The sequence below is a fragment of the Streptomyces sp. NPDC059582 genome, from assembly GCF_042735715.1.
Lineage (GTDB): Bacteria > Actinomycetota > Actinomycetes > Streptomycetales > Streptomycetaceae > Streptomyces.
In genome coordinates, this window is the sequence record NZ_JBHWCC010000055.1 from 1 (window position 1) to 57,467 (window position 57,467).

Consider the following 57,467-nt stretch of genomic DNA (forward strand, 5'->3'; position numbering starts at 1 on the left):
TGAACTGCTGGACCGGCACCTGCACCACCTGTCACCGCCCCCTGCCCAACAAGAGGCCACCAAGATCAAGACAGACCTAACGGAGTCCTACTAGTGCCGTGGCAGGCAACGTTTGCCCGTGAAGGAGCGGCGTCCGGTGCGTGCTCCCGGCGGGCCGGCCGGAAGTCCTCGTACTGGGCGTACGTGGGCTTTCGGCCGGTGCGGCGGGAGTGCGTGCCGGGCGTCGCGACGGGGCCAACGTTGCCTGTTGCGGCACTAGATGCGCGAGTTGCGCAGCGACTGCCACACGGCGCCGGCCAGTGCCCGCGTCGCCCGCGGGACCGACAGATGCTCGTGCTCGCGGTACAGGGCCCAGTTGTATTGCACGAGCGAGAGCTTGTTGGAGGACAGCGATCCCGCCTGGTGGGCCCTGTACACCGCAAGCGGCTCAGCCAGGCCCCGGGCGTCAGCGCCGTCCCTCATGATCGACAGCCATAGGGCGTAGTCCTGGCGCTTGCGCATCTCCGGCATCAGCCTCGTGCCCAGGATATTGCGGTCGTACATGGCGGTGAGAGCACCGATGTGGTCCTGGACCAGCATCGCGCGATAGTCCACGTGCTCCCGCGCACGGACCACCCGCCCGTTCGCAACCCAGTCGGTGCTCTCGCCGTCGTAGTCGGCGGCCATCTTGAAGTACGAGGTGAACGTCAAAGGCGTATCGCCTTCCGCGGCGAAGGCGAGCTGCTTCTCGGTCTTCTCCGGCAACCACATGTCGTCGCTGTCGAGGAAGGCGATGTAGTCCCCACGGGCCCGCTCGATGGCGAGGTTGCGAGCCCGGCCCGCACCGCCCCGCTCGGGTGCCGACTTCGGCAGAACGCGCTCGTCCTGCTCGGCGAACTCGCGGAGCAGGTCCATGGAGCCATCGGAGGACTGGTCGTCGGTGACCAGCAGCTCCACGTCGCTGTGGGTCTGGGTGAGCACCGACCGGACGGCCGCGCCGAGGGTGGCCGCCGAGTTGTACACGGGCATCACGACAGACACCAGGGGCACAGCGCTTCTCCTTGCCAGACCAGGAACTACGCTCCATTCAAGCACTGCAATCGAGTAGCGGCTGCCATGCAGATAGCTGTCGCTGGTCAGAGGGTGATATGAAAGTTGATGTCCGATTCGTGACCGGGTTGAGTGAGGCTGGCGGGTCGGGTGTCCGTGTGAGGGGTCAGGGGCCGGGCTGGGTGAACATGCCCCGCGATCCGGAGTGAGTCTGGTCAGTGTGAGCCCGTCGAGGTGTTGTGGCACCATCCCCGTTGTGGATGACCGTACGGATGACGTGGACTGGTCCGGCTTGTTCCATGCCTCGGGCCCCGCTGGCGACACGCCGCGGCGTCTGGCAGCTCTCCTCGGCGACGATGCGGAGGCTTTCGTCGACGGGTACTCACACCTGTGGTCGGAGACGCTTCGCCGCGAGGGCAAGGCCTGGCCTGCGACGGCCCCCACCGCGATGCTCGTCACCGAGCTCCTGGACAATCCGCTGCTGGGGCCCGACGATCCCTCGCTGCCCGATGCCATGCTCGCCTATCTGTACGCGATCGGCGCCGCCGCCGACCTCGGCGACCGGGCTGCGGAGATCCGTGCTCGGGTCGAGGACCGCACACCGGAGCTGCGGGCCTGGACTGTCGAGTACGTGTCGTCCGACGCAGATGGCAGGGCCCGGATGTGGCAGGACGGCACGGGGCTCGGTGAACTCGTCCTCGATCAGGCGGCGCTCGCCTGCTTCGACGTGGTTCCCGTGCTCCTGCGGCGAACACTGCCGTACCTCGCGTCGGAACGTGCCAGGCGCAGAACCTGCGCCGCCGCAGCAGTTGGGTCACTGGCGCGGCATCCCGCGGCCTCCGCGCAACGTTCGGAGCTGCTGAAACAGTTGACGTCGATGGCCCGGGCCGCCGATTCCTCGTACGACCTGGCGACGATTGTGATCGCCATCGGCGACCTCGGCGGCGACACGCGCCCCTGGCTAACTGCCCCGCATGCAGGCGTTCGGGCCTGCGCGGCCCTGGCGCCCGACCTTGTCGGCGACGACACAGCAGAGCACGTGCTCGTGGAACTGGAGCGGTCGCCGCAAGCGTTGAGCAAGTCCTTTGGCGACCTGGCTCCACCCCTGCAGCTCCAGTTCAAGTCGTACCAGGATCTGCTCACAGGGCTACGCGCGAGCTGATGCCCGGTGTCCGCGACGGGGGTTACGGCCGCGGCAGGGCGAACAGCCCCTGCTCGGTCTCGGCCAGGATTCCCCGCCCGGCGAGCCGCTTGAGCTTCAGGCGGACGTTGTTGATGTTGCTGGGCGCGATCTCCACGTCCACCGCCTCGCATACTGCCCGCGCCCGCAACGGGGCATCGGTCGCGGCGAATACGGCCATGATCTGCTGATAGGCAGGATGGTCCGGCAGTTTCGCGGCCGGGGGCTCGGATGGTGGTGGATCGGGCAGCTCCAGCAGCGTCTTGCGGGTGATCCGGATCTCTCGGCGGCGGTGTCGAACCCGTCCAGCAGTGCTGTCAGTTCCGCGATTTTCTCCCGGGCCGCCTCGGCCTGCGCGGCGATCTCCCGCTCCCGCTCCTCCAACCGGACCAGTACCGCCCCCAACGTCAGCTCTCCGCCGGTCATGCTCCACGCCAGGCAGGGGTGGAGGTGCCGGTCAGCATCCTCGACATCCGGTCGCTTATCGCCCAGTACACCCGTGACTCGGCCGACGCGGTCCGGTGCTCGTAGTCGCGCACCAGCCGGCGGTGCAGCATCAAGATCCCGTTCGTCTGCTCCACGATCCACCGCTTGGGCTGGGGGACGAAACCAGCGTCGGCCGGGTTGCGCTCGACGACTTCAACCTCGATGCCCACCTGCCGCCCGTGGTCCACGACGGTCGTCTTGAACCCCTGGTCCACCAGGGCCTTCGTCAGGGTGCCGGCGTTCGCTGCGACCTTGTCGAGCAGGGCGGTGCCGAAGGCGTTGTCGTGGACGGAGGCGGCGAGCACCACCACCGCGATCATCAGTCCGAGGACGTCGACGGCAAGGGCCCGCTTGCGACCTGGCACCTTCTTGTTCGCGTACCGTCCGGTCGTGCCGGCCGGTACCTCCGCGGCGGCGTGCAGGCTTTGGGTGTCGAGCACCACCAGGCTGGGGTCGGCTAATCGGCCCCTCTTCTCCCGAACCTGCCAGCGCAGCAGGTCGTGGATGGTCTGGTCGGTGCCATCGTCGCGACACTTGTAGAAGTAGTACTTCACCGCGCCGGCGGGCGGCAGATCGTGGGGGAGGTAGTCCCACTGGCAGCCGGTGCGGGACTGGTACAGCAGGGCGTTGACGATCTCCCGCATGCCGTAGTTGCCTTGGTGGCCGCTGACGGAGCGGTGTCGGGCCTTCCAGGCGGTGATCACTGGCTCGATCAGGGCCCAGCGCTCGTCGGATAAGTCGCTCTTGTGGGACTGGCGGTCGCTCACGGGTGGCACTCCAGCACGCCGAGCCTCCCGAGCAGCGGAGAGGGCGGCGATGCCACACGTTCCGGTGACGTCAGATGCGACATTACATCGCATACCGCCCTCTCAAGGACGCGCGACGGATGGCGGCGGTGCTGCCCGACGCCGAGTTCGACTACGGCAGTGCCCGCCTCATGGCGGCCCTGCAGGCCTGTCGTACGGCGTGACGGTGGTACGGGTCTGCTCGTCGGGCGGTTGATCCCGAACTCCGGTACTCGACTGCGTGGCGCTACGGGGCTGGTCCTTCTGGCGGGTGGGTGGTCGCTGCTCGGGCCGGCGAGTGCGGGGTGAAGACCGCCAGGTCGGGCCCGAAGCCCACGGTCAGCCGCCCGTCGGGTGCCATGGCCAGGGCGGTCACTTCCGAGGGGAAGGTCAGGTCCGGGCTCACCTGGCGGTGGGCGACCAGGTCCCACACGCGTACCGTCCGGTCGTCGCCACTGGCGGCGACGACCGGACGGCCCTCGACCACGCCCGTGGCGAGCGCCCACACCGGGCCGGTGTCGGCGGCCGACGGCATCCGCCCGTCTGCTTCGGCGCCGGCGGTGACGTCGTACACGCGGACCTGCCCGTCCCAGCTCCCGGTGACGGCGAGGAGGTGACCTTCCACGACGGCGGTCGCCAGCGACACGCGCTGCCGGCTGCCCCCGGCCAGGGGCGCGGAGCGGCCCTGATGCCGTTGCCCGGTCAGACACCACAGGTGCAGGCTGCTGTCGTCGTGCAGCGTGACGGCCTTGGCCTGGCCGTCCACGACGGCCGTCGTCACCGCGACCACGGCGCCGACGCCTCCCGCAGCCGAGCCGCCTTCGAGATCGGCCACCGTCTCTCCCGTGGCCGGGTCCCACATCAGCAGCCGCGGGGCGCTCTGCCTGCCGACGAGGGCCAGGAGAGAGCCGTCGACCACCGCCGTCGCCACCGACCACGCCCCGCCGGCGAGACGCGCCAGTGGGCGGCGGGCGGCCAGGTCCCAGGTTTGCACCGGCGTGGACGGGCCGGCGACGACGGCTACGGGGCGGCCGGCCACCGTCTGCGTCGCCACGGCCCACACCGGGCCGCGGGCGGGCAAGGGGGCGCCGATCCGCTCTCCTGTCGCCACGTCCCACACCAGCGCGTCATCGTTGTCGCCTCCGGTCACAGCGATCGCGCGCCCGTCGAGCACCGTGGTGGCCACGGAGCGCACCCAGTCGCCCGGGCCGGCCACCGCTCCGGCGGCCCCGACGGGGGTGATCAGGCCGCCGGTTGCCCAGTCGAGCCGCCACCCGCTGCACGGCATCTCCGCTCGTATCGCCGACGGCTCGCCGCCGATACCGTCCTCATGGATCCGGTCCGCCGTCATGACCGCGACGTTAGCGGCTTGCCCGCACGAAACAGAACCGGGAATCCCTGCCGGGCGCGGTGGCGTCAGCCCTGGGGCGACGCGCCACCAGCGCGACGGCGCAGCCATGTCGCCTCCGCGGGCTTCAGATTGAGTTCGGCGAGTTTGGCCGTGGCCGCTTCACGGACCGTGCCGAGGGGTCGGTTCGTGAGCCCTTGCGTATGCCGCGCAGCAACAGGCCCCGCCCCAGTCGTGCGGTGAGTCCGCGAACATCCGCGCTGCCCACGGTCACCAGAGTCATCGCCAAATCCGCGGCGTGGTCACCGGCACCCGCGTTGCGGGGTAGCAGGGCTGGGGTGCAGGCCAGCGGACTGTAAGCCGGTGGTCGTCTGGGCCGGGGCGCGCGGAGGCCGTTCGGCCACCCGGGGATGCGCAAGCGCCAGGACTACGCCCTGTGGCTGTCGATCATGAGCGCACAAGAAGTACGTCCCACCGGCCAACTCCCCGGCGACCGCCTCCAACGTGCACCCGTGACCATGTTCGCGCCGGCCGGTACCCCGCTTCTGACTGTGTCCCAGGGCGAGATCCTCTTCGAGCTGGAAAGGCAACCGCACCTCTCCGAGGGCTGTGTGCTGAGCCCTGGCGCACGTCCAGGCGGCGCAGCCGGACACCGGGCTGCCCGATCCCGTGTCGTACGGTCAGATACTGCGGCCGCCCACCGTCCGCAACGGATCTCACCGAACCCGGCGGTGCCGCCGGTGCCCGAAAGATCTGAACCAGTACCGGGAATCAGGCCGTGACGAGCTCCTGCTCGCGGTCCGGTGTCTTGACCTTGGGCTTCTTGTTCGGCAGCGAGAGCCGGATGACCTTGTGCCACGCGGAGAACACCTGCTTGGGCAGCGGTCCGGTGACGTACTCCAGCTCGTACTTTTCGAAGAGCGCGCGCACCTTCACCGCGACTTCGGCGTACCGGTTGCTCGGCAGGTCCGGGAACAGGTGGTGCTCGATCTGGTGCGACAGGTTGCCGGTCATGAAGTGCATGGCCCGGCTGCCGCTGATGTTCGCCGAGCCCATCATCTGGCGCAGGTACCACTGGCCGCGCGTCTCGCCCTTGATCGACCGGCGTTCGAAGACCTGCACGCCCTCGGGGAAGTGCCCGCACATGATCACCGAGTGGGACCAGATGTTGCGGACCAGGTTCGCGGTGAACGTGGCGGCGAGCGTGGTGAGGAACGACGGGCCCGACAGCAGCGGGTGGATCACGTAGTCCTTGAGCACCTGCTTGCGGATCTTGCGGCCCACCGCCTTGGCCCTGGCGCGGAACTCCGGGTTCTTGCGGCGGCGCTTGTGCAGGTTCTTGCCGAGCTCCAGGTCGTACGCTGCGATGCCGTACTCGAAGAAGCAGGCGTTGATGAAGTTCCACAGCGGCTGGCCGAGGTGGAACGGGTGCCACTTCTGGTCCTCGTCGACGCGCATGATGCCGTAGCCGAGGTCGTTGTCCTTGCCGATCACGTTGGTGTACGTGTGGTGCAGTTCGTTGTGCGAGTGCTTCCACTGGTCGGACGGCGAGACGTGATCCCACTCCCACGTGGTGGAGTGGATCTTCGGGTCCCGCATCCAGTCCCACTGGCCGTGCAGGATGTTGTGGCCGATCTCCATGTTGTCCATGATCTTCGCCACGGACAGACCGGCGGTGCCGAGCAGCCACGCGGGCGGGAAGAACGAGAACAGCAGCACGCCCCTGCTGACCAGCTCGAGCTTGCGCTGCGCCGAGATGACCTTGCGGATGTAGGCGGCGTCCTTCTCGCCGCGGCTAGCGATGACCTCGTCGCGGATCGCGTCCAGCTCGCGGCCGAGCTCCTCGATCTGCTCCGCGGTCAGGTGGGCGGTGGGGTCGATGGCGGTCAAGGTGCTCCTACCGTTCGATGGCGCAGGGGCCCGCCGCGGCGGACACGCAGGTCTGGATGAGGACGCCCGGCTCGGCCTCGGTGATCTCGCCGGTGCGCAGGTCGCGGACGGCGCCCGCCTTGAGCGGCGTGATGCAGCCGAAGCAGATGCCCATGCGGCACCCGGAGGGCATGAGCACGCCGGCCTCCTCGCCGATGTCCAGCAGCGGTGTGGCGCCGTCCGCGTCGACGGTCTTGCCGGTGGCGCTGAACGTGACCTCGCCGCCGTCGCCGGCGACGACGATGCTGGGGCGGAAGCGTTCGGTGTGCAGGCGCTCTTGGACGCTGTGCTCGGTCCAGTGCTGTTCGGCGGCGTCGAGCAGGCCCGCGGGCCCGCAGGCCCAGGTCTCGCGTTCGGCCCAGTCGGGCACGAGTTCGTGGAGACGGGCGATGTCGAGCATGCCGTCCGTGTCGGTGTGCACCTCGGTGAGCCGCAGCTTCTTGTCCGCGACCAGGCCGTGCAGTTCGTTGCGGAAGATCACGTCGTGCGGCTGTGGCGCGCAGTGGACCATGACGACGTCGTCGAACTCGGTGTCGCGCAGCATGCCTATCACGGGCGTGATGCCGCTGCCTGCCGTCAGGTAGAGCACCTTGGCGGGCTTGGCCTGCGGCAGCACGAAGTCACCGGTCGGCAGGTCGAGCTGGATCAGCGTGCCCGGTTTCGCCCTGCGGACCAGGTGGTTGCTGACCTTGCCGTCCGGGATCGCCTTCACGGTGATCGTGACGCGGCCGTCCTGACGGTTCGTCGGCGAGGTGATGGAGTAGGCACGCCACAGGCGCACCCCGTCGACGTCGACCCCGATCCGTACGTACTGACCGGCCGTGTGGCCGCGCCAGCCCCGTCCCGGCCTGATCACGATAGTCGCGGCGTCACCCGTCTCGGGGTGCACGGCCTCGATGCGCCCCCGCAGGTCGGCGCCCGCACGCAGCGGGCTGACCAGGTCGAGGTAGTCCGACGGCAGCAGCGGCGTCGTGACCATCTCCAGCAGTTTCCACGCCCTGCTGCGGAGGGCTGTGCTCGTCATGGCCTCAGCTTGCTGCGTCTCAGGGCGTAAAGTCCTGACCGCAGGACGTGAATCTGATCGGCTGAATTGTTCGCAGGGAACAAAAACGTGAACCATGCAATCCGGAGGGCCAGCGAACTGGCCCTGGACGAGACGACGGTCACCGCACTTCGGGCCGCGCTGAAGAGCACCGCCGACGAGGTCGTCCAGGCGATCATCGACGAGGTCCCTCCCTACGCCAACGCCCTTTCGGGCCGCATGGGCGGCACCATCCGCCGAGCCGTCCGCACCGCCCTGGGGCACTACCTGGACCTCGCGAGCGGGAACGCCACAGGCGGCGACGGCGGTGACGCGGCCTACGAGCTGGGCCGCGGCGAGGTGCGCGACGGCCGTTCGATGGACGCCCTGCTCAGCGCCTACCGCGTCGGCGCCCGCGTGGCCTGGCGATGCCTGGCAGCGGGTGCCGTACCCGCAGGTCTGCCCGCCGCCGAGGTCGCCAAGTTCGCCGAGCTGACCTTCGCCTACATCGACGAGCTCTCCGCCGCGAGCGCCGCGGGCCACGCCGACGAACTGGCCGCCCGGGGCAGGGCCCACGAGCGCCACCTGGAACACCTGGCCCGCGACCTCCTCGCCGGCGCGAGCCCGGACGTGCTGCTGGTCTCTGCTCAACGGGCCGGGTGGCAGCCTCCGGTTTCACTGACCGCGGTCCTGCTGCCCGCCGCCCAGGCCCGGCCCGCCTACCGCACGCTCGACGTGAGCACCCTCGTCCTCGACGATCTGCCGGACGCCACCGGTGTGCTGTTCGTCCCCGACGCCGACCGGTCACATCTCCTGCGGCAGCTGACCGACCGCACCGCCGTGGTCGGGCCGGCCCGGCCATGGGCTCGTGCGTCAGCCTCGTACGCACGAGCCGCACGCGCGCGCTCCCTCTCCTCTGATATCCGCGACACCGAGGACCACCTGCCCGAGCTGGTGCTGAGCGCCGACGTGGACGCGTTCGCAGACCTGCGTGCCCGAGCTCTCGCACCGTTGCGGACCTTGCCTCTCGCCACCGCCCGGCGGCTGGAGGAGACGTTGCGGGCGTGGCTGTTGCACCAGGGCAGGCGGGACGAGGCGGCGGCGGCGTTGTTCGTCCATCCCCAGACGGTCCGGTACCGGATGTCGCAGCTGCGGGAGCTGTTTCCGGATCTCGCATCGCCACAGCGGGTCCTTGAACTGACGCTGGCGGTCGGTCTTCGGGTCAGCTGACGCGTACTTCGACCGTCCACGCTGGCGTCCGCGAGCGGTCCAGGAAGCGTGCCTCGTTCTCGGTGCCTTCAGCTGGCTCCTGCGGGCTGGAGAACAGCGGTCTCAGCCAGCTGAGGACCGGGGGCTGATGTGAAGACCAGACAAGGCCTCGGGAAGCCCGTCGAGGGCGCTGTCTCTGAGAAGCGCGGTGGCGGATACGGCTCGACTGGATCCGGTGGACGATGCGCACCGGCCCAATCGTCGACGCGCTCATCGAGCATCTGGTCGGTGATCTGGGCCGCTATGTCCTGGAAAACAGCTTTCATGTCACCGTGGAGGACGCTGTCCTGGCACGAGCCGACCCACGGCCGCGGCGGGCTGCAGCTAGGTGACCGGCGGGGCCGGCCAGGCCGGGTCACCAGGGGCGGGGGGCCGCGCCGCTCGCGCCGGGGACCACCGAGGTTCTGCGACGGCCCCGTGCCTGCCTTCCGACAGGTCAACCGGACGACCGACCGGGCGGGCCTGGCACACCGCGCGAGGGATGATGGGGATGGAATGACGGAACGTAAGGTCAGGAGTTTCCATGGCGCAGCGGGTTCACCGACCCCGTGAGGACGCGGAGTTCGATTTCATCCTCGGGATGAGCGAAGTTCCGGTCCTCGCCTACTTCACCGGGACATGGCCCAAGGCGATCGAGCCCTGCCGGGTGATGGACCTCGTCGTGAGTGGCATCGCCGACGAGTACACGGGCCGCCTGACAGCCGTCCGCGCCGACATCACGCGTTGTCCAGCCGCAACCGAGCGATACGGGATCACCGGAGCCCCGTCCTACGTCCTGCTGAAGGAGGGAGAGGCGGTGGCGCACGGCACGGGGCCTATGACCATCGCCGAGGTACGGAAGTTCCTGGACGGCCACCTCTGAGCGGCCGCTGCGCCACGTGGGCGCGACGCCCGTCACGTCTCGTCTATGGGAGCTGCGCCGCCTGAGACACCTTGGGGCTGAGACACCCCCACAGGTCACATAACCCCGTCCAGCGCGGTCGCGTCCGGCAATTGCACGGCCCCGGCCACGACTTCCGGAATTGAGGCTGCCATCTCGGTGCCGCGCCTGGAGCGGAGCACACCCGACCCGCGGGGCCTGCCCGTCCGCCTCTCGCTGAGCACGCGGGCCGGTAGCGGCCGGGGGCGACCATGGTGATGATCAGGTTGTCGGGGGCGGATATTTCGCAGCCGTGCGGACCCGTTGAATTTCAGGCTCGTTGTTTGAATCTTGGTGGGCTCCATCGTCGCCTGCACCCACTGCGGTACCCGGGGTGGCGTACTGCCTGCCCAGCTCGAATACGTGGGCGACCTCGACGGCGCGCAAGCCGCTGAAGTGGCCCTCGCGGCAGGTACCGCAGCCGCTGTGTTCGGTCGCAGCCGGCCCCCGCGAACGGCCCCCTGCGATGCGCCGCTGCTGTTCAGCCAGCCACCCGTGTGTGCCCGGCGCGTGCGCCCCGCAGCCAGGCGTGGCCACCACCATCTGCCTGAGCGTCCCCGCTTCCGGCCCGATGCCGCGCTGGATGTACAACAAGACCCAGGTGACCGGGCTGCCGCTGCGCGCGGACCTCGCCGATGCCAAGCCCGAAGCGCTGCGCGAGCATCTCGGCGCTCCCGCCGACAAGCAGGTGCTGCTGATCTTCTGCGGAAGCAGCGGATCGCAGCGCATCAACACCGCCGGCCGCGCGCAACTGGACGCCCTGTGCGAGCGGTACAGCGTGCTGCACGTCGTCGGCAAGGGCAATCTCGACCCCCAACTCGCCGGGCCGGCCCGGGTACTGGCAGCTGGAGTACCTGCACGACGACATGCCCCACGCCCTGGCGTTGGCGGACCTCGTCATCGGCCGGGCGGGGGCCACCACCCTGGCCGAGCTCGCCGCCCTGGATCTGCCCGCCGTCCTGGTGCCGCTCCCCGCCTCCGTCGGCCGCGGCGACCAGCTCGACAACGCGCGCGCCTACGCCTCCGAGCACCCGGAGCACTGCCGTGTCGTCGCCGATGAGCAGCTGACCGACCCCGGCGCGCTCGTCCAGGCCTGCGCTGCCCTGTCCGTCGTCCCCCGCGGCGGACAGGGCGCCCGTCCGCGGCCAGAAGCCGCGGCCGAACGCATCGCTGCGAATTGCCGCTGCCGCTAACCAATGCCATCCGGAAGATCAGCGGTTACGGAGTCAGTCACCCATTCGCAAAGCTGGATCAAGACTTGATCTGCATCGTCGCCGTACAGGGCGGGGCAGCTGCGCCGGGCACTGAGGTTCCGTATCGAGGCCGCCCTGGCCCGGCGCCTGGGGGCGGTGTCCAAGCCGTCGGCGTGGCCCGACCCGGAGCTCCAGCGGGGCCAGGCGGTGCGACGGCTGGTGCCGGCTCGTAGGCTGCGGGTATGACTGAGATCAAGACCCCGACGCCCGGCGACGCCTTCAAGCTGCTGCTGGCCGGTAACCAGCGCTTCGTCGCGGGCGCCCCTGAGCACCCGAACCAGGACGCCACCCGCCGCGCCGAGATCGCACCGGCCCAGCAGCCCTTCGCCGTGCTGTTCGGGTGCTCCGACTCCCGGCTGGCCGCCGAGATCATCTTCGACCGCGGCCTGGGCGACCTGTTCGTGGTGCGCACCGCAGGCCACGTCATGGGTGCGGAAGTGCTGGGCAGCATCGAGTACGGCGTGGACGTGCTGGGCTGCCCGCTGGTTGTGGTGCTGGGTCACGACTCGTGCGGTGCGGTCGGCGCGGCGTGCGCAGCGCTGGAGGGCGGCATGGCGCCGGCCGGGTACGTCCGGGACGTTGTGGAGCGGGTGACTCCCAGCGTGCTGGCGGCGCGGGCCGCCGGACGGGTCGAGCCGGAGGAGATCCTCGCCGAGCACATAAGGCAGACCGTCGACCTGCTGCTGGACCGCTCCCGGGTGCTCGCCGAGAAGGTCGCCGCCGGGCAGGCCACCGTGGTGGGTCTGTGCTACCGCCTGGCTGATGGCAGTACGCAGCTCGTCGCGTCCCGCGGCCTCGTTGCGGCGGTCCCCGCCTCGTCCTGACCGCCCAGGCCGTGGCTGTCCGGCGTGAGTTGCCTCGGTCGCAGGACACCCGAATGGGAATGGAAGGGCCCCCGATGGCTCACGGAGTCCACCCCGCGCCCAGCACCGTCCCCCGCGCCGACCTGGCGCGGGCCGCGGGCTGCGAGGTGCGCCAGGGATGGGGAACGGTCGTCACCGACGACTGGCGGCACGAGCTGTGCCTGGCCGGCCAGACCAGTGGGCGCTCAGCCGAATCCGTCACCGGTCTCTCCGAGGATGCTCCGGCCTTCAGGTCGGGGAGGAATCGTATTCCTGTGGAGCAGGGCAGGGAAAGGGCAGTCGCCGCCCGGGCGATTGGCCGTCAGCGCAGGCCGGGTGGCAGTCGGCAAGCAGCGGGTGGCCAATTCCTCGTGACCGGAGACGGTATGCATGTCAGCTTCCTCAACGGGGCTTTGGCACGTTCTCGTTGAGGTGATCCATTTCTCTTTCCTGGGATACGATCTTTCTTATGACGATGCCGCAGGCTGCTGCCGAGGTGTCCGGGAGTGCCCGGTACACCTACCGGCTGCGTGTGTCGTCGACCGCCCGCGACCTTCTGAATGGCGAGTGGGCGCGTTGCCGTTGGATATGGAATGAATGCGTCGCCCGGTCCAAGAAGGCCCACGCTGGTGGTGAGGTGTGCGGGCCGGCAGCCCTGGACCGGCATGCTGACGCAGGCACGAGCGTGTATTTCTTGGCTGGCGGAGGGTTCTTCGGTGCCGCAGCAACAGACCATCCGGGATTTCGGGAAGTCCCGGGCGAAGGCGTTGAAGGACGTCAAGGACCGGCTGCCGATGCGCCGGCGAGCCGGGATGCCGAGACACAAGAGGAAGCGCGATGCGCGGCCGACGCTGAACTACACGCGCCGGGGCTTCCGACTGAAGGACGGCCGTCTGCATCTCGCGGGCGGGATCGTGCTGACGGTGGTGTGGTCGCGTGACCTGCCCTTTGACCCCTCGAGTGTGCGCGTCTACCAGGACACTCTCGGCCACTGGTACTGCTCGTTCGTCGTCCGGGCCCAGCTGCAGCCGCTCCCGGAGACCGGGCAGGTGCTGGGCGTCGACTGGGGTGTGACGGAGACAGCCACCACCACCTGCGACGCGCATGATCTGCCGCATCCGGAGTTCGGGAAGCAGGCAGCGCAGCGCCTGGCCCGGTATCAGCGGATGATGGCGCGTCGGCGGCCTGCCCGGGGGCAGGCCGCGTCCCGCGGTTACCGCGTGGCGAAAGCCCAGGCCGCGAAGTTGCAGAAGAAGGTGGCCCGGCAGCGGCAGGACCATGCCCGGAAATGGGCGAAGTGCGTCGTCGCCGGCCATGATGCGCTCGCCGTCGAGGACTTCAAGCCGAAGTTTCTCTCGAAGACCACGATGGCGCGGAAAGCTGCGGACGCGGCGATCGGCGCGACGAAACAGGCCCTGCTCGAGATGGGCCGTAAACATGGACGGGACGTCCACCTCGTCCATCCCGCCCACAGCACGATGGACTGCGCGGCATGCGGTGCGAGAACCAAGCACCAGCTGCCGCTCGGCGAGAGAATCTACACCTGCACCGTGTGCGGAACTGTGTCCCCGAGGGACAAGAACTCCGCACGCGTGATGCTTATCCGGGCAGGTCTGAGCCCGGCTGGCGTTGATGGCGGAAGACCTTCCGGAGCGCCGCTCCGGAAGGCAGCCTGAGCCAGGAATCCCCTCCCTTCAGGGAGAGGAGCAGTCAAGAATCCACCCGGCATGCGTGTCCGGGAGCTTTGACGGCACAGCGTCGGTGCTGGTCACGCGGTGAGCCGGGGCCCTGCGGCGCGGCGGAGCCGGTTGGCGACCGCCAGTCCCAAGCCATCCTCCACCGGCAAGGACGCGACGATGAGGTCGCACCCTTGCTGGTCGAGTTCCCGCAGAAACCCGTACAGGCCGCGCGCGTAGGCGGCCATCGAACCCGGCACCGCCACCACGACGTGTGCCTTCACCGGAGTGTCGGCGAAGGAGGGGGGAAGAAAGACGCCCACCTGATGCCCCAGCTCCTGCGCAAGCTCCGCTTCGGCGACGACCTTCTCGGGCTCGACAAGGACGACCCGCGCCCTCGGCGCATAGTGGGACGGATGCTGCCCCGGCACCCGAACGCGGCTCGTCGAGTGGACCGCGAGCGGGCACCCCAGCACCGCTTCGAGGTCCTCGCGCGTCACCCCGCCGGGCCGCAGGATGCTCGGGATCTCGCCGGTGGCGTCGACGATCGTAGACTCGACGCCGACCTCGCAGGGGCCGCCGTCCAGCACGAAGTCGACGGCATCACCGAACTCCGCACGGACGTGGTTTGCGGTAGTGGGGCTGACTGAGCCGAAGCGGTTGGCGGACGGGGCCGTGACACCACCGCCGAAGGCCGCCAGCAATGCGAGGGCGACAGGGTGGTCGGGCACACGCACAGCCACCGTCTCAAGGCCACCCGTCGCTTCGAGGGGAACCCGGCGACCGCGCCGCAGGACCAGTGTGAGTGGCCCCGGCCAGAAGCGTTCGGCCAACAGGCGCGCCGTCGCCGACACGTCCTCGACCCAGTCGTCCAGCAGTTCCGCGCCGCCAAGGTGGACGATCAGCGGGTGGGAGGGCGGACGCCCCTTGACCTGAAAGATACGCGCGACGGCGGCGGGATCCTCGGCGTTCGCGCCCAGACCGTAGACGGTCTCGGTCGGGAAGGCCACCAGCCCTCCGGCGCGCAGCACACCGGCCGCCTTCTCGATATCACTGGTTCTTGCCGTCACTCTCGAATCCTCTCACTGCTCCGCTCTCCCACGGCCGAGCGCACTCGTGCCCGGACGAACGAAAGCTGTCACGGCGGCCCGGAGCACTGCCAGATCGGCCCGGTTCAGCGTAGAACCCGCAGGCCCGACTCCGGCTGGCCGGGCGTCGCCTGGATCACGTTCCCGGGCGATCAGGGCCCCCAAGTACCCAACGAGCCGGCGACTCCGGCGTTCCGAGCACCCCGAGCTCCATCAGGATCCCCACCAAGATCATCCCCTGAACGCTATTAGCTGTGCCACCGGTCAAGGCGGCAGCACAAGGAGGACTGCCGCCGTGCTCGCCGATCACGCGGCAGCCGTTCCTTCCATGCGCCAAGCCGTGAGCACCGAGCACCTTCGCGACCGGTCCACGTTCATGGAACGTGGATGCACGTGCGCGCCAGGTTCAGTGAGCGACGACCCATCGAGCGGCATCGCGGGCAATGCGAGCGGCGGCGTACTCCGTTCCGGCGACGAAGCGCATCATAGGGCCGAACATCGGGGCGGCCATCGAACCAGTGAAGTACAGGCCAGGCATGGATGATTCGAACATACCGGTCAGCTGAGGGGCCTTGGAGCCGGGCACGCGGACGATGCCGCGCCGCAGTGCCGGGGCGAGAAAGGCAAGCACGTCGATGTCGAGGCGGTAGCCGGTGGCGGCCAGCACATGGTCGACGGCCAGACTCTCCGAACCGCCCGGCCCGGTGAGGTCCAGCCGGGCCGTGGAGCCTGATGTCTCGGCGCGGATGACGCGGCACGAGGTGCGCACTGGCACGACATCCTCGACCCGATGGCGCAGCCACCAGCCGCCCGAGGGTCCCAGCGCCCGGCGGAACAGCAGCAGCCGGGCGGCAGCAGGAAGCCGCAGCACCCAGCCGGGTGCCCGGCAGACCGCGGCGAGAGTCCAGCCCGTCCCCAGGGGCGAAGAGGGCTGCGCGAGCCGCCGCGGCCACGGCCGGCTCGGCTGCGGAACCGTGCCCCACAGAACGCGCCGCCCCCGCACCAGCACCTGGACGTGGGCTCCGGCCTCGTGTAGCAGAGCGGCGCTCTCCAGCGCGGACTGACCTCCCCCGATGACCGCAATCCGCTGTCCGGCATACCGCGACAGGTCGCTGTGGTGGCTGGTGTGCGACACCAGGGCCCCGGCTCCCGGCCCTTCGGGCGAGAGGCGCGCCAGGTCCTTCGGTATGTGCGCCAGTCCGTTCAATCCGGTCGCCATCACGACGGCCGCCGCTGTCAGCTGTCGTCCGTCGTCGAGTCCCACGACGAACCCGGAAGTGCTTGGACCGCGGTCGACGCTGGCGACCCTGGCTGCTTCAACGTCACCGACGTACTGCTTCTGGAACCACTGTCCGTAGCGCACGAACACGTCGCACGGGATCGGTGTCAGTTCCGTCAGCTCCGACTCACCGTGCGCCCTGCGGAAGTCTGCCAGCCGTCCGCCCGGCTCGGGTGCAGACAGGTCGACGGCGTCCGGGGTCGACTTCAGGTACATCCCCGTGGCCATCGCGTGCCGCCAACTGCCCATCACCTCCCCGAATATCCGCACCGGAACGCCGGCGGCCCGCAGATGAGCGGCCACCGACAACCCATAAGGGCCAGCGCCGATCACCACCACCGGCAGTCCTCCGTGCCCGCCGACCGCCCGCCCGCGGGCAGGCCGCTGCCCTGGAAGCGACTGCGACACACATCCCCCACCGATCAGCCCACCGCCCTCCCCAGGACAGTGCGGCACCTCGGAACGCCGCGGCGGCCAACGGCCACCGCACGCGATCCCCTCTTCCGCGACCGAGTGTGACCCATCAGCCGCTGCCTGTGCAGGATTTCAACACACCTTGACCGAACCTAGTCAAAGCGCCTTACATCCCACGAAAAACATGATCACGTGTCCTGCAACTGCTTCCGCTGCCCACTGTCCTGGACGGCTGGACGGCCTCCCGGACGCGTGGGCGCCGCCCAGGTCGGCCGGCATGCCGGCGGCCCGCCGAGCTGTCCTCGATGCCGGCGCAGGGACGGGCTGAGCTGCCGCCCCCCTGGTGCACAACCTGGGCTGCTGCTGCCGCCGCTGGCTGGAGCGCTCCAACCTCAGCGTCGCCTGCGCCGTGGCGGTCGTCATGTACCTCGAAGCCGGCAACGGCTGTTGCTGGACGAACCGCGGGTGCGGTCAACGCCGACTGCACCGGCCTGATCAAAACCTTGGAGGGTGAGGGCTTCACCGTGATCCCGCTCCAACTCCGGCACCGTCGCCTGTTCGGCGAGCGCTCGATGCGCGCCTGCTGCTCCTGATCTCCGAAGCATTCCAGCACGCCAAGGCCATCGGCGGCCGGGCCGGCGCCGAAGCCGTCCTGGAAGCGGCCGGAGTCCCCGCGGACGCTCCTGGAGTTGAGGCGCCTTGCCAGCGATGAGCGACGCAGCTCGAAGGCGTCGCCGGTGTCGCAATGCAGCGCGACCGGGTGATTCAGGCCGTCCTGAGCAGTCCGCGCGCCTGGTGGCAGCGGATCACCGGCGCCTGGACTCGGCACGCGGCCGGCCGGCGGCGACTGCGCCGCAACGAGGAGGAAGGGACGTGAACATGACGTATTTGCGGTCTCAAGTGATGCGGAGTGCAGGTCTGGTGGCCGCTGCGGGAGTGGTGGTGCTCGTTGGAGCGGCGGCGGTGTCGGCCGACAGCGGCGCGCAGGCGGCTGCGGTCGGTTCACCGGGCGCATTGTCCGGCAGTGTGGTCCAGATTCCGATGGAAGGCTGCTCCCCGACGTCGACGCAGAACTCACGGCATCAGCAATCGACTTGCTCACGTTCAGGGTTTCGGTGCAGTTTCATGGCCCCGCCCGGCGTGGTGACCTGTTTGATTGGCGCGGACCGTGATCGCGTACTCGAGCCCGAGAGCGTGGCAGGTGCGTCGCAGGGTGCGGCTTCCGGAGACCTCGTCGGCCGCGAAGAAGCCGGCCCTTACCTGGTTCTCGGCCACCGCCGGGGTGAGCATCGCGGCGGCCGCGGCGGCCGCGGCGGCCGCGGCGGCCGCGGCGGCCAAGGCGGCCAAGGCGGCCAAGGCGGCCAAGGCGGGCTTCGAGGCGAAGCCCATCTCCTCGGGCCCGCAGGTCAGTTCGCGGCGCTCCTCGTCCGCGGTCCGGTCCCCGGGCAGGTGCAGGGCGCGGTCGATGACCAGGTGTCCGAGACTGCTGGTGAAGGAGAGGTGGACTGCGACCGGGCAGACGCCGTCCCCGCCGGGGGAGCCGGGGTACTGCGGGCCGGTGCCGACCGAGTCGGTGGAGGACTTCTCGTCCCCGCTCTCGTCCGCGATCAGGATCCCCTCGCCGTCGTCCGGTGGCTCCACTGCCCAGGCGGCGGCCCGGTCCAGGACCTGCCGGTCGTCCCGGGACGCGCGGGAGAGCAAGTGCTTGAGCCGGTGCGGCCCGCGGTGACCGACGGCCTTCGCGAGGGTCCGGCAGTTCACGTCCTCGAGTTTCATCAGCAGACCCTCGGTCGACTCGCAAAAGGGTGAGCGGGTGTCTCGCCGGGGGAAGCAGCCGGTCAACCGGCCCATCAGCTTCTCCGTCCGGTCCCGCAGCCGCCTGGGTGCCATCGTGGCCAAGCCGCCGTGTCGTGATCGTTCTTCACACCTCGTCATGATCACGGCGGCCACCCACAGCCCAGCGGACTGCGGCACCTCGACCGAACAGCACCGGAGCCACCCAGATCACGATCTACAGCTGCCGTGTAGGAGCTACTCCATGCAGCAGAGATGTGATCATTTATCATTTCTGGGTGCTCTGTCCTCCAGGTCTGGGAGGAAGCCGCCGATCAGCCGATGGGCGACGCGATGGACAAACCCGATTCACGTGGGCCTCTTGCTGCTGAGCGGGTGGTCCGCAGCGAATGAACGAATCTCCGAGAGGGAAAACGATGAGCGGCAGGAGTCTGACCCAAACGGAGGCAGAGGGGCGCGCGAGGCTGCTGACGGTCGAGCGGTACGACGTTGCCGTCGACCTTTCGGATCTGATGACCGGCTCGCGGGTCCGGTGCGAATCGACGATCACCTTTACGTGTCACCGGCCCGGGGCCGAGACCTTTGTCGATTGTGCGGCGGCGGTTGAGAGCGTCACGCTCAACGGGGTCGGGCTGCGGTCGGCTGCTGAGGGCCGGATCGCGCTGACCGATCTTGCCGAGCGCAACGTCCTCACGGTGGTCTCGGTGACGGAGTGCTCGGCCGATGGCCGGGGCGTGCACAAGGCGGTCGATCCCGCCGACGGCGAGACGTATGTCTACACCGACTTCAGTCCCGACTACGCCCGGTACGTGTTGGCCTGCTTCGATCAGCCGGACCTCAAGGCGCCGTGGGCGTTCACCGTGACCGCTCCTGCCGGCTGGCGGGTGTTGAGCAACAGCGGTGACCCGCAGATCGAACACCTCGGCTCCCTGCGACGCTGGACCTTCCCGCCGACGCCACCGCTGGCGACGTACAACACGGTGATCAACGCGGGCCCGTACTACGAATTGCGCCGTCGCGGAGCTGGTCATGATCTCGGCCTCTTCGCCCGACAGTCGCTGGCCTCCATCTTGGACCGGGACGCCGACGAGCTGTTCACCCTGACCACCCAGGGGCTCGAGTTCTTCGCCGACAAGTTCGGCATGCCGTTTCCGCAGCACAAGTACGACCAGGTCTTCACGCCCGAGTTCCCCGGCGCGTTGGAGAACTTCGGCTGCGTCACCTGGATGGATTGGTTCCTGCGCAGGAGCACGCCGACCAGAGCGGAGTGGGACATCTTCTCGCGGTACCTGTTGCACGAGCTCGCGCACATGTGGTTCGGCAACATCGTCACGATGCGCTGGTGGGACGACCTGTGGCTGAACGAGGCGTTCGCGGAGTTCGCGAGCAACTGGGCCGCGGTGAGCGCGACGTCGTACACCGATGCCTGGACGGCACATCTGGCCGGCGAGAAACTCAAAGCCTATTTCATGGACCAGGGACCGACGACGCACCCGATCCGCCAGCAGGTCCGCAACGTCTCCGAGGCCGAAGCGACTTTCGACGCCATCACCTACTCCAAGGGCGCTTCCGTACTGCACCAGTTGATGACGTACGTCGGCGAGGCAAACTTCTCCGCGGGTCTCACCAGCTACTTCGCCACGCATGCCTGGGGCAACACCACGCTGGAGGACCTGATCGACGCGGTCGCCGACGCCAGCGGGCGTGACCTGGACCAGTGGCGCGCGGGATGGCTGGAAACAGCGGGCACCGACCGGCTCACTCTCGACCACGACAGAGATGGGTTTGCCCTGGTCGCTCATGGTGCGGGTGGCCGGCCGCGCCCGCAAGTGCTTGCCGTCGGCGCCTACGAGCGTTCAGGGGACCACCTTGAGCGGATGGCACTCGTCGAAGTCGAGGTAGCCGGCGGACGGACCCGGCTCGACCTACCAGCAGGAGCCGACCTGTATCTGGTCAACGATGAAGACCTGACCTTCGCCTCGACGAGACCTGACGCCACGACCAGAGACGCGTTCTTCGGCAACGCCGCCCGCCTGCCCACTGCGACCGCGCGGGGTGTCGCCGTCACCACGGCCTGGGACATGCTGATCAACGGCGAAGCGGCAGCCGCCGAAGCTGTGCGGTGCCTGACCGGAGTGCTGGCTGTCGAGACCTCCGCGTCGGTGATCGAGCCGTATCTCAACCTGGCTGTCGAGGCCGCAGATCTGTGGAGCCCAAAGTCGGAGCGGGACGAATTGCTGCGAGCAGTGACCGCGGCGTGCCGTAGTCTCTCCGGCGTCGGTGCCTACCGCAAAGCGGCGTTGCGCGGCTTCGCTCGCACGGCGGCCGAACCGGAGGAGGTGGCCTGGCTCCAGATCGAGGCCGGGGAGGACATCGATCTCCAGTGGCGAGCACTGGTTCGCAAGGCTCAGCTCGGAAGCCCGACCGCCGCCGAGGCACAGGCTCTGCTCGACCGCGACCCGGACCCCGACGCATGGGTCAGCAGGCTCCAGGTCCGCGCTGCGACCCCGGACGCGGCAGAGAAGAACGCGGTGTGGCAGACGCTGGTGACGGACCGCGCGGTGCCTCTCGCTTCGGTCCACTCAGTTGCGGCGCTGTTCTGGAGCGCCGGTCAGGACGACTTGCTGAGGCCCCACGCGGAGGCGTACCTCGATCTCGTGTCAACCATCCACCGCAGCGGAACCATGCCGGCGACGACTTACACCAAGACTCTCTTCCCGCTCTTCGGTATCGACCTGGCCTACCTGAAGCGAGCGGAAGACCTGGCGGCGCAGGTTGTCCCGGTCGTCCGCACGCACCTCCTGGACCGGGCCGACCGGATGCGCCGCATTTTGCGCTCCCGCGGCTGAAGGCTTGCGGCGCGGATGCTTCTCCGGGCGCCCACTCGCAGGTAACTCGCACGCCGGATTGGCAGCAGTGGTTCGACGACGACTCATTTGACGTCCGTGGTGTCGTCCCACCCGCGCACCCGCAGCCGTCGAACGCCGAGTGCTCAAGGCCCGCCGCACCCTGCGAACCGGACCCGACGCCCTGGCCGAGCACACCGGAGTCCCCGCCCGGACGATCAGCCGGATCCTCCAACGCCACCGGATGCCACCGCTCGCCGCCTGCGATCCCCTGACCGGACAGGTCATCCGGGCCACCAGGGCCAGCGGCCGCCGCTACGGGCACAACCGGCCCGGCGACATGATCCACCTCGACGTCAAGAAGCTCGGAAAGATCCCTGCCGGTGGCGGTCACCGCGCCACGGCCACGGCGAACGACCCGCATCGCTGCGGGGGGCCTCGGCTACGACTACGTCCACGCAGCCGTCGACGACCACTCTCGCCTCGCCTACGCCGAGATCCTCCCCGACGAGAAAGGCACCACCTGCGCGAACTTCCTCACCCGCGCGGCCGCGTTCTTCCACGCCCACGGCATCACCCGCATCGAGCGGGTCATGACCGACAACGCCAAGAACTACCGGCTGTCGCACGACTTCCAGGCCGCCTGCCAAGCACTCGGCGCACAGCAGAAGTTCACCCGCCCGCACTGTCCGTGGAGACGGTGGCCCTGCGTGCGGGGCTGGAGATCTGGCCGTGTGAACGCCGTGGGTATGTCGCTGGTGACGCGGGGCGAGCGCTTCTGATAGCTGGACACGCCTGTGTGCGGCGGCCACGATGGTTGTGGGGCTGGGGATCGGGGGATTTGTGGACCTTTCGGGGGGAGGCCTGGGCACTGTCATAGTGGTGGGAGTGGTCGGCCTAGTGATGGTGGCCATTGTCGTAGGGATTGCTGCGGACGGGCGTTACCGTCAGCGCGTTGCCGACTGGGCGGCCGGACAGGGATGGGCTTACCAGAACGGCGGTGGGGGTCCGTGGACGAAGCAGCTAGATCAGGGCTTCGTTCATGGAGTGAAGTTCCAACTCGAGGGTGCGCGGCGCGGTCGCCGAGTGTTGGTCGCGCACTGGTGGTTTAAGACCCGACGTTCGACCTATACGCGCGGCGAGTGGGAATCCGAGACTGAGACTCACGATCGGATGGTGGCTGTGGTCCGGCTTCCCACCTCGTACATGCATGTGCGGGTGGAAAGGCGGGGTGGCGGTTCACGGCTGGCTCGCTCGCTGGGCTTGAGGGATCCTGCTGCGGTGGGTCACGCTGCCTTCGATCGGGATTTCCGGATCCGTGGCGATGACGCGGTGCAGGGCCGCCGACTGTTCACGCGTCAACTCATCGAGGCGCATCTGGCGGGGCATGTTCCGCTCTGGAGCGTCAGGGGGCCGTTTCTCATGACGGCGTGGGAGGGGAAGGTCGATCCTGCGAAGATTCTCGCCCGTGTCGATCTACTGCTGGATGTCGCTGATCTCCTGCGCCAGTGAAGGCGAACGCGCCGTCCCGAGGCTGAGGTCGGGGAGCTACTTCCCGCACTGGCTGCTGGAGCGCCGCGGACGGGCCGAGCAGGCCCAGATATCGGTGGTCGCCACCGCCTACCTGCTGGGCGTGAGCACGCGCCGGGTCGAGGAACTCGCCGCGTCCCTCGGGGGACCCAGCTGTCGTAGTCGCAGGTCAGCGCGATGGCCTAGCACCTGGACGAGCAGGTCGCCGCGTTCCGCGACCGGCCGATGGACCGAGGGCCCTACACGTTCGTCCGGGTGGACGCGTTCACCCAGAAGGTCCGCGAGGGCATCCGCATCATCAACGTCCACGCGCTGATCGCTGTCGGCGTCAACGCCGACGGCGACCGCGAGATCCTCGGCATCGACGTCGCCACCTGCGAGGACGGCGCCGGCTGGCTGGCTGGCCTTCTTGGCTGTCGTACCCACGAAGACGTGCACGTCGCGGTGGCGGTCACCCAGTTGGGAGGATTGCTGGGGACGTGCCCCTTCCAGGCCACTGCAGCCGGTTACCGTGAACCGCTGGACTGGGCTCGTTCCTTCGGCGCGGTTTGCCGAGCCGGCGTGGAAGGCACTGGTTCCTACGGCACGGCCCTGTGCCGTTACCTTGACGCCGAGAACCTGCAGGTGATCGAGGTCAACCGGCCCGACCGTGCCGCGCGCCGTCGGTCGGGCAAGAGCGACGCGGCTGACGCGGAGGCAGCCGCCCGTGCTGTTCACCGGGCAGATCGATGAGCTGAATCAGCGCCTGACCCGGCTCGTCGAGCGCCAAGCCCCGCAGCTGCTCATACCAGTGAGTATGGGCCCCGACAGCGCCGTCACGCTCCTGATCACCATGGGAGACAACCCCGAGCGGCTGAACAAGACGTCCTTCGCTGCCCTTTGCGGAGTCAGTCCCATCGAGTACTCCTCGGGACGGCGGACCGCGCGCCGGCTCAACCACGGCGGCGACCAGCAGGCGAACGCCGTTCTGCACCGCATCGTGTTCACCCGGCTGCGCCAGGACCCACGCACTCGGGCGACTGCGAACGCCGCGCCCAGGAGGGGAAGACCCGGCGTGAGATCATTCGATGCCTCGAGCGATATGCCGCCCGAGAGGTCTTCAGCCTGGTCAGGACGGCGTCCAGCGCCTCCTCGTCATAGGGGCGTCCGTCAGTGGACGTGGTGCCGTCCGGGGTCGGTGGGTTGGGTGAGCGGGAAGGGAGAAGGGCTCGGGGTCTTGCGAACGAAGGCGGAGCGCAAGGCGTGGTAAGGGGCGCGAGGGTCGAAGAAGATGGCGCGCATGTGGGCGAGTTCGGCACTTCGGTGGCTTGCGAGGGAACGTGTGCGTTCCTTCGCGGCGTGGGCGTCGGCCTTGGCGGCGATGCGCCGGTCCAGGCCGGGGTCGGCGGCGATTTCGCAGGCCAGCTCCCCGGTCTCGGCGGCGAAGTCCTGCGGTGCGGCCGGTACCAGCCGGTCCACGAGACCGATCCGTTCGGCGTGAGCCGCGCTGACCGGCAGGGCCTCGTTTGTCAGTCGCTCTGCCTGTTCGGGGCCGACGCGCCGGGGCAGGGTGTACGTCCAGTACTCGGAGCCGTACAGACCCATGCGCCGGTAGTGCGGGTTGAGGACGGCGCCGGTGCGGCACCAGACCTCGTCGGCGGCGAGGGCGAGCATGACGCCGCCGGCGGCGGCGTTCCCGCCGAGAGCGGCGACCACGAGCCGGTCGGCGGTGAGCAGGATCTCCTCGACGAGGTCGTCCATGGCGTTGAGGTTGGCCCAGGACTCCCGGCCGGGATCGGGAGCTGCTTCGATGACGTTCAGGTGGATCCCGTTGGAGAAGAAGTCGCGCGTGCCGCCCAGGACGAGGACGCGGGCGGGGCGGGAGAGCGCGAACCGGTAGGCGGCGAGCAGCCGGCGGCACTGCCGGGTGCTCATCGCCCCGCCGGGAAAGGAGAAGCTCAGGAATCCGACATCGCCGTGCTGGCGGTAACGGATGTCGCTCCAGGTACGCCGGTTCGCCGGCACATCGAAGGGGAGGCGGGCCTCCGGCAGGGCCGCCCTGTTTCGTCCGGTGAAGGCCGCGACAACAGAGGTGGCCGGACGCCGGAAGGGAGCGGGATCGCCAGAGTTCTTGCGGGGCCGAAGCTCCGGGATCCAGATCGCGCCGTCCCTGGTAGCCCGGCAGACGGCACCCGCGCGCTGGGCGAGGAGTTCGCCGGGGTGACCGCGCAGCTGGTCTTCTGGATGGCCGCCGTGAAGGAACACCTCCCGGCCGAGGAGTTCATCCAGCACGCCCGGCTGCGAATCGGCGGCGCGAAGCTTGTGCAGCACCGTCTCGGTGTCATCACGGTGCCAGTCGATGCGGCGCCGCTCCTGCCGGAAGGCGTCGCGCCAGACAACCGTCACCGACGCGTCTGTCTGCGGCAAGGGCTTGTGCGTGCCGTCCGCGAAGCGTCGTACCGCCGCAAGGACTGCGCTCACTGCGGCGTCAGCGACCTCGCCCCGGTACAGGTCGCTCTTGCCGACGGGCGGCACGAGGAACGGCTCGGCCGCCCAGATCGCGCCGGCGTCCATCGCTGCCTCCGCCTGCAGCACAGTCACACCCCAGTGGGGTGTCCGTGCGTCGATGGCCCAGTCCAGAGCGGACGGTCCCCGGTCGCCGGGCGGACCCGGGTGCACGATCAAGCACGTGTGCTCCCGCCACACGTCCTCGGGCAGCGCCACCCTGAGCATCGGCGCGACGACCAGCGCGGGCCGCAACTCGCGTACAGCAGCCCGGATCGGGTCAGGGCCATGAGCGGCGAGCACGACCTCCACACGGTGTCCGTGGACCGACAGTTCGGCGTACAGGCGCTGGGAAAGGCTGTTGAATGCGCTGGCGACGAGCAGAATGTCCACGGCACCGCATCTTTGCGGGCTTTGGGGAGAACGGCGAATAGGCGCGGCCGCGTTTCGTTCGCCCGGGCAGCTCTCTTTTTGCCCTCCGGACCACCCTGTACAGGCCCGATTGCTCAGCTTGCGGGCACGGAAACGGCCCGGAATTCTGGTCACCGCGCGGCAGACCACCACGCCCACCGATGCTTCCTACAGAACGCCGTGTACCAGTGACACCGGTCGGCGTGTGGAGTGGGGCTGCGCCCGCGCCGGGCCGTAGCAGTTCTCCCGTACGGGGGTCGGTAGCGGCTGGGAGGGGCTAGGTTGGGAGCGCAGTCTCCCTGTGCCGTTCGGGTGTGGTGGTTGAGGCTGCTTCCCGCAGCAGAGCGAGCCTGCGGCGTTGCATGAGCGCCGGGCCCGCCTGACTCCCGCAGAGGCCGGAAGGCCCGGTGCGTCCCTGGCGGGCAGCTTCGATACCCGGGTTTCATGCTTCCGGGTCTGCCTGCGGGGGAGTGCTCGATGCGGACGGTACGGGGGCCACGTCACGCGAGGCACACGGCCGCCGGCCGACCGGCGGCCGTCGCCATGAGCTACTCGAACAGGCGAGACGGGACCGGCTATGCGGTGGCCGGGAGAGGGCGATGTCCGCGGTGATGCGCTTGCCGAGGGGGTCCGCTCGACGAGGACGGTTTGGGCGAGTGCTCTGACGATCTCCAGGCCGTGCTGGCCGATGCGTTCCGGATCCAGCGCCTGCAACTCTGGCACAGCGGGATTGCTGTCCCAGAGTTGCACCCGCACCACGGCAGGGGTGATCGAACGCTCGAGTACTGCTCCGGACGCGGCGATCAGCGCAGGCCCGCCTCATGTTGTTGGCCGCTCTTGGCCGCTGTTCAACGCGATCCTGCGGACAGCCGTACACGCCACAGCGCCCTCGACGGCCCTGGTTGCGGCTGACGACTCCGCTTTTCTGGAACGCTGCACTGCGAGTGAGTCAATATCTGTGTCCGCGACGTGAGAATTTGACGGACCATGTAGTGAGAGTTTTTTGCCGCATCAGCAGAATAGGGTTATGTAACGTGCACAGGGCGTTCCAGCGTGCTACTGTCGATCTCAGTTGCAGTTGTGGTTCCCGAAACTTCAAGTGCCCCCACTCGGCTCGTGCCGGTGGGAGCGCTTCTGTATTTCCGGTCATTTTCCGGGTGGGGTAATCATCGCGGCGATACGGTGTTCGCGCAGTGTGGATGCCGATGCACTGCCCCAAAGGAGATATGACATGGCTGCTGGTACCGTGAAGTGGTTCAACGCGGAAAAGGGCTTCGGCTTCATCGAGCAGGACGGTGGCGGCGCTGACGTGTTCGCCCACTACTCGAACATCGCCGCCCAGGGCTTCCGTGAGCTGCTCGAAGGCCAAAAGGTCAACTTCGACATCGCGCAGGGACAGAAGGGCCCGACGGCCGAGAACATCGTCCCGGCCTGATCCTGACGCACACTTTTAGCTGGGGCCCGCATCCTTCGGGGTGCGGGCCCCAGCTGCACGCATCTCCCGCAACGGTCTCACCCGTGAGACGACGCGGCGGAATCCGTTGTCCCACCACGCGCGTTTCCCCCTTCAGGGATGCCGGCTCACCCTGAAGCGCGCCGCAGTAGACGCCCGGATCTGACGTCCGCATCGCGTCACTCATTTCAGCAGCTGTGCCCCCGGAGATTTCCGCCGGTCAGGTCTGCTTTCTTTAGCCATCGGTCCATACTTGTAATTCCGTGCTGCTCATCGCTGCGGGAATTCCTTGATATGTGCCACATCGAGGAAGGTTCCGCATGAACCGCACACGTACGAACGACCGTTCCGCCCGCACCCGTAGCAGCGGTGCCGACGCCGGAAGGGGCGGCAGCCGCTTCGGCTCGCAGGTACCGCGCCGTTCCGGCGGGCCCGACCGTTCCGGCGGTTACGGAGGTGAGTTCGCGCTGCCCAAGACGATCACCCCCGCGCTGCCCGCCGTAGAGGCGTTCGCCGATCTCGACATGCCCGAGCAGCTCCTGGCCGAACTCGGCAAGCAGGGGGTGACCGTACCGTTCCCGATCCAGGGAGCGACGCTGCCGAACTCCCTGGCGGGACGTGACGTCCTGGGCCGCGGGCGCACCGGTTCCGGCAAGACCCTCGCCTTCGGCCTCGCCCTGCTCGCCCGCACCGCTGGACAGCGTGCCGAGCCCCGCCAGCCGCTGGGATTGATCCTCGTACCGACGCGTGAGCTGGCGCAGCAGGTGACCGACGCGCTCACGCCGTACGCCCGTTCCGTCAAGCTGCGGCTGGCCACGGTGGTGGGCGGGATGTCGATCGGCCGGCAGGCCGGCGCGCTGCGCGGCGGGGCCGAGGTCGTCGTCGCGACGCCCGGACGGCTCAAGGACCTCATCGACCGTGGCGACTGCCGGCTGAACCAGGTGGGCGTCACGGTGCTGGACGAGGCCGACCAGATGGCCGACATGGGTTTCATGCCGCAGGTCACCGCGCTGCTCGACCAGGTGCGTCCGGAGGGGCAGCGGATGCTGTTCTCCGCCACCTTGGACCGTAACGTCGATCTGCTGGTGCGCCGCTATCTGACCGACCCCGTCGTGCATTCGGTCGACCCTTCGGCCGGTGCGGTCACGACGATGGAGCACCACGTCCTGCACGTCCACGGCGACGACAAGCACGCCGCCACGACCGAGATCGCCGCCCGCGACGGCCGCGTGATCATGTTCCTGGACACCAAGCACGCCGTCGACCGGCTGACCCAGGACCTGCTCAACAGCGGGGTACGGGCCGCCGCGCTGCACGGCGGCAAGTCGCAGCCGCAGCGCACCCGCACGCTGGCGCAGTTCAAGACGGGGCACGTCACCGTGCTGGTGGCGACCAATGTCGCGGCGCGCGGCATCCATGTCGACAACCTCGACCTGGTCGTCAACGTCGATCCGCCGACCGACCACAAGGACTACCTCCACCGCGGCGGCCGTACCGCCCGCGCCGGCGAGTCCGGCAGCGTCGTCACCCTCGTCACGCCGAACCAGCGCCGCGGCATGGTCCGCCTCATGTCGGACGCCGGGATCCGGCCGCAGACCACCCAGATCCGCTCGGGCGGCGAGGCCCTGAGCCGGATCACCGGTGCCCAGGCCCCGTCCGGCATCCCGGTCGTCATCACCGCACCGGTGGCCGAACGCCCCAAGCGCAGCTCCTCCTCGCGCGGCCGGCGCCGCCCCGCTTCGGCGAGTCGGCGCGCCCCCGTACGCCAGTCCGTCTTCGATGCGGTGGCCTAGAACTTTCGTGATCAGGAAGCTGGCCCATCTCTGCAGGAGGCACCTTTGACGCTGGTTCAGATGCAACCCCGCCCGGCGGATGCCGACCCCGGGCACAGGACAGTGGCTGAGGTCATGGACGCGGCCGGACCGCAGGTCTGTGACGACATGAGCGTCGAAGTGGCGCTGGCCGTCATGGCCGCCGCCCGCACGGGCCGGCTGGTCGTCTGCGACCAGGACGGCCAGTGCACCGGCCTGGTCACCCAGAACGAACTCGCCGCCGTCCGCGACAGCTCCGACTACACGGACCGTGTCCGCCTGCGCGACATCCTCGGCGACTACGAGTCGTTCACCTCACCCGTGACCACGATGGCTGAAGCCGAGCACGCGATGCGCACCCGTCGGCTCGGTGCCCTGCCGGTGGTCGACGGGCAAGGCAGCGCCCTGGGTGTCCTCGCCCTCTCCCGCTGAACGCGCTCACCCCTGGTCGGACCGTTCTCCCCTTCTCTCTGTGAGGCCACATGCGCTGCGTCATCGCCCGTTTCCCCTTCGAGCTCACCAAGGGCGGCGTGCTGGAATCGATGAAGGGCATCAAGCCCGAACCGGTCACCGGCGAATCCGTGACCATCGGCCGCCGCCACTACCCCGTCAAGCAGGTCGGCCAGGTCATCACCCGCCAGGACCGCCGTGACTTCAGCGCGGCCGAAGTCCTCCGGGCCATGACTCAACTCGGCTTCACCTGTCGCACCCTTCCCGAAGCCGCACCCGTCCGCATCCTCAGTCCGTTCCAGCACGCTTCCGCGATGCTCGGTACTCCCGTGTCCGTCTGACCGACGGGACGGGCAACGAGCCGAAGCCTGGACAGCAGTGTGGGCCCGATCGGCGCGCGCCGGCCGGGCCCACACCGCTCGCGCCGTTTCCCGTCGCAGGGGTTGCCCAGTTACCGGTAGTTCGTTAAATCCGGAGGTAGAGGTCGATGCCGTGTCCGGTGGTGACTGCGTCGATCAGGGCCTGGAGTTCATGGGGTGGGTCCGTGTCCGTCCATGCTTGCCACCAGCGGGTGAGGGTGATGGCGGGGGTGAGCCAGGACCGGACGGCGCGTAAGGCCTTGGGCCGACAGGGCTGTTGGGCCTGGTGGGGTGTGTCTGGTCCCCCTCTCTGGTCCCTCGTCGGGCCACGGGTCCGGCGCGGTGGCGTCCAGGGGTCCGGGTGGGGCGAACCACTGGTCCCAGCAGAAGGAGAAGGCGCAGTTGACCAGGGTCTGGTGGCGGCGGATGGCGCGGTCGGAGCGGACTTGGAAGTCGGCCCAGCCGAGTTCGTCCTTGATCTGTTTGTAGCTCTGCTCGATCCACGGCCGCAGGCCGTAGAGACGGACGATCTCGGCGAGGTCGGCCGGCGGGTGCGGGCCGGTGGTGGCGTGGGGTGTGTCGGGGTGGGGCAGGTTGGTGGCCACGTCGCCACGTACCAGGTGGCTTCCTCGGGCAGGTGGGCCGGGTCGGTGGTGGCCACGACCAGCCGGCACGGTGAGTCGGGGCCATATCCGCCCAGCCGGGCATCGGCAGCCCACCAGGTCTCGGTGTGCCCGTCGCGGAAGTGACGCTCCACGGGTGTCCAGGCGCCGGGACGCTTGGCGTCGCGCCAGTTCAGAGCTTGTGCCGCTTCGATGGGGGTATGCGGTTGATCGGCCCGGGCCCAGGTGCCGCGGTGTGGTTTGAGCGCCACCACGTAGGCCAGGCCGGCATCGCGTAGCGCGAGATACCAGTCGTCGCTGACGGAGTAGGCGCAGTCGGCGACCACTGCCCGGCAGCCGAAACCTGCGTCCTTGCCCCGGGCCGCGAGGGCAGCGGACAGTTGCGGTCTCGTGCGGAAGGCCGGGTCGGAGCGGCCGCGGGCGAAGTGGTGGGCGGGGGTGTAGGGCGTCGCGTGCAGTGGGTAGTACACGCGGCCGTCGGTCCACACCGTGGTCACCGTGACGATGCCGTTGTCCGTCTTCCCCAGCCGGCCCAGCCATTGCCGGCCCACATGCGCGGTCGCTGTGCCGTCCTTACGATCCCCGGAATCATCGATCACGATCACCCCGCCGTCGTGCGGAGCCGTCGCCGGCTCCTCGCGCAGCAGCTCAAGCCGCCGGTCGTTGACCAGCTCGGCCTCCCAGGGTGACACGGACAGGAAGAACTGCAGCCGCTGTACCCCCGGCATCCCCGCACCCGCGACCGGCTCCGCCCCTGCCAGACAGGTGAGCGTCTTGTTCCGCTCCCGCGGTGCCAGCAGCCCAGTCAGATACTCGCGAAACCCTCGCCGTTGGGCCAGGCTGAAGAAGATGTCGTCGAACCTGGCCGCGTAGTCCTCCAGCGGTCCCGGCGCAGGCGGGCACGGACGGCGAGCAGTCATCTTCAGCCCCCAGCCAGGCAGTTGACCCCTACCACCGGCCTACGACCAACCCGACCTGCCGTCAACCCACACCGCCACCGGATTTAACGAACTACCGGTAACCGCCGGACTGGTCGTACTTACCGCCTTGCAGGGCGAGCAGCAGCGGCCTTCGCGACAGGCCCTGGACGTACTGCGGCGCGTAGCCTCGTTCTCCGCCTGACGCGCCTGCGGCGGGCATTGACGCGTCGCGGCCGACCCGGGCCCTTGCCGTGGCGTCCTGCTGCGCCCGGACGCGTAGGCCGTGCGGGCACCCGCGAGGGCGGGTGCCGTTTCCCGCTCCTTCCCGCGCTCGTGCCGTCTCCTGTGGCAATTGGCCCAGCAAGAGCCACCGTCAAGGTCTGCCAGGTCTGCCACGGTCGTGTCGGGGCACCCGTGCTGTTGATGTTCAAACGCCCCTGACAATCGAGGTGAGCCATGACGCAGGATCTGACCCCCAAGTACACAGTGCCCGGCATCGACCGCGAGGCGGCCGGCCGGCTTATCGGCGCGCTCCGGGTTCGCCTGCACGCGCTCAACGATCTGCACCTGACTCTCAAGCATGTGCACTGGAACGTGGTCGGGCCGCACTTCATCGCCGTCCACGAGATGATTGACCCGCAGGTGGACCAGGTCCGGGAGATGGCCGACGACGTGGCGGAGCGCATCGCCGCGCTCGGCGGCGTCGCGCAGGGGACGCCAGGTGCACTGGTTACCGAGCGTACCTGGGAGGACTACTCCATCGGCAGGGCGGATGCCATCGCGCACCTCGGCGCGCTCGACCTCGTCTACACGGGAGTGATCGAGGACGTCCGTGCGGCGGTCAAGGAGGCGGGTGAGATCGACCCGGCCACCGAGGATCTGCTGATCGGGCAGCTGCGCGACCTGGAACAGTTCCAGTGGTTCGTGCGCGCACACCTCGAGAGCTCTCGTGGCACGCTCGCCACCAGCAACGCGCGCACGGAGGAAGAGGCCGCAGCGCGGGGAGCCGAGCTCGACTGACTCCCCTTGCGGCGAGCCGGACGCGCCAACGGGCCGGTCAGATCTCCGACACCCGACGAGAACCGGCCCGTCGGCGCTACTGCCAGGAAGTCGGCGCTAGGGCGCTACTCGGCGCGTCCATGAGGTGCACCTGGGCAGCTTAGTCGCCGGTGTTGTGCGTCTGGAAGGTCTGTCGGCCGGCCCTGGGCGCGGTGAACCCTCGCCGCAATCCTTATCCGAGACGGCGACGGTCTGGGCGGCGGCGGGCTTGGGACGGCCGAAGGCGACGGCGAGGTCCGCCAGGAGCGCGGGGACGGTGACGACGGCGACGGGTACTACAGGCAGGGCGGCGCCGCGCGGGCGTCGGGGCGTCCTGGGCCGGTGCCGCCTTGCCGGAGGCTGGCTTCGGCGCCGTTGCGCGCAGGCCGCGCACGAACAGCGTCATCACCACGGCGAGATAGCCGTCGTAACCGAAGACCTGCAGCCAGGTCATGGTCGGCGTCAGGTTGAACACGCCCTGCACCAGGGTGCTGTACCAGGAGCCGGCGTCGATCTTGCTGCTCAGGTCGACGGCGTAGGCCGCTTGCCGGGCAGGACGCCGCCTTCCTGTAGGCCGCGCAGGCCGTAGCCGAGAACACCGCTGCGATCACGACCGAGCACCCTGCAATACCGCTTTGACGGGCCAGAAGGCGCATCTGTCCTGATCTTGAGTCCCTCCCTGGGTACCACATGTACACGGTTCGATCCGTGGCTCGCACTGCTACGGCGACACGTACGAGGGCGACCTGACGGACTTCACCGTCGTCGCCGACACCTCCGAGGGGAGGGGTGTCCCTTCGGCCTGCTCGAGCCGCGGGTCAGGCCAGTGGGGATCAAGGGGGAGCCGCCATGCACCACATCAGCGTCGCCCACCCCGAGAAGACCTTGCGGCTCCCGCGGTGAGTGCGGCAGGCAGCCAGGGTGTCATGCGGGTTGCGCCACCGGAGGTATCGCGCTGCCGATGGACAGCCACGTCCAGGTGGTACCGGCGGGACGGTCCCCGTCGGCGAGTACCTCAGCCTGGGACCCGCTTCTCTGGCCCGGCGATGTACCGGTCGGCCTCACGGGACGAGAGATGCCACGCCACCGTGACGGATGCGGTTTACATGCTTCGCTGGTCGCGGGTGTCTTGGCGTAGCTGTTCGGTGTGCCGGGTGAGGGCGTCGATGCGTTTGGCGAGGCTGGCGTCCTCGGGCCGCAGGTGGGCCCGGGTGGCGGTCAGGGGGCGCACAAGGCGGGCGGCGTCGTTGTCGGCGAGAGCCAGGTTCAGCTCGCCGATCGCGTCTTTGGCGCCGACGGGCAGATCGGTGAGGGCGGTGATCTGTCCGGCCAGACGGCGGAGGTCGGCCGCGTTGTCGCGGGCCCAGGCAGTCACGGTGCGGTCGGCGGCGCGGGTGTCGCGGGTGGCCTGGACACGCTCCTCGCCGGTGCTCCCGGCGGTGCCGGGGCGCAGCCGCAAGTAGCGGCGTTCGGCGGCCTGACGGCTCGCGACCCCGAGCGGGCCGGCGAGGTCGGCCCAGCTCGCGCCCTGTCCGCGGGCGGTTTCGATCAGCCCGCTCTCCCAGCTGGCGAGCTGCTCGCGGACCTCGCGCAGCATCAGCAGTGCGGCCAGGGCCGGGTGCGCGCCGGAGTCGGCTTCGGGCGGCGCTGCGGTCGTCGGCGTTCCCGCGGAGGAATGCTGCGCGTCCTTTACGGACTGGTTGATGGCTTCCAGCGCCGCGGAGACGGCAAGGAAGGGGACTGGTGAGGCCGTCGGGGCGGCTTCGGTCATGGGACTCTCCGTCTTCCGTCATCCTCCCGATGACTCCTTGCTTGTCATCGTTCCGATGACATGTTACAACGGATGCACGTTGAAGCGCATTGGCAGTATCTGCCTGAACCAACTGGAGGTGTTTCGCGATGTTGATGCGCACTGACCCGTTCCGCGAGATGGACCGGATCGTCCAGCAGCTTTCCGGCACGTCCGGGACCTGGTCGAAGCCGTCCGTCATGCCGATGGACGCCTACCGCGAAGGCGATCAGTACGTGATCGCCTTCGACCTCCCCGGAGTGAGCACCGAGGCGATCGACATCGATGTCGAGCGGAACATGCTGCGGGTGAAGGCGGAACGCCGGCCTGCGGCGAAGACGGACACCGTGCAGATGGAGCTCTCCGAGCGGCCTCTCGGTGTCTTCTCCCGTCAGATCGTCCTGGCCGACACCCTCGACACCGAGCACATCCAGGCCGACTACGACGCGGGTGTCCTGACCCTGCGCATCCCGATTGCCGAGCGCGCCAAGCCCCGCAAGATCAGCATCGGCGGCGAGGCCGGCCGCAAGCAGATCTCCGGCTGACCTTTCCCGCATCAGCCAACAGCGGAGGGCGGGAAGAGCGGATCCCGCTCCTGCACCCCGCCCTCCGCACTCCTTGGACCCTTCGCCCCTTCCTTCCCGGAGGTGACGTGATGTCGATGCGCAGCGAGTCCTTCCTGGCCCACGTCCAGGAACGCGGCGAATACGAGACTGCGGAAGAGGCCGATCGCGTTGCCCGCGTCGTCCTGGCCCTGCTGGGCGCCCACTTGGTGGGCACGGTGCGGGCCGAGCTCGCCGCCAGGCTCCCCGAGACATACGCCTTGATCCTCCTGAACCCGTTGCAGGCCGCGGAGCCGCTTTCGCCGGAGCGGTTCGTTCGTGCGACTGCGGCCTGGATCGAGGGCGCCACCGAGAAGACGGCGCTGTGGGACATCGGCGCGGTCCTGTCCACCGTTGCCGCCGCTGCGGGCGACGTCCTCACCCGCGAGGTCCTTCTCCAGCTCCCACACGGCTACGACCTCCTCTTCGGCCACCCCCAGCCCACCTGACCACCACCGGCCCGAGGCCGGATCCTTCGCAGAGAAAGGCAACCGCAGCCATGTACAACCAGCTTCGAACGAACCCGTCCCAGACGGTCATGACGTTCGACCAGATGCTGGAACGCGTTCGCCACGAAGGCGCTTACCCGAACCGCGAACGCGCCGCGGAAGCCGTCCACAACGTCCTCGCCGCCCTCGGCCGCCAGCTCGCCGGCGAGGAGCGCGTCGACCTCGCACAGTGCCTTCCCACCGAGGCCGCCCTCACCCTGATCGCCCAGATCTCCGAAACCGAACGCCTCACCGGCTGGGGCTTCGTCAAAGACCTGGCCGCACGCACCGGGGCTACCCCGGCCACCACCCGCTGGGACACAGGTGCCGTACTCGCCGTCGTCACCCGCCTGGCCGGACCCGACCTCCTCGCCCGGATCCTGCGCCAGCTCCCCGGCGGCTACGCCCTCCTCTTCGGCCAGGCAGAATTGCGCCGGCCCCAGCCTGCCGCCTGAACGCGAGTCCGGGCGGCTGACGCGAGCCCCTGAGAGAAGGCTGGCGGTGCCTACGTGTTGGCGACTGGACTGGCCGGGCGTGTCTGCGGGACCTGCGCAGAGCGAACAGTTTCTACCGTGCGGTCGACCGAGACGGTGACATGGTCTCGTTGGTGACGTCGAAGGTGATGGAGCGGCTGGTGTTCATGGCCGGTGAGCTGTTGCGTCAGGGCGACATCGTCGACGTCGATGCGGCAGCCCGGGCCTCGCAAGGCCGACCGGGCCGCCCAGAACGCCTTGCAGAGGTCGGTGAGCTGCTGCGTCAGGGCGACATCGTCGACGTCGATGCGGCAGCCCGGGCCTCGCAAGGCCGACCGGGCCGCCCAGAACGCCTTGCAGAGCGCGCCCCGGGCGGCCTCAATGTGAAAGATGCGGCCTCCGGGCGTCGGCGGCGCGTAGGCCGAATGCCCGGAGGGGCAGGACGGCGTCAAGGGCGGTCGCCGGTGGTGCCCTTGGTGGGGGCTGACGTCTGCTGGTGACCGCCGGAACTCCGTGTACAGGCGCTCGATTGCCTGCGCGCCACTGCCCGGACAGCAGCGTGCGGGGCTCTGCGAGGATGCCGGTGGTGGCGCCGACGATCGCTTCGGTCGTCTCGCGGACCTTGCACTTCAGCCAGCCCTGCTGTGACGGCCGGTAGATACTGGCCAGCCGCTTGAAGACGATCCCTTCCATGCCGACAGCCCTCCAGGTGAGCCACTCGTGACGAGGTCCGGGTCGGTGGTCGACGGACACAGGGCCCACGGCGCGGTGAGCGCGCGGGCCGTGAACAGGGACTCCAGCGCGTCCCGCCGTCGCCGCATAGGGCCATCCCGTTGTGTCGGCGCCGGACAGGCGCAGGAGGTCGAAGGCGACGAAGTGCGCCGGCCGCTCGCCTGCGGCACGGGTGGAGCCGGTTCCGTGATGTTGCAGCCAGCCCTGGAGGCGTCGAAGTCGAGCCGGCCGTGTTCCCAGACGGCCATTTCGCCGTCGAGTGCGGTCTTGTCGGGTAGCTGCGCGGCGGCGGCGACGATCTCAGGGCACGTGGGTGTCATCTGCGTGCCGCGTGGGAGGGGAGCATGATTTCGACGGCGTCGATGTGGAGCAGGGCCCGGTATCCGTCCTAATTCGTTCGACGCTCTGTATGGCATTGGCCCCCGCCAGGCGTCGCTGCTGCGGGAGTCGGCATCCATTCGGTCGGGCTGCTCGCCGCCGTCCCGGCCGCGACCGTCCAGCGTCTGCTGGGCGGGAAAGCCGGACGCCTGGCCGCCGACCGGGCCCGCGGCATCGACCCCCGTCCGGTTGTGGCGCGTGCGCTGCCCGCTTCCGCGACTGTCCGCTGCACTTCGACCGCCACACGCTGGACGGCGGCGCCGTCCGCGCTGCCCTGCCGTCAGGCCGCTGTCCGATCAAGGCGGTGAACTGCGGTGTTGCCGAAAAGGTCCTTTCGCGTGCGACGGCAGCGGATGACGTGTCCATCAGGTTCACCCCGGTCTTCGGACCGTCGAGGCCTGGTCCTGTCTGCCGGGTCCTGTGGCCTGTCGACCCCGGCGGCGAAGGCCTCGCTTCCTGCCTTGCCGCTGAGCGAGGTCGATTACCTTGCTGTGAGACACGCGGAAATCTGTGTTGGCGAGAGTAGACATGCAGTTCTGGCCCGGCTATGGTTTCTCCTGTAGCCCAGAGAGACAGGCAGGGCCCGGCAGACACGAACTGCCGGGCGGCAGTACAGGCAGTCGCTGGACGGTGCGGTGGTGGAGTTGCGAAGCCAGAGAGGTTGCAGGACGGCGACGGGACTGACGACCGGACCGGGTGGCCCGCAGTGATCAGGGGCCGCCGTGCGCAGAACCAGCAGTTCCCGCAAGTGCAGTTCGGGGTACCCCGCAGTGGTCAGTGAGCAGTACCTCGGTGAAGGCGTCGGCTGCGGGCGCGCGCACCGGGAAGTTCGGCAGTGGGGTTCTAAGCCAGAGCAGACGCAGGACGGGCGACGGGGCTGGCTGCCGAAGAGTGGCGCTGTGAGAGGCCACTGCGCAGTTCGCAGTACCAGCAGCACGCAGTCCCCCCGCTTGTAAGCAGGATCACCGAGTGACGAACGGAGGAATTGAACGCCATCAGGATCGCCCGGGTGGAGTGTTGAGCCCGGGTACCGCAGGACATCGATAGTGAGGTGGTCTCCGGTCGAGCAACAGCGATCCCCGCATCGCCGACAGGATTTCGGTCGGGTGTGCGGTGACAGAAGGCCGGCGCAAGACTAGGGCCGGTAGATGGTGTAGCAGTTTCTTCGGGCCCTGGCGCCGTACGGCGCCAGGGCCCTCCACGCGTTCCACGGAGAGGTCAGATGACAGCAGAAAATTCCTTCAGCCGTCTCGATGACGACGATTATCCCGCCTACACGATGGGCCGGGCCGCCGAGATGCTCGGCACCACCCAGGGCTTCCTCCGTGCCATCGGGGAAGCCCGTCTCATCACCCCGCTGCGCTCCGAGGGCGGACACCGCCGCTACTCCCGCTACCAGCTGCGGATTGCCGCCCGCGCCCGTGAACTCGTCGACCAGGGAACCCCGATCGAGGCTGCCTGCCGCATCATCATCCTCGAAGACCAGCTCGAAGAAGCCCAGCGCATCAACGCCGAATACCGCCGCACCACATCCTGGCACGAAACCGGCACCTGACCCCCGGTCCGGGACGCCGCGCCGGACCGCACGCTTCCCCCGATTCCAGAATATATCCGTGCTCAGCGGTGAGGGTGTCCCTGCTCGGGGTCGTCGTCGGGGGTGCTCCATCCTTCGCCGCGTTGTTCGGGGTGCGCCAAGTCCTGGCGCGCCTGCGCGGCCCCGGGGCGCGGGAGCGGAGAGTTGGCCTGGGCGGCGCGCCGGCTGCCGAAGACGAACGCCGCGATCAGGACAGCGACAACGGCGATGCCCGCTACCGCCATGCCCAAGGCGTCGACGGAGGAAACAGCCAGGGTGATGTGTGTTTCGATCATGCGCGATCGTGTAGCCCGGATCGATGTGAACTTTTCGTACGTGGGGTCACAGATCGCTCTCCTGGGGCGTCGGAGGTGGCGCCCGTCCCGTCCTTCCAGCGCCTGCTAGGCCTTTCCGCCTTCATCCTCGAATGCGTGGGACGCCCGCTTCGCAGCGCACCTCCCGGTCTCCTGCGGCAAGGCGAGCTCGACTTGCTGCTCCCTCGCCACGGTGGCGTCGGTGTGGAGCGGCCGGAAAGGTTCCAACCCGCAGCCTGCCCTGGTCGCCATCACGGTGGAACCTGTGTGGGGCGGTCAGTTGGTGGTGAGCATGCCTTCGCGGAGTTTGGCGAGGGTGCGGGAGAGCAGGCGGGAGACGTGCATCTGGGAGACGCCGAGGTGTTCGCCGATCTGGCCCTGGGTGAGCTCGTCGACGAACCGCATGTGGATGATGCGCCGTTCACGCTCGTCGAGCTGGGTGATCAGCGGGGCCAGGGTATGGAAGTCCTCGACGAGTTCGAGGGCGTGGTCGTCGGTGGCGATGAAGTCGGCGAGCGCGGTTTCGCCGTCGTCGCTGGAGCCGAAGGTGGCGTCGAGGGAGGAGGAGGCGTAGCCGTTGGAAGCCAGCCGGGCTTCGTTGACCTCTTCCTCGCTCAGGCACATCAGCTCGGAGAGCTCCCTGACGGTGGGGGTGCGGCCGAGCCGGCTGCGGAGCTCCTCGGTGGCTTTGGCGAGTTGGATGCGGGCTTCCTGGAGGCGGCGCGGAACGTGGACAGCCCAGGAGGTGTCGCGGAAGAAGCGCTTGATCTCACCGATGATGTACGGGACGGCGAAGGAGGTGAACTCGACTTCGCGGGTGAGGTCGAACCGGTCGATGGCCTTGATCAGTCCGATGGTGCCGACCTGGACGATGTCTTCCGTCTCGTCCTGGCTGCGGCTGCGGAAGCGCGCGGCGGCGTAGCGGACGAGGCTGATGTTCATCTCGATGAGGGTGTTGCGTGCGTACTGGTACTCGGGCGTGCCCTCTTCGAGAGCGGCGAGTTGGTCGAGGAACAGGCGGGACAGCTGGCGGGCGTCCTTGGGAGCGACTCGTGAGGGGTCGGCTATCTCCGGCAGTGCGATCGTGCCTGCTTCTGTCGCCTCGGTCACCGTCATCTTGAATCCCCTCCCTAGTGGTTGCTGCCCCCGTGTGGTCGGCTGCTGGTAGCCGGCCACGGAGCGCTTACCCGCACGTGGGGAATGCATACCAGGCAGACGTGCGTGTGCGGGGTGCGCGTGGCAACTCTTGCCGCGGACTGCATGGGCCCGAACGAGCTACATCTGGATCCGCTTCGGACGTACGCCTTCACGCCCGACACACCCCTGTGATCATGAACTATTCGACGTCTTCAGACCGGTGTCCCTACCGGACACCTTGACGGCTTAACTCCATGAGGTGTCTTTCTGGAGACTGAGGAGATATCCATGCCTTCGACTGACCACGTCCTGCTCATCACAGTGGCTGCGATCGGTGCCACCGCCGCCGGCGTCATCGTGGTGGTCGCTCTCAGCGTGACAGTGGAGTAGTCAAAAATGTGGACGTTCCCAGAGCAAGTAGAGCAAACCCTGCGCGATGCTGGCTGGACTCCCAACCGGCAAGTTGACCCAGAAGCGTGGTTGTCAGCCTTGGAGGCTGATGGCCTCCTCCGAAGGCATCCTTCAGTCAGCACCTTCCTTGCTGAATTCGGGGGACTCGCAGTGCGCATCTCCGGCCCCGGAATCAGTCGCGCCCGCGCCCCATTCGAGCTCGACCCCATGCTGTGCTTGGGCGAAGAGGACCGATTTTCTGAGTGGAGCGACGAGATCAAGAAGTCGATCTTTCCGATCGGAGCGCTTGACGGAGGACGCTTGTGCCTCGGAATTGATGAATATTCCGAAATGTATCTGGTGGAGACCTGGGTAGCGTCGTTCGGTCGTATGCCAGAAGCCATGAACAACCTCATCCTCGGCATCGAATCGACTGTCGTCCACGACGGCAGCGAATAGCTTCGCCGGTAGAGGAACTCTCAAGCCGATAGGGTGCCCCGCCCCGAATCCGGGACGCTACTGGCTAATTCGGGAGCCTGACGGAGGTTCCCAAGACCTGGTTGTGGTCTTGGGAACCGCCGTTGTCTATGGGAAGAATGTCGGAAGCGGCACGCTGGCTACGACTGTGAAGACCACCTGGTCAGACACATTAGTCGAACGCCCCGTCCCTGAAGCCGCGTGGCCTGCGGCCCCCAGGCCTCAATGATCAAGGTCCAAGGCATTGGGAATGCCCCGGATCCAGGCGGCCCGGCCCGGTTCTTCCGCGGCGATGCGCTCCAACACCTCGGTGAAACACCGGCGCTCACCCGAATCCATCCTGCCGAGCTCATGGGCGATGTCTTCCAGGGTGCTCAACGCCGAATGTGAGTCATGCCCCACCGCGACGAGATCCTCCAAGGTCGCCATCGCCGTCAGAAGGGCCCTGACCACTTCGTCTCCCTGAACCACAACTTCGCCCCTTCACCACGAGTGATCACGAGACGATGCTGCCACCCGCGCAGGTGTCCAGGACACCACCAATGCCAGAGCCTCACGACCGCTCACGCCGTTCGGAGCATGCCGAAGCGTCACTGCCGAAGGCCACCTGGTCCTCATGACCAATGGGCAGACCTACGCGTGGCAGGCGCAGACGGTGGCCGGAAGCGACGCCTCGGACTGGTCGGAGCCGTGCTATTTCACGATCGACAACACCGCAGCGTCGGCGGCACCGACGGTCATCCCCTCGAAGAGGGCAGCGGAGCGAACAGCGACCCCGGCGTCTCCGGCCCGCCCGCCGAGCGACAGGCAGCCGCGGCACGGCGCGAGGGTGAGGAGCGACTCGACCGGACTCCGCTCCGCCGGCGAATCCCATACGCACCGGAGATGTCTGTTGAGCGAATTACCGGTGATGGCGCAGATGCGACATGGCCATAAAGCGTCGCCCCTGGACCGTCATCTAAAACCCACTCTGGCCCATGATCAGGTGCCCGTTCTTCGGTTCCCTGAGGAGTAACTTTGCCCAGCGTTCCCATACCCAGACCAGGTCCGGTCGTGCTTGCCGCGATCGCCGCTCTGACGATGGGGGTCATACCGGCCACCGCCGTGACGCCCGCCGACCAGGCCGCTCCGCGGCTGCCCGCCCGCGCGGCGCATCAGCCGACCTCGCGCACCGTCACCCTGATCACCGGTGACAAGGTGACGGTCAGCACTGGTGCCGACGGCAGGGTCACCCGCTCCGTGCAGGGCGTGAACGGCCGACTGACCGGCGTCACGACCTACAAGGTCGGCAAGGACATTTACATGTACCCGGACGCCGCCGTTCGGTACATCGCCGCAGGGAAGCTGGACCGCGAACTCTTCAACGTCACCAAGCTGCTGGCGGACGGTTACGGGGACGAGCAGAGCAACAGCCTGCCCCTGATCGTCAGCTATACCGACGCCGCCGTCCGCGCGCGGACCCAGGCCGTGCCGCCCGGCGCCACCAGGACCCTCACTCTGAGCAGCATTCAGGGCGCGGCTCTCTCGGAGTCGCGGTCGAAGGCCGCCGACTTCTGGGACTCACTCACCGGCGGAACCGCGGCGGCGAGCGGTCGCAGCGCCGACGCCAAGCTCCAACTGCACGGCGGGATCGCGAAGGTCTGGCTGGACGGGAAGGTCAAGGCCGCTCTGGCCGACACCACCGCGCAGATCGGCGCACCGCAGGTGTGGGCGGGCGGTGACACCGGCCAGGGTGTGGACGTGGCCGTGCTGGACACCGGTGTGGACACGCAGCACCCCGACCTGGTCGGCCAGGTGGCCGCGAGCACGAGCTTCGTGCCCGACCAGGACGTCGAGGACCACAACGGCCACGGCACCCACGTCGCCTCGACCATCGCCGGCACCGGTGCCGCCTCCGACGGCAAGGAGAAGGGTGTCGCGCCCGGCGCGCGCCTGCACATCGGCAAGGTGCTGGACAATGAAGGCAGCGGGCAGGACTCCTGGGTTCTGGCCGGTATGGAGTGGGCCGCCCGCGACCAGCACGCCAAGGTCATCAGCATGAGCCTCGGCGCCGGGCCCACCGACGGCCACGACCCGTTGAGCGAGGCCGTGAACCAGCTCAGCGCCGAGACCGGTGCGCTGTTCACCATCGCGGCCGGAAATGCCGGCCCGCACTCCGTCTCGACGCCCAGTGTCGCCGACGCCGCGCTGTCTGTCGGCGCGGTGGACACCTCGGACACCCTCGCCGAATTCTCCAGCACCGGCCCCCGCCAGGGCGATGCCGGCCTGAAGCCGGAGCTGACCGCACCCGGCGTCAATGTGCTGGCGGCCCGCTCGCAGTACGCCGAAGACGGCACAGGCTACTACCAGACGCTGAGCGGGACCTCGATGGCCACCCCGCACGTCGCGGGCGCCGCCGCGCTGCTCGCCCAGGCCCACCCGGACTGGACCGGTCAGCAGCTCAAGGACGGCCTGGTCAGCAGCACCAAGGCAACGCCCCAGTACACCGCGTACGAGGGCGGCAGCGGCCGCCTCGACGTCGCCGCCGCCGTCAAGGGCACGGTGTTCGCCACCGGCAGTGTGTTCGGCGGCTACCGCGACCCCTCGGCACCGTCCGGTGACAAGTCCGAGAAGGAGGTGACGTACACCAACACCGCGGGCACCCCGGTCACCCTCGACCTGGCGGTCCAGGTACCCGCTGCCCCCGCGGGCGCGTTCTCGCTGTCCGCTCAGAAGGTGACCGTCCCCGCTCACGGCAGCAGCAAGGTCACCCTCACCACCAACTTCGACCTGGTGAAGGGCGACACCACGACCTCGGGGCAGATCCTCGCCACCGGTCCGTCCGGCGCGCTGCTGGCCCACACCCTGATCGGCGCCTACGTGCAGGCCCCGCGCTTCACCCTCACCATCAACGGCAAGGACCGCAGCCGCCACCCGCTGAGTGGTGACGTGTACCTGATCAGCGACAAGGTCTCCATGGGCCCGCTGCTTCTGGACGACTCGGGCACCGGCACGGTCGACGTGCCTGCGGGCAAGTACCTCGTGACCCTGGAGGGCGATGTCCAGGGCGTTCACGGGGCGCACTCCAAGGGCAAGGCGATCCTGACCGCTCCCGAGGTCGTCGTCGACAAGGACACCGCGGTGGACCTGGACGCCTCCAAGGCGAAGCAGGTCTCCGTCCGGACCCCGCAGGAGAGCACCCCCGCCGACACCCGCATCGACCTCTACCGCACGTTCGACAGCGGGAACTGGCTGTTCATGCAGCGGTGGCCCGCCAAGGAGTACGACAGCGTCTGGGCCCTGCCCACCAAGCCGGTCACCGCCGGCACCTTCGGGTTCGGCGGCGACTGGCGTCTGACGGAGCCGGCCCTGACGGTCGCGTCCGGCACGCACGCCTTCGACGACCTGATCGTCGCGCGCGGAGCGACCCCGCTCAAGGAGGGCAGCCGCCAGTACAAGACCGTCTATGCCGGTGAGGGCGCCGCCGCCGCGTACGCCGGGCTCGATGCCGCGGGCAAGGCCGTCGTGGTCCGGCGCAGCGACGCCGTCGGGCCGGCCGAGCAGGCCGAGCAGGCCGCCAAGGCCGGTGCGAAGCTGCTGCTGGTCGTCAACGACGGCGACGGCCGCCTGGACCCGTGGGACTCCGACCTCGACAACCCGTACGCCCAGACCGGGAACCCGCCTCCCCTGACTGTGGCCTCGCTCACCGCGGACGAGGGCAACGAGCTGATCGCCCAGCTCAAGCCGGGCAGGAGCACGGCGCTCCAGGTGACCTCCCACCCGACCACGGACTACCTCTACGACATCGGCCAGCACTGGGCCGCGATCCCGGCGGACCCGACCTACCAGCCGCGGAGCAGCGACCTCAACCGGGTGGATGTCTCCTTCCGCAACAACCGCCCCGCGCGGGCCCTGGAGTTCCGTTCCGCGGTGTGGCAAGGCTTCTACGGATCCAACCCGTTGCCCACCCCCGCCCAAGCCGAGCGCACCGACTGGGTGTCGCGCGACACGGACTGGGTGGAAGAGGCCATGGTGAACCAGCAGCTGCAGATCAGCAGCGACTCCGTGAAGCGGTACCCGAGCGGCACGACCTCGCACCTGGAGTACTTCGGTCCGATCCAGCGTCCCCGGTCGAACGGCAACTTCGTGCCGGTGCGAGTAGGCGACCAGGTGCTGGCGGTCATCCCGGGCTGGGGCGACTCCGAGCCCGGGCACGTCGGCAGAACCCTGAACAACACCGGTGTCCGCAACAGCGTGAAGATGTACCAGGTGCTCCCCGACGGTGATCCGCTCCTGCTCAGGGACTCCACCACCGACACCATCGGCAGCCCTCGGTACCCCCTCACGCTGGACAGCGCCGAGAAACTGCCGTACCGCCTGGTCTCGGAGAACGCCCGGGACTTCTGGGAGAACGACTACTCGGTCACGACCAGGACCGAGTGGGGCTTCACCTCCGGGCAGCCCGCACCCGGTACCTACGCCGTCCTGCCGCTGATCCAGCTCGACTACACGGTCGAGGGCATGAACGCCGCCGGCAAAACGGGCCGCCGCGCCGCCATCACCGTCATTCCCTCGCACCTTGCGGGCGGTCCCAGCTCCGACACCATCGGAACGGTCGGCCTCGACATCTCCTACGACGACGGCGCCACCTGGCAGCACGCAGCCCTGACCCGCTCCGCAGCGGGCTGGAGCACTCACCTGAACGCCCCCGCCAAGGCCAAGTTCGTGACCCTGCGCACCAGCGCCGCCGACAACCAGGGCGACACCATCACGCAGAAGATCAGCCGGGCTTTCGGCCTGAAGTAAGGACCCACCGGATCAGCCCTGGCTGACCGACCCGGGGCGGGACCGCACCCCGCGGTCCCGCCCCCTCGCATTGTCGGGGAGCGAGTCGGGACCGGCGCAGTAGAAATCGATCCCCGACCGGTCCCGCCCCTTCCCACTGTCGGGGACGCGTGGGGGCGTCTTCGGCATCATGGTCGCCATGCTGGTGATCGACGTGCAGCTCGCGCTGGTCGTGTTCGCCACCCTGCCCCCGCTGATCATCGCCACGTTCTTCTTCCGTCGCGCGAGCGTGAAGGCGTACGAGCTCGCCCGCGAGCGCGTGTCGGTGGTCAACGCCGACCTCCAGGAGTCGGTGGCCGGGCTGCGGATCGTGCAGGCGTTCCGGCGCGAGCGGGACGGCGGGCGACGGTTCGCCGAGCGCAGCGACAGCTATCGCCAGGCCCGCACGCGCGGGCAGTGGCTGATATCCGTCTACTTCCCCTTCGTCCAGCTGCTGTCGTCCGTCGCCGTGGCCTCCGTCCTGATCGCGGGTGCGAGCCGGGTCGAGGCGGCCACGCTGACGACCGGCGCCCTGGTCGCCTACCTCCTCTACATCGACCTGTTCTTCGCCCCGGTCCAGCAGCTCTCCCAGGTCTTCGACGGCTACCAGCAGGCCACCGTCTCGCTCGGCCGCATCCAGGAGTTGCTGCGCGAGCCGACCTCGACGAAGGCCGCCGACGAACCCCTCGACGTCCTCTCCCTGCGCGGCGAGATCGCCTTCGAGGACGTGCACTTCGCGTACGGCGACGAGGAAGAGGCCCTGACCGGCATCGACCTGACCATCCCGGCCGGGCAGACGGTCGCCTTCGTCGGAGAGACCGGCGCCGGCAAGTCGACCCTCGTCGAGCTGGTGGCCCGCTTCTACGACCCCACCAGCGGCCGGGTCACCGCCGCCGGCACCGACCTGCGCACCCTGGACCTGACGTCGTACCGGCACCGCCTCGGCGTCGTCCCGCAGGAGGCGTACCTCTTCCCCGGCACCGTCCGGGACGCCATCGCCTACGGCCGGCCCGACGCCACCGACGCCGAGGTCGAGGCGGCGGCCCGCGCGGTCGGCGCGCACGAGATGATCGCCACGCTCGACGGCGGCTACCTCCACGAGGTCGCCGAGCGCGGCCGCAACCTCTCCGCCGGCCAGCGCCAATCGCGCTCGCCCGCGCCGAACTCGTCGACCCCGACGTCCTGCTGCTCGACGAGGCCACGACCGCCCTCGACCTGGCCACCGAGGCCCAGGTCAACCAGGCCACCGACCGCCAGGCGGGCCGTCGTACGACGCTCGTGGTCGCCCACCGGCTGACCACGGCCGCCCGCGCGGACCGGGTGGTGGTCATGGACCACGGCAGGGTCGCCGAGGACGGCACCCACGACGAACTCCTCGCCCTGGGCGGCCGGTACGCCGAGCTGTGGCGGACCTTCATCGGGCAGGCGGAGCCGGAGGAGCCGGTGGGGGCGGCCCGCTGAGTCGCGGCTGTCACCGGACGTCGGGTTTGAAGAACGCCGTCACCGTGGAGTCCGTGTCGAGGGGCGGCGCGCATGGGTTGGAGCTGGTGGTGCAGGCCCCCGACCAGTCGCTGAGGATGAAACGACTGGTGTTGTCGACCGTCGCGGTCAGCTGCAGTCCCTCGGCCGTGGCGCGGAAGGTGCACAGGGTGGGGTCGGCCGTGTCCGAGCAGGCCGGCCCGCCCTGATTGCTGGTCGCCTCGACCCGGTTGCCGGCTCCACCGGTGAGGCGGACCGTGATGTCGACGTATCCGGTGCCGGTGAGCGCGGCCGTGGCGGTCTGCTGCCCCGAGGCGATGGTGAGGGTGGTGCTCGCGTCCCCCAGCCGGCTGGGGGAGAACTCGACGCTCACCGTGCAGGAGGCTTTGGCCGCCAGCTGGTCCGCGCAGGTGCCGTCCGCGTACGAGAAGCCGGTGTCGCCGGGGATGTCCGGGTGGCTGATGCCGATGGCCCGGTCGTTGGGGTTGGTGACGGTGAACTCAAGTGTCGGGGCTTCCGCGCCCGGATAGATGTGCACCTGCGTGAAGTCCTGGGTGGCAGGGGAGATGACCGGTGCGGACGGCGTGAGCGACGTCCCGCCGTCGGTGCCGTTCGTGGTGCCGCCGTTCACCGTCCGTCCGTTCGTGGGGCTGCCGTCCGTCGTCCCACCGGTTGTCGTGCCGCCGTCCGTCGTCTGACCGGTCGTGGTGCCGCCGCTGTCGGTCGCGTCGGAATCCGAGGCCGTGGGCGTCGCGGAGGAGGTGCCGCTGTCGTGACCGGAGCCGCCCACCGCCTGAGTGATCGCCGAGCCGACCGCGATCAGCGCCAGCACGATGACGACGGCGGTCACCACGCGCCGCCGGGTGCGCGAGGTTCGGGGCGGGGGAGGGGGAGGGGCCGCCGCCGGTTCGAGAAGCGCCAGGTTGGCCAGGGTGACCGCCGCACCCGCCGTGTCTCCCAGCTGCGTACGCAGGTCGAGCGCCCGTTGGAGGAGGCGCCGGGCGTCGTCCGTACGATCGTGGAGGAAGTGCTGGACACCCTGCTGGTGGGTGAAGGAGGCCTCGGCCATCCGGTCTCCGGCCGCCTGCGCGGCGGTGATCCCCTGCGCGAGGGTGTGCTGCCACGCCTGCCAGTGGCCCTGGACGAAGAGCACCCGCTCGACGACCGTCGTCAGCCGGACGACCGCCTCCCACTCGCGCTGTTCGGCCGCGAGCCCGAGCAGGCTCACTGCCGCGTCGACGGCCCCGCGCGCCTCCTCACCGCCCGGATCGCGGGCGGCGAGCCACGCGGCCAGCGAGCGCACCGCCGAGGCCAGCCCGATGGAGCGGTACAGGATCCGCCGGTAGGGCTCGGCCTTGCAGACCGGCAGGCCGAAGCGGTCCTCGCGCTGTTCGGCGAGGCCGCGCGCGAACAGTGGGTCCAGGGTTTCGGCGACAAAGGCGATGTCGGCCATCTGGGCGAGCAGGTCACCGGGCAGGAGGGCGCCGCCGACCAGCGTGAGCACCGCCAGCGCGCGCTTGGCCTGGGGCCCGACGGCCGAGATGCTCAGCTCGTCCAGCACGTCCGGGTCGGACGCGGTCCGGTCGGCGAGTTCGTCGAAGGTGTGGCCGTCGAGCCGCACGAGGGCGGCCGCCTGCCGCAGACGCAGCGGCTGACCGTCCACGGCGGCCACCAGCCGTCGTACGGAGGCCATGTCGGAGTCCGGGATGAAGCGGCCCAGCTCGCGTGAGAGCAGGGCCACCGCCGCCGCTTCCGACAGCCCCGGCAGCGCGTACGAGGTACCAAGGGCCCCGAGCACCGGGGCGGGGGCGCCGACCACCAGCGTGGAGTTCGCCAAGGCCCGCCGCAGATAGCTGAGTTGGGAGGCGCTGTAGGACACGTCGTCGAGGGCGACGACCCCGTTGACATGGGCGAGTGCCTGAGCGCACTGCTCGGTGCCGAGCCGGATGCCGCCCGGGTCCGGGTAGACGTAGAAATGCCGCATCAGGTCCTGGAGCAGGTCCTCCGGTTCGGTGCCGCCCACGCGCACGTATGTTCCGGGGGCCTCGCCCGTGGCCGCGTGCTGGAGGAGGGAGGACTTGCCCGCTCCGCAAGGGCCCGTGAACTCCACCGCGCCCCGCTCACGGCTCGCGCGGCGGACGAGGGCGAGCTGCTCCTCCCGGCCGAGGACGAACGGCGGCCGGGGAGCATCCGGGCCGTAGGGACGCCGTACGGGCGGTGGATCGGGTGCCCGCAGGGGCAGCCGCGTGAGGCGGGCGCCGTGCCGGTCGGTGATGGTCACACTGACATTGCCGAAGACGACGCTGTTCATCCCGCCCCCTGGGAATGAACGGGCGCCTGGTCAGCGCCGCTACGTCAAAGATGGGCAGAGGACGCGGCAGTGTCAAGGCGCGGACGATGCGGACGCGCGGGCGGGCGGACGGGGCGCCGCGCGGCGGACGCCTGACGTTGGACGGTGCGCGGTGCTGACGGTCGTGCAACCGTCCGACATACGCCGTGCGTCCGTACAGCAGTACGCTCACCGGGGGTGTACGGCCTTGGTGCAGGGGGCGGCAGTGGACAGCAGGGCCAGCGGTGGCGGTCGTGTGGTACGGCGAGCCGTGGCGCTCGGCGCGGCCGTGCTGGCCGCGTCCGGTGTGCTGGCCCTCGCGGCGCCCGGCACCGCCCAGGCCGCCGCGGGCCGGCCCTGCGCCGGGCGCGAGGTGCGGACGCTGCCGTTCGGCACCGGCGTGGTCCACGTCGACAAGCGCGCGGTCACGGGTCGGTGAGAGGCGCACCCGGTTGCTTCCAGGTTTTGGGGTGCGCCTCTTGCTGTGTGATCGTCCGTGGCCCGGTGTCGGGCACACTGGTAGAGCCGATGTCCCAAGTGACGGAGACAGAGGCACCCGGGACATCCTCGGCATCTGGGCCGGCGACGGCGGCGAGGGAGCGAAGCACTGGCTGCACGTGTTCACCGAGCTCAAGAACCGTGGCCTGGACGACATGCTCATGCTGGTCTGTGACGGGCTCAAGGGTCTGCCCGAGGCCGTGGAAGCCGTCTGGCCTCGCACGATCGTCCAGACGTGTGTGGTGCACCTGCTGCGGAACTCGTTCCGTTACGCCGCCCGTCAGGACTGGGACAAGGTCGCCAAGGCTCTCAAGCCCGTCTACACCGCACCCGGCGAGGACGCAGCCACGGAACGCTTCCTGGAGTTCCGGGAGGCGTGGGGCCGGAAGTATCCGGCGATCGTGAAGCTGTGGTCCGACGCCTGGGCCGAGTTCGTGCCCTTCCTCTCCTTCGACGTCGAGATTCGCAAGGTTATCTGCAGCACGAACGCGATCGAGAGCGTCAACGCACGCATCCGCCGAGCTGTTCGCGCCCGCGGGCACTTCCCCAACGAGGCCGCCGCCCTCAAGCGCATCTACATGGCGCTGACGAGCCTGGACCCGACCGGGAAGGGCCGCAGGCGGTGGACCATGCGCTGGAAAGCACCCCTCAACGCGTTCCAGATCGCCTTCGAGGGACGCCTGACCCCAAGCAACAACTGACCATCAACAACCAAGATCAGCCGTTAAATTGACACACCCTTCCGGGGTATCCGAGGCCAGCGTGCCTGAAGGGCGGCCCGAACTACCGCCCTGAGCGGAGGCCACGCGAATTCACATGACAGTTGCGGGCCCTGCGATCATTGGCCGATGACCACGAGACCGGACATTCTCAGTCTGAGCATCGCGTGCCCTCCACCCGACGAGGGCGGCGTGGAGGTCCGCCCGATCGTCAATGGCCGGGATCTTCTAGCCGAGGTGGTCCCCGGCTGGCGTGCCTGCGTTCGACAGTGGATCGGGCCAGCTGCGCGTGGTGTAGCGGCGTTTACCTACAGATCCGACGTCCCGCAACGCAAAATGCCCCACCCCTCGGCGCCGGATCCGGGCCGAGAAGTGGGGCATTTGGTCTGCGTCGTTCCCGTCAGGATGTGGCGATACTGCCGCCCTGTATGTCGCTGAGGCGCTGTCCTGCCTGCTCGTCGGGGAAGTCCTCGTCGTAGATGGAGCTGGCTCGCCGCCAGATCCGGACGGCCCGCTCGTACCCCTCCTGCGCGTGCAGGCGTGCCCACAGGTCTGGGAAGTTGCGGCCAGTGCCGTCACCGTCGAGGTCGTCGCCAATCAGCGTGGCGAGCTGGTAAGGGTCTGTGGGCACCTGCGGGTCGGTGTAGCCAAGTCCGGGGATGTAGGGGTGCACGGTCACGGTGGTTTCGATCACGTGCTGAGTGCTGTGCCTCTGCTGGCGGAGGCTGGTGGTGATGGATGCGGCCTGGTGGAAGTAGTCGTAGGAGCCGAAGCGGATCTCAGGGAGGCGGGGACGGGCGAGGACGACGGCGTACCGCTCGTCTCCCCTTCGCAGCATCGCCGTGCGTGCCGGTCGGGGGTTCCAGGCCTGCGGGGTGAGGTTGTCGCGGAAGCGGAGCGGGTGGTCCCCGGCCCACGACGGTCCGGGGCGATAGGGCTGCTCTCCGCCATCCTCGGCGTCGGCGGCGGGGTCGGCCTGATGGGCGGCCTGTTCGTGGATCACGTGTCCTATCACTGGATCTTCTGGGCCGGCGCCGTAGGCGTAGGCCTGCGCCTGGCGGACGGTGGCGGCGAGCAGTTGCTCGATGCCGGGTGGGCGCTTAACCGCCCGGATGACCATGCGGTCCCGGGCGGTCAGGATGCGCAGACTCGGGTCGACGCGCGGGTCTCGAAATGCTGATGCCGATCTCGAAATCTCCTCAGTGTTGCTCTTCGTCCCAGTTGGTTCACGAAGTGAACCAACTGGGGAATGTGGGGAGCGGAAAGCAGAAGGACTCACCGATCGCATGTCGGTGAGTCCTTGAGTGCGGGGTGGGTCAGTGGGACGAGACGAACCCCGCTGACTGGTCGAGGTGGAAGGGTGAGCCGGGGTTCTCCGGCGTCCAGCCCTGGGTGAGAGCGATGCGGATGGTGTCAGCCACCTGGGATGGCAGGACTTGGCCGCTTGGTGTTCCGAACCAGTTGCTCGGATGCGGCTGGTTGGTAGTGATCACCAGTGTGGTGCCTGGATTATCCGCGTGTTCGACCGCGTAGGTCAGAGGCGAGTGGACGAGTCCCTGGTCGTAGGTCGGCCGTCTGCGCAGGCGCCATCGGTAGGTGGTGCCGTCCACGTTGATGAGCCGCGATCTCTTTTTGACCAGTGCCATGTCCTTTCCCATGTGACAGTAGTGAACGGCGACTGATCGTGTCCTGCTGATTCCCGTCGGACGGTGTCAGTTTCTGCGCATCGGGATCACGTCCCGACTTGCTGCTGGGATGGTCGGTCGCGCGGCCTCGGGAGTGGCCAGCAGGGCGACGATGGTGACGGACTTGTCGCAATGCGGGCAGTTGCGGACGGCTGTTGGCGCGAGCGGTGTCGGGTCGTGTGACGCTGGTGTCATCCGTTCGCCTTCAGAACGAGGCGAGTACGGCTCGTTCGAGGGCGATGACGTGTCCGGTGTCCCGGATGGTCTGCCCGGCTTCGTCCGGTGCCCGGCGGTGGTGGGCGATGACCGCGCGGCCGGTGGTGACCACGTGCGGGTCGTCCTCGCCGAGCCGGATTCGGACGGTGAGGTGTGCGCCGGTGAGTCCGGGCGGGACGGAGTAGTGGTTGCCTGCGAAGGAGACGAGTCCTTGGGGACTGACGACGCGGGTCTGCTCAAGCTCGGCAGGGAACGGGCGGGTCGGCAGTTCAAGCAGCGGCTCGGCTTCTGCCAGCGCGGCGACGGTGGTCGGGGCTCCGTCGAGTTCGCGTTTGCGGCTGTCCATCTGCACGGCCAGTTTGGCGATGCCGTTCTGGCCTGCCTCGATGCTGATGCCGTCAGGGACGGTTCGCCACCAGCGTTGGGCTGCCGAGTGGTTGGCCTTCTCGACGACGCCCTTGCGGTTGCCCCGGCGGGGCGGGCAGATGTCGACGCCAGTTCCGTAGTACTTCGCGACGGAACCGAAGGCCGGCAGGATCCGTCCGGTCGGCGGGTGGCAGACGGTGGCCATCCGGTCGAACCGCCACCTTCGGGTTGTTCCGCCCAGACGACGCAGCACGGCGTCGATGGATTGGATCAGGTGCGGGAAGGTCTCAGCCTCCGCGAGCACGGCCCGCCATCGTCCCGAGTGGGCCAGGGCACCGACGAGGAGATGCGCGTGGGCGCCGACGCCCCACTCAGCGGGCGGGTCGGGGAGCTCGACCCAGTCGAACTAAATCTCCTCGCCCGGGGGATGCGCGATGATCGCCACGTCACGGCCGCTCGAAGCCCGGCATGGTTCGCAGTGCGGACGTGCTTCGTATCTCCGCAGGGCCCGGGTGAAGGTGGAGTAACCGCCTGCATAGCCGAGTTCCGCCACCTCCTCGAACAGCGTCGAGGCCCACAAGTGGGGGTCGTCGCTGAGTCGTTGGCGGCAGTACTCCAAGAAGGGCATGAACGCGTCCGGCGCCTGACGTCGATGTCCGGAGACTCGCTCGCCATTCAGATATGCGCGGATCGTCTTGCGATCGTGCCCCAGGTGCCGGGCGATCGCCGAGATCTACTTGCCCTGACGACGCAGCGCGTGAGCATCCACGTCTTCCTCCCAAGTGAGCATCCAGGGCCCTTCAAGCAGGCCGAACTCCGTGCTCACGCAGGCTCTCCACGACACGCCGACGCGAGTTCGACACGCCGGAAAGGATCACGCAAAGGGTGGGGAGATCACCTGAGCAGGTTTGGCCATCTGAAGAGCGGCACCTGAGGAGATTCATAGAGCGCCATCAGCGCTCTCAGTCGATCCTGAACACCACCCCTGAAGGGGCGAATGCCCCGGAGGAGCTCGGCTCGGTTGACTCGCGCTGCATCGACGACACCGGCGACGCCTGGCTGTACGCCGCGCGCGTCTATGCCTTCCCCGGCTCCCGGCAGAAGGTCGTGGACTTCTACCGCACCACCGCCAAGGCGGACGGCTGGCAACTACAGCACGACCTCTCAGATCCAAGCACCCCCGAAACAACGGCGGGACTGTGCTTCACCAAAGGCGGGGACGGCGAAGCCCTCCTGCTGGTGGTCACCGCAGCGAGCATGCAGGACTCCATCGCCAGCAGCAGTCCGCTGAACGCCGTACCTGTCCGCAGCCAACGGGCCGCAGTACAGAATCCAAACGCCGACGGTGACCCTTCTTGAGTTGATGCCTGGTCAGCTACCGTTCGAGCGCGCGACGACGGCCACGCTGAGGAGAAGCATGAGAAGTCCCATGGTCAGGGAGATGCTGCCGCAGAGGCGGAAGAACCACCCACCGCATTGCCCGCAAGGGCATCGAGTCCCCGACCGGGGTGGGCCGTCACCGCTGGACCATCGAGCGCACCATGGCCTGGCTCGCCGGCTGCCGACGCCTCCACCGCCGCTACGAGCGCAAAGCGGAACACTTTCTCGCTTTCACGAGCATCGCCTGCGCTACCGCAGGCTCGTGCTCACCCGGAGCAGCGAGGCTCAGGTGTTGGCGGCGCCATAGTCCAGGACGTTGCCTTGTGGAAGCAGATATCCGATGTCCCGTGTCTGCGGCAACCTTCCTGCGAGCGTCGATGCGTCGGTGCAACCAGAGACCTCGAATCCGATGACCCCCAGGCTGAAGGAGGCGCTCTTGAAGGTTTCGGTCCCGATGGCAGCCAGCCATTCGTCCATCACGTCGGACCTGAAGAACGGCCGACCGTCCCAGTACGCAAGACCCGCGTGACCCAGCGCACCGACGGGGACGTAGAAGTCCAGCCAGTCGCCGCTTTCATCACCGCCGCGGATCGCCACACAACCGCACACGACCAGTTGGCCCGTCGGTAGACGCACCTGACCGCGGAGGTGGCCAAACTCGGTCAGTGAGCCAACCGTGCACGGCACGGGATCCTGCTCCTCAGGTTCACAGTCTCTCTGCCCGAAGCACCCGTGAACATCTGCGGCGGACCACAGAGCACTCAGGACGGCCTGAAGCTGGGCATCATCACTCGATCCGACCTCTATGGCCAGTTCGTAGTAGCCATCTGACCAGTTGGTCTGGTCCCGGAAGGCGGCAGGATTCGTCACGGCGTGATCATGCGGCAGAACCCGCTCCAATGCCACCCGCATTCAAGCGCGCGGCCATGCCAACTGAGATGACCTCTAAACCGACCCGACCCGATCACGCGGATCGCCGAGCCATGGAGGCGGCGACGCCCCTGTCCGAGGACGATCGCGGGTAGTTGCGTCACCCCAGCGGAACCACGCGATTGGTGGGAGTGGACTTCGGCATAAGGATCTCCGTAGTGATCGGAGACCCGGGTGTCGACTATGGTCGTCAGTTTTTGACCAACATGCGCCGGCTCCGGCACTCCAACCGTCCCTCGACCGACTTGGAGCGAGGTGGTCCAGGACCTTGACGCTGGTGTCGGACGACGGTCAGGTCGCGGTCGACAGAGGCGCTCCGGGCTCCGGTTGAGTGGCGGCGGTGGGAGTCGTGCGCACCGTCAGGATTGGGCAGCATCCGCCAGGGGGAGCCTGTGTCCTGCGGACCGCTGACTGACGCGGAACCCCTTTGGTGTTGGTGTAGCGGCCGTTGTTCGAGAGCCGGAGAAACTTCAGGGATGGAGTTGATGCACGGTGGAACGACGCATGCCGGTGGCGACGCACTGGGGCAGTTTCGTAGCCGTGGTCGATTCGGGTCAGCTGGTGCGCATTGAGCCCCGGGGTGATGACCCCGCGCCGTCGCCGATCGGCCCGGGCATGGTGACGGCTGCTGAGGACAGTGCGCGTGTGCTGCGTCCCGCGGTGCGCAAAGGGTGGCTCAATGGCTTGCCGCGCGCCGATGACACGGCCAGAGGTGCGGACGCCTTCGTAGAGGTCAGCTGGGACGACGCGCTCACGCTGGTGAGCGAGGAATTACGCCAAGTGCGCGCACAGCACGGGGACAGCGCGGTGTTCGGCGGCTCGTACGGCTGGGCCAGTGCGGGCGGCTTCCACAATGCGCAGGGTCAGCTCCAGCGGTTCCTGGCGTTGGGCGGGGGCTACACCGACTCGCGCAACACGTACAGCACCGCCGCTCTTGAGGTCATCCTTCCGCATGTGATCGGCGGGGCTCCGTGGAGCTACCAGTCCCGGATGCCGATGTGGGACGAGATCGCCGAGAGCTGTGAGCTCGTGGTGGCGTTCGGGGGGCTGGCTCTGAAGAACAGCCAGATCAACCCTGGCGGGCTGGCCCGGCACCAGACGCGGGATCTGCAGCGGAAGTGCCGTGAGGCCGGGGTGCGGTTCGTGAACGTCAGCCCGATCCGCAGTGACACCGCCGACTTCCTCGACGCCGAGTGGCTGCCGGTCATCCCCAACACCGACACCGCCTTGATGCTCGGCATCGCGCACACGATGCTGGTCAACGACTGGTACGACGAGGACTTCCTCACCCGCTGCTGCGAGGGGTTCGATCGCTTCGCCTCCTACCTGACCGGCGACGTGGACGGCGTCGTCAAGGACGCCGACTGGGCCGCGAGGATCACGGGCATCAGCCGCGACATGATCCCCGATCTCGCCCGCCGCCTGTCCACACAGCGTTCCCTCATCATGGTCAACTACGCCATACAACGGGCGGACCACGGTGAGCAGCCGATCTGGATGTCGGTCGTGCTGGCGGCCATGGCGGGTTCGCTGGGCCGGCCCGGCTGCGGCTGGGGCGCGGGCTACGCGACGATGGACGCGACCGGTGTTGCCCCGGGCCGCCCGTCTGTGGCGTCGATGCCGCGGGTGGCGAACCCTGTTGCGGACTTCATTCCGGTCGCCCGGATCGCCGACACCCTGCTGGAACCGGGCGCGACCATCGACTACGACGGTCAGCGACTGACCCTGCCGGACCTGCGCCTGATCTACTGGTGCGGAGGAAACCCCTTCCACCACCACCAGGACCTCCACCGCCTCACCCGAGCCTGGCAGCGCCCGGACACGGTGGTGGTCCATGAAGCCTGGTGGAACACCACGGCGAAGTTCGCCGACATCGTGCTTCCCGTCGCGACCAGCCTGGAGCGTGACGACTTCGCGGCGGGGTTCTCCGACCCTCACCTCGTCGCGATGCCGAAGGTCCGTGAGCCGGCCGGCGAGGCACGCACCGACCACCAGATCTTCGCCGCTTTGGCTGCCCGGCTCGGCTATGAGCGCGAGTTCACCCAGGCGCGTTCCGAGATCGAATGGGTCCGGCACCTCTACGTCCAGACACGGGCGAACCTCGGCGACGACGCGGCCCTGCCAGACTTCGACGACTTCTGGCAACGCGCCTCCGGTGTCGAACTGCCGGCACTCAGCGGGCCGTTTCCTGGCAGCTTCGAAGCACTGCGCTCCGATCCGCAGCGCTTCCCCCTGACGACGCCGTCGGGCCGGATCGAGATATTCTCCGAGGAGATCGACTCGTTCGGCTACGACGACTGCACCGGACATCCGACGTGGTTCGAACCCGTGGAGTGGCTTCGCGCCGACCTGGCGGACCGCTTCCCGCTGCACCTGATCTCGAATCAGCCTGCCTCACGGCTGCACAGCCAGTACGACAACGGTGGCCACAGCCTCAAGTCAAAGATCCACGGCCGCGAGCCCGTAACGATC

45 protein-coding genes and 10 pseudogenes (1 of these 55 running past the window's edge) are annotated in these 57,467 nt (G+C 68.7%); 33 read left to right on the forward strand and 22 right to left on the reverse strand.

Annotated features, from left to right (window positions below):
* Positions 1–255 precede the first annotated feature (255 nt).
* Positions 256–1,029, reverse strand: coding sequence for a glycosyltransferase family 2 protein (locus ACFV0T_RS33935; protein WP_385787840.1), 774 nt, complete (start codon positions 1,027–1,029; stop codon positions 256–258).
* Positions 1,030–1,285: 256 nt separating this feature from the next.
* Here ACFV0T_RS33935 and ACFV0T_RS33940 point away from each other — a divergent pair, with 256 nt between their 5' ends.
* Positions 1,286–2,191 carry a hypothetical protein gene (locus ACFV0T_RS33940; protein ID WP_385787842.1) on the forward strand — a complete coding sequence of 302 codons (906 nt, stop codon included), beginning with the start codon at positions 1,286–1,288 and terminating at the stop codon, positions 2,189–2,191.
* Between the two features lie 22 nt (positions 2,192–2,213).
* Here ACFV0T_RS33940 and ACFV0T_RS33945 read toward each other — a convergent pair whose 3' ends face one another.
* Both ACFV0T_RS33945 and ACFV0T_RS33950 read right to left on the reverse strand, forming a co-directional pair.
* A complete protein-coding gene (locus ACFV0T_RS33945) occupies positions 2,214–2,390 on the reverse strand; it encodes a hypothetical protein (protein WP_385787844.1) in 177 nt (58 codons plus the stop codon).
* A gap of 241 nt (positions 2,391–2,631) precedes the next feature.
* A complete protein-coding gene (locus tag ACFV0T_RS33950) occupies positions 2,632–3,462 on the reverse strand; it encodes an IS5 family transposase (RefSeq protein WP_385787846.1) in 831 nt (276 codons plus the stop codon).
* Between the two features lie 74 nt (positions 3,463–3,536).
* On the opposite strand from ACFV0T_RS33950, the gene ACFV0T_RS33955 reads away from it, so the two are divergent.
* On the forward strand, positions 3,537–3,665 hold the full coding sequence (locus ACFV0T_RS33955) for a hypothetical protein (protein WP_385787849.1): 129 nt from the start codon (positions 3,537–3,539) through the stop codon (positions 3,663–3,665).
* A 62-nt stretch (positions 3,666–3,727) separates the two neighbouring features.
* On the opposite strand, the gene ACFV0T_RS33960 is transcribed toward ACFV0T_RS33955, so the two are convergent.
* The 3 genes from ACFV0T_RS33960 to ACFV0T_RS33970 all read right to left on the reverse strand — a co-directional run bounded on the left by ACFV0T_RS33960 (position 3,728) and on the right by ACFV0T_RS33970 (position 7,781).
* Positions 3,728–4,831 (reverse strand): WD40 repeat domain-containing protein, encoded by a 1,104-nt coding sequence (locus ACFV0T_RS33960; RefSeq protein ID WP_385787852.1) that lies wholly within the window; start codon positions 4,829–4,831, stop codon positions 3,728–3,730.
* A 768-nt stretch (positions 4,832–5,599) separates the two neighbouring features.
* Entirely contained in the window at positions 5,600–6,718 is a 1,119-nt protein-coding gene (locus ACFV0T_RS33965; RefSeq protein WP_385787855.1) for a fatty acid desaturase family protein, read from the reverse strand.
* A gap of 7 nt (positions 6,719–6,725) precedes the next feature.
* The gene (locus tag ACFV0T_RS33970; RefSeq protein ID WP_385787858.1) at positions 6,726–7,781 is read right to left on the reverse strand and encodes a ferredoxin reductase; all 1,056 of its coding nucleotides are present in this window, start codon (positions 7,779–7,781) and stop codon (positions 6,726–6,728) included.
* A gap of 87 nt (positions 7,782–7,868) precedes the next feature.
* Here ACFV0T_RS33970 and ACFV0T_RS33975 point away from each other — a divergent pair, with 87 nt between their 5' ends.
* The 5 genes and pseudogenes from ACFV0T_RS33975 to ACFV0T_RS33995 all read left to right on the forward strand — a co-directional run bounded on the left by ACFV0T_RS33975 (position 7,869) and on the right by ACFV0T_RS33995 (position 13,737).
* On the forward strand, positions 7,869–9,008 hold the full coding sequence (locus ACFV0T_RS33975; protein WP_385787861.1) for a helix-turn-helix domain-containing protein: 1,140 nt from the start codon (positions 7,869–7,871) through the stop codon (positions 9,006–9,008).
* Positions 9,009–9,570: 562 nt separating this feature from the next.
* On the forward strand, positions 9,571–9,909 hold the full coding sequence (locus ACFV0T_RS33980) for a thioredoxin family protein (protein ID WP_385787863.1): 339 nt from the start codon (positions 9,571–9,573) through the stop codon (positions 9,907–9,909).
* A 923-nt stretch (positions 9,910–10,832) separates the two neighbouring features.
* Positions 10,833–11,159, forward strand: a complete 327-nt coding sequence (locus tag ACFV0T_RS33985) for a glycosyltransferase (RefSeq protein ID WP_385787865.1) — start codon at positions 10,833–10,835, stop codon at positions 11,157–11,159.
* A gap of 242 nt (positions 11,160–11,401) precedes the next feature.
* Positions 11,402–12,043, forward strand: coding sequence for a carbonic anhydrase (locus ACFV0T_RS33990; RefSeq protein WP_385787867.1), 642 nt, complete (start codon positions 11,402–11,404; stop codon positions 12,041–12,043).
* A gap of 493 nt (positions 12,044–12,536) precedes the next feature.
* Positions 12,537–13,737, forward strand: a pseudogene (locus tag ACFV0T_RS33995) (RNA-guided endonuclease InsQ/TnpB family protein).
* A gap of 92 nt (positions 13,738–13,829) precedes the next feature.
* On the opposite strand, the gene ACFV0T_RS34000 reads toward ACFV0T_RS33995, so the two are convergent.
* Together ACFV0T_RS34000 and ACFV0T_RS34005 are read right to left on the reverse strand one after the other, a co-directional pair.
* A complete protein-coding gene (locus ACFV0T_RS34000) occupies positions 13,830–14,807 on the reverse strand; it encodes an L-threonylcarbamoyladenylate synthase (RefSeq protein WP_385787870.1) in 978 nt (325 codons plus the stop codon).
* A gap of 424 nt (positions 14,808–15,231) precedes the next feature.
* Entirely contained in the window at positions 15,232–16,560 is a 1,329-nt protein-coding gene (locus ACFV0T_RS34005) for an FAD-dependent oxidoreductase (protein WP_385787873.1), read from the reverse strand.
* Positions 16,561–17,098: 538 nt separating this feature from the next.
* Between ACFV0T_RS34005 and ACFV0T_RS34010 the strand changes: the two genes are divergently transcribed.
* A complete protein-coding gene (locus ACFV0T_RS34010; protein WP_385787957.1) occupies positions 17,099–17,230 on the forward strand; it encodes a hypothetical protein in 132 nt (43 codons plus the stop codon).
* Between the two features lie 191 nt (positions 17,231–17,421).
* Positions 17,422–17,550 (forward strand): annotated as a pseudogene (locus ACFV0T_RS34015) (chaplin); the annotation flags it as partial.
* Between the two features lie 72 nt (positions 17,551–17,622).
* On the opposite strand, the gene ACFV0T_RS34020 reads toward ACFV0T_RS34015, so the two are convergent.
* A complete protein-coding gene (locus ACFV0T_RS34020) occupies positions 17,623–18,453 on the reverse strand; it encodes a transposase (RefSeq protein ID WP_385787876.1) in 831 nt (276 codons plus the stop codon).
* A gap of 275 nt (positions 18,454–18,728) precedes the next feature.
* On the opposite strand from ACFV0T_RS34020, the gene pepN reads away from it, so the two are divergent.
* The 5 genes and pseudogenes from pepN (at position 18,729) to ACFV0T_RS34045 (ending at position 23,937) form a co-directional block, all read left to right on the forward strand.
* Positions 18,729–21,161: an aminopeptidase N gene (pepN, locus tag ACFV0T_RS34025; RefSeq protein ID WP_385787878.1), complete on the forward strand. Its 2,433-nt coding sequence runs from the start codon at positions 18,729–18,731 to the stop codon at positions 21,159–21,161.
* Positions 21,162–21,252: 91 nt separating this feature from the next.
* Positions 21,253–21,856 (forward strand): annotated as a pseudogene (locus ACFV0T_RS34030) (DDE-type integrase/transposase/recombinase); the annotation flags it as partial.
* A gap of 184 nt (positions 21,857–22,040) precedes the next feature.
* The gene (locus ACFV0T_RS34035) at positions 22,041–22,670 is read left to right on the forward strand and encodes a hypothetical protein (RefSeq protein WP_385787881.1); all 630 of its coding nucleotides are present in this window, start codon (positions 22,041–22,043) and stop codon (positions 22,668–22,670) included.
* Between the two features lie 10 nt (positions 22,671–22,680).
* Positions 22,681–23,420, forward strand: a pseudogene (locus ACFV0T_RS34040) (transposase); the annotation flags it as partial.
* 100 nt (positions 23,421–23,520) lie between these two features.
* Complete coding sequence (locus tag ACFV0T_RS34045) at positions 23,521–23,937, forward strand: transposase (protein WP_385787959.1); 417 nt, start codon at positions 23,521–23,523, stop codon at positions 23,935–23,937.
* Here ACFV0T_RS34045 and ACFV0T_RS34050 read toward each other — a convergent pair.
* Complete coding sequence (locus tag ACFV0T_RS34050; protein WP_385787962.1) at positions 23,838–25,565, reverse strand: enoyl-CoA hydratase-related protein; 1,728 nt, start codon at positions 25,563–25,565, stop codon at positions 23,838–23,840. The two genes, ACFV0T_RS34045 and ACFV0T_RS34050, sit on opposite strands and share 100 nt — an antisense overlap.
* Before the next feature lie 1,249 nt (positions 25,566–26,814).
* Between ACFV0T_RS34050 and ACFV0T_RS34055 the strand changes: the two genes are divergently transcribed.
* The 4 genes from ACFV0T_RS34055 (at position 26,815) to ACFV0T_RS34070 (ending at position 29,638) form a co-directional block, all read left to right on the forward strand.
* A complete protein-coding gene (locus ACFV0T_RS34055) occupies positions 26,815–27,018 on the forward strand; it encodes a cold-shock protein (RefSeq protein ID WP_003973099.1) in 204 nt (67 codons plus the stop codon).
* A 338-nt stretch (positions 27,019–27,356) separates the two neighbouring features.
* Positions 27,357–28,829 carry a DEAD/DEAH box helicase gene (locus ACFV0T_RS34060; RefSeq protein ID WP_385787887.1) on the forward strand — a complete coding sequence of 491 codons (1,473 nt, stop codon included), beginning with the start codon at positions 27,357–27,359 and terminating at the stop codon, positions 28,827–28,829.
* Positions 28,830–28,874: 45 nt separating this feature from the next.
* Complete coding sequence (locus ACFV0T_RS34065) at positions 28,875–29,279, forward strand: CBS domain-containing protein (protein WP_385787890.1); 405 nt, start codon at positions 28,875–28,877, stop codon at positions 29,277–29,279.
* 50 nt (positions 29,280–29,329) lie between these two features.
* The gene (locus tag ACFV0T_RS34070) at positions 29,330–29,638 is read left to right on the forward strand and encodes an SCO5918 family protein (RefSeq protein ID WP_385787893.1); all 309 of its coding nucleotides are present in this window, start codon (positions 29,330–29,332) and stop codon (positions 29,636–29,638) included.
* Positions 29,639–29,826: 188 nt separating this feature from the next.
* Here the strand turns inward: ACFV0T_RS34070 and ACFV0T_RS34075 are convergent, their stop codons facing one another.
* Positions 29,827–30,261: a hypothetical protein gene (locus ACFV0T_RS34075; protein WP_385787968.1), complete on the reverse strand. Its 435-nt coding sequence runs from the start codon at positions 30,259–30,261 to the stop codon at positions 29,827–29,829.
* A 257-nt stretch (positions 30,262–30,518) separates the two neighbouring features.
* A pseudogene (locus ACFV0T_RS34080) lies at positions 30,519–31,199 on the reverse strand (transposase); the annotation flags it as partial.
* A 456-nt stretch (positions 31,200–31,655) separates the two neighbouring features.
* Here ACFV0T_RS34080 and ACFV0T_RS34085 point away from each other — a divergent pair.
* Complete coding sequence (locus ACFV0T_RS34085) at positions 31,656–32,219, forward strand: Dps family protein (RefSeq protein ID WP_385787895.1); 564 nt, start codon at positions 31,656–31,658, stop codon at positions 32,217–32,219.
* A gap of 142 nt (positions 32,220–32,361) precedes the next feature.
* Here the strand turns inward: ACFV0T_RS34085 and ACFV0T_RS34090 are convergent.
* Both ACFV0T_RS34090 and ACFV0T_RS34095 read right to left on the reverse strand, forming a co-directional pair.
* Positions 32,362–32,840, reverse strand: a pseudogene (locus tag ACFV0T_RS34090) (iron permease); the annotation flags it as partial.
* 499 nt (positions 32,841–33,339) lie between these two features.
* Complete coding sequence (locus ACFV0T_RS34095) at positions 33,340–34,008, reverse strand: HSP18 transcriptional regulator (protein WP_385787898.1); 669 nt, start codon at positions 34,006–34,008, stop codon at positions 33,340–33,342.
* A 128-nt stretch (positions 34,009–34,136) separates the two neighbouring features.
* On the opposite strand from ACFV0T_RS34095, the gene ACFV0T_RS34100 reads away from it, so the two are divergent.
* The 6 genes and pseudogenes from ACFV0T_RS34100 (at position 34,137) to ACFV0T_RS34125 (ending at position 38,254) form a co-directional block, all read left to right on the forward strand.
* Entirely contained in the window at positions 34,137–34,571 is a 435-nt protein-coding gene (locus tag ACFV0T_RS34100) for an Hsp20/alpha crystallin family protein (protein WP_385787901.1), read from the forward strand.
* Between the two features lie 110 nt (positions 34,572–34,681).
* Complete coding sequence (locus ACFV0T_RS34105) at positions 34,682–35,077, forward strand: DUF2267 domain-containing protein (protein WP_385787903.1); 396 nt, start codon at positions 34,682–34,684, stop codon at positions 35,075–35,077.
* Between the two features lie 50 nt (positions 35,078–35,127).
* Entirely contained in the window at positions 35,128–35,571 is a 444-nt protein-coding gene (locus ACFV0T_RS34110; RefSeq protein WP_385787905.1) for a DUF2267 domain-containing protein, read from the forward strand.
* Positions 35,572–35,723: 152 nt separating this feature from the next.
* Entirely contained in the window at positions 35,724–36,089 is a 366-nt protein-coding gene (locus ACFV0T_RS34115; RefSeq protein ID WP_385787908.1) for a hypothetical protein, read from the forward strand.
* 634 nt (positions 36,090–36,723) lie between these two features.
* Positions 36,724–36,976: pseudogene (locus ACFV0T_RS34120) on the forward strand (hypothetical protein); the annotation flags it as partial.
* A gap of 945 nt (positions 36,977–37,921) precedes the next feature.
* Positions 37,922–38,254, forward strand: coding sequence for a MerR family transcriptional regulator (locus tag ACFV0T_RS34125; RefSeq protein ID WP_385787911.1), 333 nt, complete (start codon positions 37,922–37,924; stop codon positions 38,252–38,254).
* A gap of 62 nt (positions 38,255–38,316) precedes the next feature.
* Here ACFV0T_RS34125 and ACFV0T_RS34130 read toward each other — a convergent pair whose 3' ends face one another.
* Positions 38,317–38,568 (reverse strand): DUF6479 family protein, encoded by a 252-nt coding sequence (locus ACFV0T_RS34130; RefSeq protein ID WP_385787913.1) that lies wholly within the window; start codon positions 38,566–38,568, stop codon positions 38,317–38,319.
* Between the two features lie 294 nt (positions 38,569–38,862).
* A complete protein-coding gene (locus tag ACFV0T_RS34135) occupies positions 38,863–39,702 on the reverse strand; it encodes an RNA polymerase sigma factor SigF (RefSeq protein ID WP_385787916.1) in 840 nt (279 codons plus the stop codon).
* 417 nt (positions 39,703–40,119) lie between these two features.
* On the opposite strand from ACFV0T_RS34135, the gene ACFV0T_RS34140 reads away from it, so the two are divergent.
* Positions 40,120–40,572 carry an SUKH-3 domain-containing protein gene (locus ACFV0T_RS34140; RefSeq protein ID WP_385787918.1) on the forward strand — a complete coding sequence of 151 codons (453 nt, stop codon included), beginning with the start codon at positions 40,120–40,122 and terminating at the stop codon, positions 40,570–40,572.
* Positions 40,573–40,812: 240 nt separating this feature from the next.
* On the opposite strand, the gene ACFV0T_RS34145 is transcribed toward ACFV0T_RS34140, so the two are convergent.
* Positions 40,813–41,061 carry a hypothetical protein gene (locus ACFV0T_RS34145; protein ID WP_385787921.1) on the reverse strand — a complete coding sequence of 83 codons (249 nt, stop codon included), beginning with the start codon at positions 41,059–41,061 and terminating at the stop codon, positions 40,813–40,815.
* A 582-nt stretch (positions 41,062–41,643) separates the two neighbouring features.
* Here ACFV0T_RS34145 and ACFV0T_RS34150 point away from each other — a divergent pair.
* Both ACFV0T_RS34150 and ACFV0T_RS34155 read left to right on the forward strand, forming a co-directional pair.
* Complete coding sequence (locus ACFV0T_RS34150) at positions 41,644–45,375, forward strand: S8 family serine peptidase (RefSeq protein ID WP_385787924.1); 3,732 nt, start codon at positions 41,644–41,646, stop codon at positions 45,373–45,375.
* Positions 45,376–45,535: 160 nt separating this feature from the next.
* A pseudogene (locus ACFV0T_RS34155) lies at positions 45,536–46,854 on the forward strand (ABC transporter ATP-binding protein); the annotation flags it as partial.
* 10 nt (positions 46,855–46,864) lie between these two features.
* Here the strand turns inward: ACFV0T_RS34155 and ACFV0T_RS34160 are convergent.
* A complete protein-coding gene (locus tag ACFV0T_RS34160) occupies positions 46,865–49,183 on the reverse strand; it encodes a hypothetical protein (protein ID WP_385787927.1) in 2,319 nt (772 codons plus the stop codon).
* Positions 49,184–49,427: 244 nt separating this feature from the next.
* On the opposite strand from ACFV0T_RS34160, the gene ACFV0T_RS34165 reads away from it, so the two are divergent.
* Positions 49,428–49,640: a hypothetical protein gene (locus ACFV0T_RS34165; RefSeq protein ID WP_385787930.1), complete on the forward strand. Its 213-nt coding sequence runs from the start codon at positions 49,428–49,430 to the stop codon at positions 49,638–49,640.
* Between the two features lie 112 nt (positions 49,641–49,752).
* Positions 49,753–50,400 (forward strand): annotated as a pseudogene (locus ACFV0T_RS34170) (IS256 family transposase); the annotation flags it as partial.
* Between the two features lie 418 nt (positions 50,401–50,818).
* On the opposite strand, the gene ACFV0T_RS34175 reads toward ACFV0T_RS34170, so the two are convergent.
* The 3 genes from ACFV0T_RS34175 to ACFV0T_RS34185 all read right to left on the reverse strand — a co-directional run bounded on the left by ACFV0T_RS34175 (position 50,819) and on the right by ACFV0T_RS34185 (position 52,989).
* On the reverse strand, positions 50,819–51,538 hold the full coding sequence (locus ACFV0T_RS34175; protein ID WP_385787933.1) for a hypothetical protein: 720 nt from the start codon (positions 51,536–51,538) through the stop codon (positions 50,819–50,821).
* Between the two features lie 196 nt (positions 51,539–51,734).
* Complete coding sequence (locus ACFV0T_RS34180) at positions 51,735–52,064, reverse strand: hypothetical protein (RefSeq protein WP_385787936.1); 330 nt, start codon at positions 52,062–52,064, stop codon at positions 51,735–51,737.
* A gap of 244 nt (positions 52,065–52,308) precedes the next feature.
* Positions 52,309–52,989 carry a transposase gene (locus ACFV0T_RS34185; RefSeq protein ID WP_385787939.1) on the reverse strand — a complete coding sequence of 227 codons (681 nt, stop codon included), beginning with the start codon at positions 52,987–52,989 and terminating at the stop codon, positions 52,309–52,311.
* Positions 52,990–53,570: 581 nt separating this feature from the next.
* On the opposite strand from ACFV0T_RS34185, the gene ACFV0T_RS34190 reads away from it, so the two are divergent.
* On the forward strand, positions 53,571–54,044 hold the full coding sequence (locus ACFV0T_RS34190; protein ID WP_385787942.1) for a hypothetical protein: 474 nt from the start codon (positions 53,571–53,573) through the stop codon (positions 54,042–54,044).
* Between the two features lie 80 nt (positions 54,045–54,124).
* A pseudogene (locus ACFV0T_RS34195) lies at positions 54,125–54,316 on the forward strand (transposase); the annotation flags it as partial.
* A 34-nt stretch (positions 54,317–54,350) separates the two neighbouring features.
* On the opposite strand, the gene ACFV0T_RS34200 reads toward ACFV0T_RS34195, so the two are convergent.
* Complete coding sequence (locus tag ACFV0T_RS34200) at positions 54,351–54,935, reverse strand: hypothetical protein (protein ID WP_385787945.1); 585 nt, start codon at positions 54,933–54,935, stop codon at positions 54,351–54,353.
* Between the two features lie 564 nt (positions 54,936–55,499).
* Between ACFV0T_RS34200 and ACFV0T_RS34205 the strand changes: the two genes are divergently transcribed.
* Positions 55,500–57,467: the 5' portion of a molybdopterin-dependent oxidoreductase gene (locus ACFV0T_RS34205; RefSeq protein ID WP_385787965.1), read on the forward strand. The gene runs 333 nt beyond the window's last position; only the first 1,968 of its 2,301 coding nucleotides appear in the window; its start codon is at positions 55,500–55,502; its stop codon lies off the right edge, out of view.

What these genes read in the sequence shown, in the direction of transcription:
- ACFV0T_RS34175 (WP_385787933.1), bottom strand. Translation starts at nt 51,538, where the DNA reads ATGGTCATCCGGGCGGTTAAGCGCCCACCCGGCATCGAGCAACTGCTC.
- ACFV0T_RS33960 (WP_385787852.1), bottom strand. Translation starts at nt 4,831, where the DNA reads ATGACGGCGGACCGGATCCATGAGGACGGTATCGGCGGCGAGCCGTCG.
- ACFV0T_RS34095 (WP_385787898.1), bottom strand. Translation starts at nt 34,008, where the DNA reads ATGACCGAAGCCGCCCCGACGGCCTCACCAGTCCCCTTCCTTGCCGTC.
- ACFV0T_RS34055 (WP_003973099.1), top strand. Translation starts at nt 26,815, where the DNA reads ATGGCTGCTGGTACCGTGAAGTGGTTCAACGCGGAAAAGGGCTTCGGC.
- pepN (WP_385787878.1), top strand. Translation starts at nt 18,729, where the DNA reads ATGAGCGGCAGGAGTCTGACCCAAACGGAGGCAGAGGGGCGCGCGAGG.
- ACFV0T_RS33945 (WP_385787844.1), bottom strand. Translation starts at nt 2,390, where the DNA reads ATGGCCGTATTCGCCGCGACCGATGCCCCGTTGCGGGCGCGGGCAGTA.
- ACFV0T_RS33985 (WP_385787865.1), top strand. Translation starts at nt 10,833, where the DNA reads ATGCCCCACGCCCTGGCGTTGGCGGACCTCGTCATCGGCCGGGCGGGG.
- ACFV0T_RS34060 (WP_385787887.1), top strand. Translation starts at nt 27,357, where the DNA reads ATGAACCGCACACGTACGAACGACCGTTCCGCCCGCACCCGTAGCAGC.
- ACFV0T_RS34130 (WP_385787913.1), bottom strand. Translation starts at nt 38,568, where the DNA reads ATGATCGAAACACACATCACCCTGGCTGTTTCCTCCGTCGACGCCTTG.
- ACFV0T_RS34160 (WP_385787927.1), bottom strand. Translation starts at nt 49,183, where the DNA reads ATGAACAGCGTCGTCTTCGGCAATGTCAGTGTGACCATCACCGACCGG.
- ACFV0T_RS33970 (WP_385787858.1), bottom strand. Translation starts at nt 7,781, where the DNA reads ATGACGAGCACAGCCCTCCGCAGCAGGGCGTGGAAACTGCTGGAGATG.
- ACFV0T_RS34100 (WP_385787901.1), top strand. Translation starts at nt 34,137, where the DNA reads ATGTTGATGCGCACTGACCCGTTCCGCGAGATGGACCGGATCGTCCAG.
- ACFV0T_RS34110 (WP_385787905.1), top strand. Translation starts at nt 35,128, where the DNA reads ATGTACAACCAGCTTCGAACGAACCCGTCCCAGACGGTCATGACGTTC.
- ACFV0T_RS34135 (WP_385787916.1), bottom strand. Translation starts at nt 39,702, where the DNA reads ATGACGGTGACCGAGGCGACAGAAGCAGGCACGATCGCACTGCCGGAG.
- ACFV0T_RS33990 (WP_385787867.1), top strand. Translation starts at nt 11,402, where the DNA reads ATGACTGAGATCAAGACCCCGACGCCCGGCGACGCCTTCAAGCTGCTG.
- ACFV0T_RS33980 (WP_385787863.1), top strand. Translation starts at nt 9,571, where the DNA reads ATGGCGCAGCGGGTTCACCGACCCCGTGAGGACGCGGAGTTCGATTTC.
- ACFV0T_RS34020 (WP_385787876.1), bottom strand. Translation starts at nt 18,453, where the DNA reads ATGACGAGGTGTGAAGAACGATCACGACACGGCGGCTTGGCCACGATG.
- ACFV0T_RS33955 (WP_385787849.1), top strand. Translation starts at nt 3,537, where the DNA reads ATGCGACATTACATCGCATACCGCCCTCTCAAGGACGCGCGACGGATG.
- ACFV0T_RS34105 (WP_385787903.1), top strand. Translation starts at nt 34,682, where the DNA reads ATGTCGATGCGCAGCGAGTCCTTCCTGGCCCACGTCCAGGAACGCGGC.
- ACFV0T_RS34180 (WP_385787936.1), bottom strand. Translation starts at nt 52,064, where the DNA reads ATGGCACTGGTCAAAAAGAGATCGCGGCTCATCAACGTGGACGGCACC.
- ACFV0T_RS34140 (WP_385787918.1), top strand. Translation starts at nt 40,120, where the DNA reads ATGTGGACGTTCCCAGAGCAAGTAGAGCAAACCCTGCGCGATGCTGGC.
- ACFV0T_RS34085 (WP_385787895.1), top strand. Translation starts at nt 31,656, where the DNA reads ATGACGCAGGATCTGACCCCCAAGTACACAGTGCCCGGCATCGACCGC.
- ACFV0T_RS34125 (WP_385787911.1), top strand. Translation starts at nt 37,922, where the DNA reads ATGACAGCAGAAAATTCCTTCAGCCGTCTCGATGACGACGATTATCCC.
- ACFV0T_RS34045 (WP_385787959.1), top strand. Translation starts at nt 23,521, where the DNA reads ATGGGAGACAACCCCGAGCGGCTGAACAAGACGTCCTTCGCTGCCCTT.
- ACFV0T_RS34070 (WP_385787893.1), top strand. Translation starts at nt 29,330, where the DNA reads ATGCGCTGCGTCATCGCCCGTTTCCCCTTCGAGCTCACCAAGGGCGGC.